The sequence below is a fragment of the Klebsiella sp. K-3 genome, from assembly GCF_051207495.1.
In the GTDB taxonomy this organism is placed as follows: Bacteria; Pseudomonadota; Gammaproteobacteria; order Enterobacterales; family Enterobacteriaceae; genus Klebsiella; species Klebsiella aerogenes.
This window is the reverse complement of record NZ_JBPNXF010000012.1, coordinates 57,672-115,197: the sequence shown is the minus strand read 5'-3', so window position 1 is coordinate 115,197 and position 57,526 is coordinate 57,672. Positions and strand designations below refer to the sequence as shown.

The following is a 57,526-nucleotide window of genomic DNA, read 5'->3' as shown; positions in this document are numbered from 1 at the left end:
CCGCATGAAATAGCGAACAATGGTAGGCACTCTTTTTGTTGTACTGTCGCGGTAAGAACATTGGAACCACCTCCGACCCGGCGTTATACTTCCTTCGCACCATCTGGCTCCACGTGACAGTTACTGAAGACGCTTCAGGCAGGTAACTTAGCAATAGAAACACCGCAGGTGAACTGCTAAGCCCTGAAAGTAAATAGTTTACTCTCCCCGCTCTGCCTGAAGAAGTTTTAACGTATCAACTTCACCACCAGGAGAATATCCATGAGCAAACTTGGGATTAATGGATTTGGTCGTATAGGACGTTTAGTACTTCGCCGCCTGTTAGAAGTAAATAGCCCGCTGGAGGTCGTGGCCATCAACGATCTCACCTCACCGAAAGTCTTAGCCTACCTGCTTAAACATGACTCTAACTACGGTCCTTTCCCATGGAGCGTTGATTTTACAGAAGATGCGCTGATCGTTAATGGTAAAAAAATCACCGTTTATGCGGAAAAAGAGGCTCAGCATATTCCGTGGAAAGCCGCAGGCGCTGAGGTGATTGTTGAATGTACCGGTTTCTATACGTCGGCGGAAAAATCGCAGGCACACCTGACCGCCGGCGCGAAGAAAGTGCTGATTTCCGCCCCTGCCGGCGAGATGAAAACCATCGTTTATCACGTCAACGACGACACCATGAGCCCGGATGATACCATCATTTCGGTTGCATCCTGCACCACCAACTGTCTGGCGCCAATGGCTAAAGTGCTCAACGATGCTTTCGGCATTACCGTGGGCACCATGACCACTATTCACGCTTATACCGGTACGCAATCGCTGGTGGACGGGCCGCGTGGCAAAGACCTGCGCGCCTCGCGAGCGGCGGCGGAAAACATTATTCCGCACACCACCGGGGCGGCAAAAGCCATCGGTCTGGTGATCCCGGAACTCAGCGGGAAACTGAAAGGTCACGCCCAGCGCGTGCCGACTAAAACCGGCTCAGTGACGGAACTGGTTTCCGTATTGGCGAAGAAAGTCACCGCTGAAGAGGTTAATCAGGCCATGAAAAATGCGGCGGCGAACAATGAATCTTTTGGCTACACCGAAGAAGAAATTGTCTCCTCCGACATTATCGGCAGCCATTTTGGCTCAATCTATGATGCGACTCAACTGGAGATCATGGAGGCCGGCGGCGTACAGCTTGTGAAAACCGTGGCCTGGTACGATAACGAGTACGGCTTTGTTACCCAGCTTGTCCGCGTACTGGATAAATTCGCGAAGTAAACTCAGAACCAGCGGATAGCTGCGGCTATCCGCCTTTCTCCCTACCCCAGCGTTCTGGCGTTCAGCGCCTCGCTCAATAGCGTATCTTCACGCAAGCATTGCCACGCCGCGCTAACATCGTGTGGGAAATCGACATGGACAATAAAATCTTTACCATTAGGACCGTATCCCTGCGGGTTATCCAGCAGACGCGGCAGCTCGCCAAGCAGCAGCGCCAGATAACGCCCCACCGGCCACAATCCACTATCGTCTCCGCTGAATCTCAGGCCAGCAGCGCTATTTTCAAGCCGCGGCGAACAACCGGGATAGCTCAACCACTGCGGCTGCGCCGGTGCCTCCTGCCAGACGCGGGCAAACGTCGCCATCGTCCGACGCTGCATGGTCGGATCCTGAATCACCACGCCAGAGGTAGGATCCAGCCCACGCTCTTCCAATAACCGGCGGGTAAACCACGCGTTTTCGCCGCAGTTGGTTGAACGGTCTTCCACCACGATGCGATCGCGCGGTATTTGCCAGAAACGTTCGGCGATATCCGCCAGGATATGCGATTCCGGACGCCCCTCTACCCGCAACGCCTGATAGTGCGGATGCTTTTGTACGGCGTCGTAAAGAAAGGTCGTCGAATGACCAATACCGCCGCTTATCAATAGTGGAATCTGCCTCTGAGCCGCGAGCCGACAGGCGGCGTCAATGGTCGGGATCACCGCGTTACCGGCCAACACCGCAATCTGCGGCTGCGCATTCTGCGGCAAATCATCCTGCGCCAACCAGTCGCCGATGAGATTGGCCGCCGCTAACGTGTCGTGTGAAAGCGCCGGGAAATGCTCTGTCATACCCTTTCCTTCTTCTGTCCTGATCCAACAATGAAGTGTCGGGCGACATCATAAACCGCGCTACGGCGAAAAGGAAAATCCGGCAGCCACGCTTCAGCTGCCGGGTATCATCAGGCGCTGGCGTTATCCAATGCCAGTTGCCCTTCGCGCTTCTGTTTCACTTTCCAGAAGCACCATAGCGCAATAAACCACACCGGCGAAGCTATCAGCGCCAGCAGCGTATCCGGGTCGAAAATCATAATGAAGATCGAGAAGGCGAAAAACAGCAGGCTCAGCCAGCACATCACTACTCCCGCCGGCATTTTGAATTTCGACCGCGCGTGCAGGTCCGGACGTTTATGACGATATACCAGGTACGCTACAAGGATCATACCCCAGCTGAAAACCACCATGATCGCCGCCAGCGTTGAAACGATGGTGAACAACGTCATCACGTTTGGCACCAGGAACAGCAGTAACGTACCGCTCAGCATGCAGAAGCAGGAGAACAGCAGGCTACGTACCGGAATGCGGGTATTACGTGAGAGTATACGGAACTGCCAGTGCGCATGTTTTTCCACCGACAGACCGTACAGCATGCGGGTACTGGAGTAAACGCCGCTGTTCGCCGACGACATGGCCGACGTCAAGGCGACAAAGTTAATTACCGCAGCGGCGGCAGGTAGCCCGGCCTTGGCGAACAGGGTCACGAACGGACTGGCATCCGGCGAGACGCCAGGCCATGAAGCCACGGCAATAATGACCACCATCGACAGCAGATAGAAAATAATGATGCGCAGCGGCAGCGCGTTAATCGCCTTCGGCAAGATGCGCTCAGGATCGCGCGTTTCCGCCGTCATGGTGCCGAGCAGCTCAATACCGGTGAAGGAGAAAATCGCTATCTGGAAACCGGCGAAGAAACCGGTCACGCCGTGGGGCATAAAGGCCGTCGGGTCGGTAATATGACCTAACGAAGCCTTCACGCCATCCGGCGAAGTCCAACCAATAGCAATCATCCACGCGCCGGTCAAAATCAGCGCGATAATGGTGATGACCTTAATCAGCGCAAACCAGAATTCGGCCTCGCCGAACATCTTTACCGACAACAGATTAAACAAGAACAGGATCCCAAGCGTACTCAGCGCGGGCATCCACGCCGACATCTCCGGGAACCAGTACTGCATATAGCTACCGCAAACCACCACGTCGGCGATACAGGTCACCACCCAGCTAAGCCAGTAGGTCCAACCCAGATAGAAACTGGCCTGCGGGCCAAGATAGTCGCCGACGAAATCCGCAAACGAACGATAATCCAGGCGGGTCAGCAACAGCTCCCCCATCGCCCGCATCACCATATAGGTAAAGAAACCTACCAGTAGATAGATAAGCAGAATGGATGTTCCGGCGACGGCGATGTTTCTGCCCGCCCCCATAAACAGTCCGGTACCAATAGCGCCGCCCAGCGCAATCATCTGAATGTGCCGGGCGCCAAGGCCGCGTTTGAGCTGCGACGGGCACTCCCCGTCGGCGGCAGGATGAACCTGCCCCTCGCGTTGATGTTCAGTCATGTTGATTCCTTCAAGCAGGCATGGAAAGGCTTGGCGCGGTAGCGGTCAGCAGCAGCCCGGCGCGTTGACCGGCGGCGACGCCCGCATTCGGAAACAGGATGTAGGGGGCGTCGGCATTGACCACCCAGGTTTTCTGTGCCTGACGGGCGATTTCATAGCCTGCCGGCAGCGCGGTAAAGTTTTCGATTTTCGGGTCGAGATTCAGGGTAAAACCGTTCTCGCCCTTGATGATGCTCTGCTGCACCACAAAGTATTCGACCGGCGCTTTGCTACGCGGCGGCATGATGCCATCAGCGATCAGCGCACCGATCGCCAGTTCGGTGGCGGCAAACAAGCGCAGATCATTTTCACCGAATGGCATCACCTTCCCCAGTTCCAGCGTGGCGCTTTGCGCGTCGAACTTCTCGCTGGTGAAGTGGGTAAAGGTGCCGCCCGGTTCGGTATGGCGCACGATGGCATCCATACCGCTGGCCTGCAACAGCTGATAAAAATCTGCGCTGTAGTCGCCATCATGAGCGGGCAGCAGCGCAAACTGCCGATATTTCGACCCGCGAATGGCGGTATGCAGATCGAGATGCGTGCGCGGCACCTTGCCGTGGACATCGGCGCTACGGAAGAAGGCCTGTACGGCCATCTCCAGTTCAAAAGCGCGACGCGACTCGTTCCCGGGCATCGCCGCCAGATGGCGGCCGCCAAACAGCCGGTTGAGATCGTTATGCAGATAACGACGGCCGGCGCGAATGGCGGGCAGATTGCCGAACACCACTAGTAGCGCGTGGGTCAGCGGCTGCTCGCCCAGGCTTAATCCCTGCAGGATCTGCAGCAACATTTCAATCGGCGCGGTTTCGTTACCGTGCACCCCGGCAGAAAGCACCGTCGCCTGTCGCCATGACGTTTTTGGCAGCAGTTGCAGAATGCCATCGCCTAACCAACTGGCTTCGATAGTCGGCGGAAAGGTCCATGTCTGCAGTTTACAATGCAGTAAATCGTTGACGTTTTGTTCCATTCCCGGCCCCTTATCGCTGGAAGTCATAAATCGCGCCCAGATGTAAAATCTGCGTCAGCTCGTCCAGCGCCTGATAAACCTCGCGCAGCAGCTGCGGGTCGGCGAGGTCGCTGGCATGCAGGCGATCGCGATAATGCTTTTCAACCCACGCGGTCAGTTGCTGGTAGCGTTCGTCATTCATCAGGCTGTGAGCGTTGACCGCCGCACGCTCAGCGTCATTAAGCACCACCCGCAGACGTAAACAGGCCGGGCCGCCGCCGTTGCGCATGCTTTCACGTAGATCGAATGCGGCCACTTCATCGATAGGCGATGCGCTATCGGCGGCGAGAGCAGAGAGATAACGCCAGACGTTTTCACGCTGACGGCACTCTTCCGGCACCACAATCAACATTTTGCCATCGGCTTTGCTGAGTAACTGGCTGTTGAACAGATAAGAAGCCACCGCGTCATCGAGGCTAACCTGCTCGTCAGGGACTTCAACGCTGGTGAATGGAATATTCAACCTGGCGTTGCTCTCCTTCAGCGTCGCCAGCACCTCCCGCTGCTGCAGGAAGGCGTGCTGATGATGGAACAGCACGTGGCGGTTGCTGACGGCGATAACATCATTGTGGAATACACCATGGTCGATAGCCTGCGGATTTTGCTGAGCGAATACGGTGTACTGCGGGTCGAGCTGATGCAGACGCGCCACCGCTTCGCTGGCCTCCAGCGTCTGGCGTGCGGGGTATTTAGCTGGCGCAATACCGCCGCTGGCGCGCTTACCATAGACAAAAAACTGCACGCCCTGGCGGTCATAATCCCCACAGAAACGGTTATGGTTCGCCGCCCCTTCATCACCTAAATCGCCATGCTGCGGCAGCGCCGCGTGATGCGCGAAGTAGCGTTCATCGGCGAAGGTCGCCCTGAGGATGGCCGAGGTGATCGGCGCTTCCTGCATGCGGTGCAGCTTATTGTTGAGATTCGCCACCGTAAAATGCACTTTTCCATCAGCGCTATCGGCCGACGGCGACACGGTAGCGGCGTTGGCGGTCCACATCGAGGAAGCGGAGCTAAAGGCCGACAATAGCTGCGGGGCCTCTTTGGCTGCACGCTGGATCACCTGCTCGTCGCTACCCTGAAAACCAATACTGCGCAGCATCGTCATATTTGGCCGCGGCTGCGGCGGCAGAATGCCCTGTACAAAGCCACGATCGGCCAGGGTCTTCATCTTATAAAGTCCCTGCAGCGCCGCCTTCTTCGGGTTAGATAAACCGTCGCGGTTGTTTTGTGACGCTTCGTTGCCTACCGACAACCCGGCGTAGTGGTGCGTTGGCCCCACCAGGCCGTCAAAATTCGCTTCAAATCCAGACATAGTGTCCTCACAAAAACGGTTATCAGAATGGCAGACCTGGCGACGTCGCCGCCGGCAGCGTCAGCGTTTCGCTGACCAGAGAAGCCATCGGCCAGGCGCAATAATCGGCGGCATACCACGCCGAGGCGCGATGGTTGCCGGAGGCGCCGACACCGCCGAAAGGCGCTTTACTGGAGGCCCCGGTGAGCGGTTTGTTCCAGTTAACGATCCCGGCGCGCGCTTCGTCGGCCAGCTTGTCGAACAGCGTCGGGTCGGCGGAAATAAGCCCGACCGCCAGACCGTAGCGAGTATTATTGGCAATCGCGATCGCCTCATCGAACCGGTCGTAACGAATCACGGTGAGCAGCGGGCCGAAGTACTCTTCATCCGGCACCGTAATCCCGGTAACGTCGATAATTCCCGGCGTTAACACGGTAGAGTGAGGATCCGGCTGACTCATGCGCAGCAGCACTTTGCCGCCCAGCGCTTCCAGCTTCGCCTGCGCCGCCAGCATGCCCTGCGCGGCGGTTTGCGAAATCACCCCGCCCATAAACGGCTGCGGTTCGGCGTTCCATTTACCTGCGCGAATCTGCCGGCTGGCATCAATCAGTTGTTCAATAAGCGCATCGCCCTGTTCACCGCGCGGTACCAGTAAACGACGCGCGCAGGTGCAGCGCTGCCCGGCGGAGATAAAGGCCGATTGAATAATCACGTTCAGCGCCGCAACGCTATCGACAACGTCGGCCACGATCAGCGAATTATTGCCGCCCATCTCCAGCGCCAACATTTTCTCCGGCTGACCGCCGAGGTAACGGTGGAAATGGAAGCCAGCGGCGGCGCTACCGGTAAACAGCACGCCGTCGATATCGTGGTTTTCCAACAGCGCCTGGCCGGTATCTTTCGCCCCCTGCACCAGGTTCAGCACCCCATCCGGGATTCCGGCCTGCTGCCATAGCTGAACGGTGAGTTCCGCGGTCGCCGGCGTCAATTCGCTCGGTTTAAATACCACGGTGTTACCGGCGATCAGCGCCGGGATAATATGGCCGTTCGGCAGATGCCCCGGGAAGTTGTAAGGGCCAAACACCGCCATCACGCCGTGCGGCTTATGGCGCAGCAGCGCTTTGCCGTCCGGCAGAGCGGACTCGCGATAACCGGTACGTTCGGCGTAGGCATCAATAGAAATCCCGGCCTTGCCGATCATCGCCTGTACTTCGGTGCGGGATTCCCACAGCGGCTTGCTGGTTTCACGGGAAATTAACGTCGCCAGCGCCTCTTTATTCTCTTCCAGCAGCGCCGCGAAACGTTGAACCACTGCAATGCGTTCGCTTAATGGACGATGCGACCAGCCATAAAACGCCTCGCGCGCGGCGGCGCAGGCGGCCTGCACGTCGGCTGCGCCCGCACTTTGCGACTGCCATAAAACGGACTGGTCTTCCGGCGCCAGCTTAGTTAACGGCGCGCCTGCGCCCTGCTGCCACTTACCTGCTATAAAATGTGCGTTTACCGCCATGATCTGTTTTCCTCTGGGTTGAGTGTCACCGCGTGAACCCGGTCGGTGGCATTGACCTGCAGGGCGTCCAGCGCCTGCTGATCGAGCACTCCCGGCGTCTCTTGCGCAATGAGTACCGCGCGGAAGTTTTCAAACTGTCCATTCGCGACGATGGTTGGCGTCGCCTGCGGCGTCATGAGTTGCAGCGCCGGCAGCGAATAGCTCTCTCTGATAGCGCGAATATTATCGGTTTCAGCTTCCAGTACCGGGCCGGCATCGAAGATGTCGACGGACCCGCGCCAGCTAAACCCTTCTTTTTCGAGAATAGCCCGCGCCGGCGCGGTGTTAGCATGAACCTGTCCTATTACCTCGCGGGCATCATCCGGCAGCAGCGAGATGTAAATCGGGTAAGCCGGCATCAGTTCGGCGATAAAGGTTTTCATCCCCGTCCCGGTGAGACGGTCGGCATCGGCGAAGGGAATATCGAAAAAGTGGTGCCCTAACGCATCCCAGAATGGTGAATTCCCCTGCTCGTCGCTGCGCCCGCGCAGCTCGGCAAACAGATGCGGCGAAAACCACTCGCGGAACGCGGCAATAAAGACAAACCGCGCTTTGGAGAGCAGCAGGCCATTGCGGTTCTTCTGGTACTCCGGGTCAAGAAATAGGGTACAGAGTTCGCTGTGACCGGTATGGTCGTAGCTTAAATTGAGCAATTCCTGATGCTTATAAACCCCAAGCTCTTTGGATGCCCGTACCGTCTTCTGAATACGAAAATTGTAGAACGGTTCGTCGAGCCCCACCGCGACTTCAATGGCGCTAACGCCGACAATCCGGCTCAGTTCGGTATCTTCCAGAACAAACAGAAACCCCTGTTCGCCACGCGTCAGCTTGCCGGCAAAGGTTTCTACGCTGCGTTTAATCCGTGCGGCAAGGCGCACGGCATCATTCGGCAGCGATGTCATTCCCACGCCCGCCCGGGAGGCCAGGCGAACAATATCATCGAGGTCGTTTTCCCGTACGGGACGAAATAACATCATAGGCCGTCTCCCGGATTAGCTGATTAAGCGGGCGACAGCGCGCTCAAGGCGCATGAAGGCTTCATCAATATCCGCCAGGGGAATATTGAGCGCTGGGGCGAAACGCAGGACGTCCGGCCCGGCTATCAGCGCGATCAGTCCCTCTTCCGCCGCCAGATTGGTCAGCGCCTTGGCTTTTCCTCGCAGATGACTTGCCAGTTCGGCGCCAATTAGCAGTCCCATCCCGCGTACGGCGCTGAAGACATCATATTTAGCGTTCAGCGCATTGAGTTTATCGACAATAAGGGTATGGCGTTCGCCCACGCCCGCCAGCAGCGCGCTATCCATTTGCGCGAGCACGCTATTAGCGACGGTCGCTGCCAGCGGGTTGCCGCCGAAAGTCGTGCCGTGGGTACCCGGCTGGAACACTTGCGCCCAGGCCTCTTTCGCCAGCATCGCGCCAATTGGGAAGCCGCCGCCCAGCCCTTTTGCGCTGGTGAGAATATCCGGAACTACGTTGTAGTGCTGGTAAGCATACAGTTGGCCGGTACGCCCGGCGCCGGTCTGCACTTCATCAAAAATCAGCGTTGCTTCATGCTCATCGCACAGCTCGCGCAGTGCCTGCAGGAACTGCGGATCCGCCGGCATGACGCCGCCTTCGCCGATAATCGGCTCGACGATGACTGCGCAGGTGCGGGAAGAGAACGCCGCTTTCACCGCGTCGATGTCGTTATACGGCAGATGGGTGATGTCCTGCGGCAATGGCGCATAGTCGCTGGAGTATTTCGGCTGCCCCCCTACGGTCACGGTAAACAGAGTGCGGCCATGGAAGGAGTTCTTAAAGGCGATGATTTCGCTCTTGTCGGCGCCGAATTTGTCGTGTGCATACTTGCGCGCCAGCTTCAACGCGGCTTCATTGGCTTCAGCACCAGAATTACAGAAGAAGATTTTATCGGCGAAGGTTGACTCCACCAGGGTTTTCGCCAGCTGCAGCACCGGTTCGTTGGTATAGCCGTTGCCGATGTGCCACAGCTTATCCAGCTGCGCTTTCAGCGCGTTAGCCAGCGCCGGATTCGCATGACCCAGCGCGTTAACCGCAATGCCGCCAGCCACGTCAATGTACTCTTTACCCTGCTGGTCCCAGACGCGGGAGCCCGCCGCTTTCACCGGGATAAACGGCGCGGGAGCGAAACACGGAACCATATAAGCATCAAAATCTTCGCGAGTGATACTGCCTGACATAACAATTCTCCGGAACGAGGATCGGCGGCATAAATTGGCCAATCGTGAATAGTCGAATTTAACAATTTCCCTTTAGCCGTTTTCAGGGCGCACACGTCCCGCTGCGATGACAAATATTTTCACCACAACTGAAATAAGCCATTTTATTTGTATGGGTATATGTTAATTCACGGTTAATACCTTGTGTATTGCGTGAGCTAATGCTGGGCCCTGACACGCAACAAAGTCAATACAACCTCGAATCATTTTATTCACTTTTAGAGGATCATCAAGATAATGAAAAATATGAAAAAATTATTTCCATATTCACTTATCTGCATAAAATATGCATATTGATGCATGACATGCAGGCGCCTGGCCGTGCTTATTTATTCAAATGCAACCCCAAAAAACTAACAAAAATGTAAAATTCGGAATAGCCGTCAAATACTGGTTTATAAAATTGGTGATAACATTCATCACACAGATTTTACTGCTGTACCTATTCCACGGTTTTACACGACACAAATAACATTGAGATACAGGACTCTTATGGAAAAGTTATCTTACGCATCTGAAAGTAGTACATCTCCATGGACCACTTACCTGCGCCAGATCGACCGCGTCGCGCCGTATCTGGGCGACCTCGCCTACTGGGTGGAAACTCTGCGTCACCCGAAACGCGCGCTGATCGTTGATATTCCGGTGCAGATGGATGATGGCACCATCCGCCATTTCGAAGGCTATCGCGTACAGCACAATCTATCGCGTGGACCGGGTAAAGGTGGTGTTCGCTACCATCCGGATGTCGATCTTAACGAGGTAATGGCGCTTTCTGCCTGGATGACCATTAAGTGCGCCGCGGTCAATATTCCTTACGGCGGAGCCAAAGGCGGCATCCGCGTCGACCCGTTCTCACTGTCTGAAGGCGAGCTGGAACGTCTGACTCGTCGCTATACCAGCGAAATCGGCATTATCATTGGGCCACAGAAAGATATCCCGGCGCCGGACGTTGGCACCAACGGTAAAGTGATGGCGTGGATGATGGACACATATTCCATGAATCACGGCACCACTATCACCGGCGTGGTTACCGGTAAGCCGATTCATCTCGGCGGTTCGCTGGGCCGTGAAAAAGCCACCGGCCGCGGCGTCTTCGTCACCGGTCGTGAAGTGGCTCGTCGCAACGGTATCGAAATCGAAGGCGCGAAAGTGGCGCTGCAAGGTTTTGGTAACGTCGGCAGCGAAGCCGCTCGTCTGTTCGCCGACGTTGGCGCGCGTATTGTCGTTATCCAGGACCACACCGCGACCCTGTTCAACGAAGGCGGCATCGACATGCAGGCGCTGACCGCATGGCAGGCCGAGAACAAGAAGATTGCTGGTTTCCCGGGCGCGCGTGAAATCGCCAAAGAAGATTTCTGGACCACCGAGATGGATATCCTGATCCCGGCGGCGCTGGAAGGCCAAATCACCCGTGAGCGCGCGGAAAAAATCAGCTGTAAGCTGATCCTCGAAGGCGCCAACGGCCCGACCTACCCGGACGCCGACGACGTGCTGGCCGACCGCGGGGTGATCGTGGTTCCGGACGTTATCTGTAACGCCGGCGGCGTGACCGTCAGCTACTTCGAATGGGTACAGGACATGGCGAGCTTCTTCTGGAGTGAAGAAGAGATCAACGCCAAGATGGACCGTATCATGACCGATGCTATCGTTCACGTCTGCGATAAAGCCGCCGAGAAAGCGTGTTCTCTGCGTACCGCGGCCTACATCGTCGCCTGTGAGCGCATCCTGCTGGCGCGTAAAGATCGCGGCATCTACCCGGGCTAATGTCCGGTTAATCCAGATACTAAACCCGGGTTCGCCCGGGTTTTTTTATTTTTTCTCCACGTGCCAGCCGGCCTTTTCCACAAAAAACGCACATTGCGTTAACCTATTTTTATCTTCGTGACTTGAAATCGGTAAATCGCCGCGCCTAAAATCATTAGAGCTCTAATGAATTTGTAGGCGGAACATGGATAACCGACAGCTTAACTTTTCCCATCTCTTATACTTAACCGCGCATCACTGGCGGCTGGCGGTTAACCGGCGGTTGAAAAATCTTGGCATGAGCCAGGCGTCATGGGTGGCGGTGTCAGCCATTGCCCGCAACGAGCAGCCCCTATCGCAAAGCGAACTGGCGCAGGAACTGGGTGTCGAAAGCGCCACCATCGTCCCGCTCATTAACCGCCTGGTCGAACTTGAACTGGTGGAGCGCGTTAAGCCTGACAGCGATAAACGTAAGCGTCTGTTGGTCGCCACCGCAAAAGGGATGGCGCTTTTCCATCAGGTGAAAGCGGTCGCCGACGACCTGCGCGAGGAGATCCTCACCGCCATCACTCCGGAAGAGCGTGAGCAAACCCACCGGGTACTGGAAAAGCTACTGCACGAGGTGGAAAAGAAATAATGCCTCGTCGCGATGCTAATCCCTATGTGCCCCACGACTGGGCGCCGCATGAAAAACCGGCGATGCTCGGTTCACCGTCGACGCCCATCCACAGTACGCCAAAACGTGTCGCTTACGGCATCGTCGGATTGCTGGTATGCCTGACCGGCGCGCTGGGTAATGCCGTCGTTACCGCCAACCTGCAGCTGCTGCAGGGCACTTTTGCCGCCTGGTCGACGGAAATTGCGTGGCTGCCGGCGGTCTACGTCATGACTAACGTCTCCATCAACCTGCTGCTGGTGAAATTTCGCCAGCAGTTTGGCCTGCGCGCCTTTACTGAAGGCTTTCTGGTACTGTATGTACTGGTCACTTTCTTCCACCTGTTCGTCAACGACCTCAGCTCGGCGATGATGGTGCGTGCGGCGCACGGCATGGTGGCAGCGGCGCTAAGTTCACTGGGAATTTACTATCAGGTGCAGGCCTGGCCGGCGCGCCACCGTCTGAAGGCGTTGACCATTGGGATCACCGGATCGTCGCTGGCGATCCCGTTGGCGCGTCTGTTCTCGACTGAATTACTGCAGATTGACGAATGGCGTGGTCTCTACTTCTTTGAGCTCGGGCTGGCGCTGGTGTCGCTCGCCTGCGTCATTGCGCTCAAACTGCCGCCCAGCGACCGCAAAAAAGTGTTTGAGAAGAAGGACTTTATTACCTTCTTCCTGCTGGCGCCCGGTATGGCTTTGGTCTGCGCGGTCCTGTCGCTGGGCCGTCTGGACTGGTGGTTTGAGGCGCCGTGGCTTGGCTGGTCGCTGGCGGGTGCGGTGGTTCTGATCGTTTCGGCTATCGCCTTCGAGCATAATCGCACTAACCCGCTGCTTAACACCAAATGGCTTTCCAGCGGCAGTATCATTCGTCTCGGGCTGATTATGTTGCTGATACGCATCGTTCTGGCGGAACAGAACACCGGAGTCATCGGCTGGCTGCAGTACGTCGGCTTGCAAAACGAGCAGATGACCAATCTGGCATGGTCTATTTTCGCCGGTATCGTCTGCGGTATCGTCGCCAGTTGCCTGACGCTTAACCCGCAGCGCCTCTACTGGCCCACCGCGACCGCGCTGGCGTTGATCATGATTGCGTCATTGCTTGATAGCCAGTCCACTGCCCTGACCCGTCCGGAACAGTTGATGTTCAGCCAGTTTTTACTAGGCTTCGGCAGCGCCTTCTTCCTCGCGCCGGCCATGCTGGCGGGAATTGGCGGGGTGATTGCCGACCAGCGGAATCTGGTCAGCTTCTCGGTTCTGTTTGGCATGAGCCAAAATATCGGCGGCCTGCTCGGCTCGGCTATCCTCGGTACTTTTCAGACCTGGCGCGAAAAATTTCATTCCAGCCAGTTGGCCGATCAGATAACCACGCTAAACCCGCTGATCGTCGAGCGACTGCAGCAGTACAGCCAGATGTATCAAAGTCAGATTGGCGACAGCACGCTATTGAACGTGCAGGCGACCACCCTGCTGCAAAACGCCTCGACGCTACAGGCCAATATTCTCGCCTACAATGACACTTATCTCCTGACGGCGGCGATCTCCGCCGCCACGCTGGTGTGGATTTTCTGGCGCTTAATCAGATTGCGAATCACCGCCCGTATCGCGTTAAAACGCGCAACCGGCAATAAATAATAAGATAATTTTTACTCTGGAGTGGTTATGAGTCAGCAGGACGCGGCCAGGCAACAGGCCAATACCCGAAACAACATCCGCGTGGTGTCTATTTTTACCGCCGCGGCGATCGGCATCGTCGGCGTATTGGTGATTCTTTACGCCTGGCAGTTGCCCCCTTTCACCCGGCATAGTCAGTTTACCGATAACGCTTATGTGCGCGGTCAGACGACGTTTATCAGCCCGCAGGTTAACGGGTATATCACCGCGGTGAACGTCAAAGATTTCGATACCGTTCAGCCGGGACAGGTGCTGTTCCAGATTGACGATCGCATTTATAAGCAGCGGGTACACCAGGCGCAGGCAACGTTGGCGATGAAACAAGCGGCGCTGAAAAACAACCAGCAGCAGCGGAAAAGCGCCGAAGCGACGATCGTCAAAAACGAGGCCGCCTTGCAAAACGCCCGCGCGCAGAATCAGAAAACCCAGGCCGATTTAAAACGCGTACAGGAGCTTACCGCGGATGGGTCGTTATCCATTCGCGAACGCGACTCCGCGCGGGCCAGCGCGGCTCAAGGCGCAGCCGATATCGAACAGGCGAAAGCCACACTGGAGATGTCGCGCCAGGATCTGCAGTCCACTATCGTCAATCGCGATTCGCTGGAGGCCGATGTGGCCAGCGCCAAAGCGGCGCTGGAGCTTGCCGAAATCGACCTGCAGAATACGCGGATTATCGCCCCGACGGCCGGGCAACTGGGGCAGATCTCCGTACGCCTCGGCGCCTATGTCAGCGCCGGTACGCATTTGACCTCGCTGGTACCGCCTCAGCACTGGGTTATCGCCAACCTGAAAGAGACACAGCTCGCCGAGGTGCGCGTCGGCCAGCCGGTCACCTTCTCGGTCGATGCGTTGAACAGCGAAACCTTCCACGGCAAAGTACAAAGTATTTCGCCAGCGACCGGCGTCGAATTCAGCGCGATCTCGCCGGATAACGCGACCGGCAACTTTGTCAAAATCGCCCAGCGGATCCCTGTCCGTATCGCGGTCGATGAGGGACAGAAAAACAGCCATCGTCTGCGTCCGGGGATGTCGGTGCAGGTGACGATTGATACCCGCGCGGAGAATAAACAATGATCCGCCCGTTAACCCTTGCCGTGGCGCTGGCGCTGGTCGGTTGTCAGTCTGCCGATGTCCCACGTGCGGAGCCTACGCTGGCGATCCCCGCCGCCTGGCGTGCCGATGTGGGTCCTTCCAGCCCGGTGGAAGGCGTGTGGTGGCGCAATTTTCACGATAGCGCGCTTAATCAGTATGTCGATCGGGCGTTGCGCTACAACAGCGACGTTCTGATCGCCCGCGAACGGGTTAACGAATATCAGGCGCGCGCGTACGCTGCTGATAGCAGCTTATTCCCCTCGCTTGATGCCAGCCTGACCGGTACCCGCGCTCGCGCACAGTCCGCCGCGACCGGTCTGCCCATCCACAGCACGCTGTACAAAGGCGGCCTGACCGCCAGCTATGACGTCGATATTTGGGGGGCCAACCGCAGCGCCGCCAGCGCCGCCGAAGCCAGCCTTGAAGCGCAGAAAGCCGCTGCCGCCGCGGCTAATCTCACCGTAGCGTCATCGGTCGCCGTCGGCTACGTCACCTTGTTGTCATTAGACGAGCAGCTGCGGGTCACCCGCCAAACGCTGAAATCGCGAGAAGATGCGTGGAATCTGGCTAAACGCCAGTATGAAACCGGCTATACCTCGCGCCTGGAGCTCATGCAGGCGGATTCCGAACTGCGCTCGACGCGGGCGCAGATCCCGCCATTGCAGCATCAAATCGCGCAGCAAGAGAACGCCCTGAGCGTTCTGTTGGGCGACAATCCCGGTACGGTGAAACGCAATGAATTCGCGCAACTTACCCCACTACGGCTGCCCTCGCAGCTGCCATCATCGCTAATGAGCCGCCGTCCTGACATTGTACAGGCTCAACGACAGCTGGTGGCCGCCGATGCCACCCTTGCCTCGTCGCAAGCGCAGTTGCTGCCATCGATTAACCTGACCGCCACCGGCAGCCTGCAGGACCGGACGCTGCCGGAACTGCTCGATAATCCGCTGCGGCTCTGGAGCATCGGCGGCAGTATTCTGGCGCCGTTACTCAACCGCCAGGCGCTAAATGCGCAGGTTGATGTCTCGATGGCCCAGCGCAATCAGGCGTTATACGGATATGAGAAAACCGTACGCGGCGCGTTCAAAGAGGTGAACGATAGCCTAGATGCCATCAGCCGCTACGGCGAACAGTTAAGCGAGCTCCAGGAGCAGGAATCGGTCGCCGCAGAGACGTTGCGTATCGCGCAGAACCGCTATCGTAACGGCTACTCTTCCTATCTGGACGTGTTGGATGCGCAACGTACGTTATTCTCCACTCAGTTGAGCGTGGTGCAGGTGAAAAATAACCTGCTGCTGGCGCAGATTGATTTGTACCGGGCGCTGGGAGGCGGCTGGTCTGACTCATCAGGGAGCTAAATGGGGAAATGTTATATGCAACAACAGTGGTCGGCAGTAGACAATTATTTGATTGAGGCCTTAATCCCCGGCGATCCTGTGCTCGATCGGGTACTGGAAAACAACCATCGAGCCGGGCTGCCGGCACACGATGTCGCCGCCAATCAGGGGCAGTTTCTCGCCCTGCTGGTACGGCTTACCCAGGCTAAGCGGATACTGGAGATCGGTACTCTCGGCGGCTATAGCACCATCTGGATGGCGCGCGAGCTTCCTGCCGACGGCCAACTACTCACGCTGGAGGCCGACGCGCATCATGCCCAGGTGGCGCGGGAGAATCTGCAGCTGGCGGGCGTTGACCAGCGGGTCACGCTGCGAGAGGGGCCGGCGCTACATTCTCTGGAGGCGCTTGGCGAATGTCCCGCTTTCGACCTGATCTTCATCGATGCCGATAAGCCGAATAATCCCCACTATCTGAGCTGGGCGCTACGTTATTCCCGCCCAGGAACCTTAATTATTGGCGATAACGTGGTACGCGACGGTGAAGTGGTCAACCCACAGAGCGCCGACGAGCGCGTTCAGGGCGTGCGTCAATTCATTGAGATGATGGGCGCCGAGCCACGGTTGACGGCAACGGCGCTGCAGACCGTGGGCACTAAAGGCTGGGACGGCTTTACTCTGGCGTGGGTAAACGCTTAAGCGAGTAGCCCCGGTAAGCGCAGCGCCTCCGGGGACAACCAGCCAGGCTACGGCGTAATTTGCTCCATCGCCTGCAACACGCGTTTGTCCGAGATCGGATACGGGGTACCCAACTGCTGAGCAAAGAAGCTGACGCGCAGCTCTTCGATCATCCAGCGGATCTCCTGTACGTCGTCGTCATCGCGGCGATTCGGCGGCAGCTTATTCAACCACTGCTGCCACGCCTGTTGCACGCTCTCGACTTTTAGCATCTGCGCGCGGTCACGATGCGGGTCGATTGCCAGCTTCTCAAGACGTTTTTCAATTGCCTGCAGATAACGCAGCGTATCGCCGAGGCGGCGGAAACCGTTGCCGGTAACAAAGCCGCGATAAACCAGACCCGCCATCTGCGCTTTAATATCCGACAGCCCCAGGGCCATCGTCATATCTACCCGCCCTTTCAGACGCTTATTGATGTTAAATACCGCCGTCAGGATCTGCTCGACCTGCTTCGCGATATCGACCACCGTGTCGTTCAGTTCGGCGCGCACTTTATCGTGCAGTTTACTAAAGCCCTCTTCGGTCCACACCGGGCCGCCGGCTTCATCAATAAGCTTGTCAACACCACAGGAGATGCAGTCGTCAATCAAATCCAGCACCTTGCCATAAGGGTTGAAATAGAGTCCCAGTTTGGCTTTGTTGGGCAGTTTCTCGTGCAGATACTTAATCGGCGACGGAATATTGAGCAACAGTAAACGGCGCAGACCACGCCACATCGCCTGCTGCTGTTCCTGTGGATTATCAAACAGTTTGATGGCGACGCTGTCACGCTCGTCCACCAGCGCCGGCCAGGCTTTCACCTTATAATTACCGCGCTTCTGTTCGTAACTCTCCGCCAGGGTGCCGAAACTCCAGATATGCAGCCCGCTCTGTTCAATACCATCGTCGGCCACCGCCGAGAGCGTCTCCTGAACTTTACCTTTTAGCGCGTCTTTTAAGGCCTGCAAAGAGCGCCCTTCCTGCAGTTTCTTATTTTTGTCATCCACCACCCGGAAAGTGATTTTCAGGTGATCGGGCACCTGATCCCACTGCCAGGATTCGCGGTCGATGGTCACGCCGGTCATTTTACGCAACTCACGCTCCAGCGAATCCAGCAGAGGCAACGCCAGCGGCGTCGCGCGGCCTAAAAACGCCTCGGCGTAATTAGGCGCTGGGACGAAATTACGCCGAACGGGTTTCGGCAACGATTTAATTAACGCGATGACCAGCTCGCGACGCAGGCCGGGGATCTGCCATTCAAATCCGGCTTCCTCTACCTGGTTGAGCAACGGCAGCGGAATATGAACCGTTACGCCATCGGCATCCGCACCGGGTTCAAACTGATAGCTAAGACGCAGTTTAAGATTGCCCTGATGCCAGAAATTCGGGTAGTCCAGTTTACTGACCTGCTCAGCCCCCTCTTTAATCAGCATGCTCTTTTCAAAATTGAGCAAGTCTGGCGTTTCGCGGCTGGCCTGCTTCCACCACTTATCAAAGTGGCGAGCGGAGATGACATCGTGGCTAATGCGCTGGTCGTAAAACTCGAACATCGTCTCGTCATCCACCAGGATGTCGCGACGGCGCGACTTATGCTCCAGCTCTTCGATTTCAGCGCGCAGCTTCAGGTTATCGCGGAAGAAGGCATGCCGCGTCTGCCAGTCGCCTTCTACCAGCGCGTGGCGGATGAACAGCTCACGACACAGCGCCGGGTCAATCTGGCTATAGTTCACTTTACGCGCGGCGACGATCGGCAGACCGTAGACGGTAACCTTTTCTGTCGCCATGACCGCGCCCTGCGACCGCTCCCAGTGCGGTTCGCTGTATGAACGTTTGATCAGATGCTGCGCTACCGGCTCGACCCACTCCGGCTCAATGCGGGCGGCGATGCGCCCCCACAGGCGGCTGGTCTCCACCAGTTCCGCAACCATCGTCCACTTCGGCGGTTTCTTGAATAGACCGGAGCCGGGGAAGATAGAGAACCGGGCATTACGGGCGCCGGTATACTCTTGTTTATCAGAGTCTTTCATCCCGATATGCGACAACAAACCGGTCAGCAGCGCGGTATGAATCTCCCGGTACTCCGCCGGCTCGCTGTTGATCGGCAGGCCGAGTTCTTTCACTACCTGGCGCAGTTGGGTGTAAATATCCTGCCATTCACGCACGCGTAAATAGTTGAGGAAATCCACCCGGCACTGGCGGCGGAACTGATTCGAGGAGAGCGCCTTTTGCTGTTCGCCGAGATAGTTCCACAAATTGACAAACGCAAGGAAATCAGACTCTTTATCGTGGAAACGACGATGCTTTTCATCAGACGCCTGCTGCTTGTCCATGGGGCGCTCGCGCGGATCCTGAATCGACAGCGCGGAAGTGATAATCATCGCTTCACGCACGCAGCCATGTTTCTGCGCTTCCAGCACCATCCGCGCCAGACGAGGATCCACCGGTAGCTGGCTAAGCTGGCGGCCCAGTGGGGTTAGTTTATAAGCCGTTGCCTGCTCATCGGTAGTGATGGCGCCGAGCTCTTCTAACAGACGCACGCCATCCTGGATGTTGCGCTTATCCGGCGCTTCGACAAACGGAAACGCGGCGATATCGCCCAGCCCCAGGGCGGTCATTTGCAGAATGACCGACGCCAGGTTGGTACGCAGAATTTCCGGGTCGGTAAATTCCGGCCGCGACAGGAAATCGTCTTCCGAGTAAAGACGGATGCATATACCTTCTGACACACGTCCGCAGCGGCCTTTACGCTGATTAGCAGAGGCCTGTGATACCGGCTCGATAGGCAGGCGCTGCACTTTTGTACGGTAGCTATAGCGACTGATGCGCGCGGTACCCGGATCGATAACGTATTTGATACCCGGAACCGTTAGCGAGGTTTCAGCAACGTTGGTTGCCAGGACAATACGCCGCCCGCTATGGGACTGGAAGACCCGGTTTTGCTCACTGTTTGATAAACGAGCATACAGCGGCAGCACTTCGGTATGACGCAGATTGAGCTTATTCAACGCATCTGCGGTATCGCGGATTTCCCGCTCGCCGCTCATAAAGATCAGGATATCGCCGGGGCTTTCGCGCCCCAGTTCATCGACGGCATCAAAAATCGCCTGGAGCTGATCGCGTTCGGTATCGTCCGCCTCTTCAACAATCGGACGATAACGTACTTCAACCGGGTAAGTCCGCCCGGAAACTTCGATAATCGGCGCATGATTAAAATGGCGCGAGAAACGTTCCGGGTCGATGGTTGCGGAGGTTATGATGATTTTCAGGTCCGGGCGGCGCGGCAGGAGCTCTTTCAGATAGCCCAGCAGAAAATCAATGTTCAGACTGCGCTCGTGCGCCTCATCAATAATGATGGTGTCATACTGCATCAGCAGGCGATCCTGCTGGATTTCCGCCAGCAGGATACCGTCGGTCATCAGCTTAACCATGGTGTTTTCGCTGACGTGGTCGCTGAAGCGGACTTTATAACCGATACAGCCGCCTGGCTCGCTCTGCAGCTCTTCGGCAATACGGTTAGCGACGGTTCGCGCCGCCAGTCGACGCGGCTGGGTGTGGCCAATCAGGCCTTTCAGGCCGCGCCCCAGCTCCATGCAAATTTTGGGTAACTGAGTGGTTTTGCCAGAACCGGTCTCCCCGGCGACGATCACCACCTGGTGATCGCGCACCGCTTCGAGAATCTCTTGTTTTTTCTGGCTAACCGGCAGGTTTTCCGGATAGGTGATTGCCGGACGCGCGGCTTCGCGTAGCAGGACTTTCCCTGCTGCCTGCTCTATCTCCCGCGCCATCTCGTGCAGAATGGCCTGCTGGGCATCAGGATTTTTAACCTTCTTTACGCCATGCAGGCGGCGGCCGTAGCGCGATTTATCGCGCAGCATCAGGCCATCGAGCCGTTCATAGAGCTGCGAGAAAGTGATTTTTTGTTGTTCTGTCATAGCGTTATCGGGCAGTGCTCTGCCGGAAAAATCTCTCATGAAATATTGCTGTAGATTACCACATCTGTAGAATTCATGCCTTGTTCAAAAAAATTGAACATAGAATTCGATATATTGCGCTATCTCTGCGGCATGATTGTGAATACAGTGTCATCAAGCACCAGGGCATTGACCCGTCAATCACATTAAAAGGAAACACCCATGAGCAAAGTATTAGTTCTGAAGTCCAGTATTCTTGCAGGGTACTCGCAATCCGGCCAACTGTCCGACTATTTTGTTGAACAATGGCGCGAAAAACACGCAGGCGACGTTATCACCGTGCGCGATCTGGCGGCAAACCCGATTCCGGTACTGGATGGTGAACTGGTTGGCGCGCTGCGTCCGAGCGATGCACAGTTGACTGCGCGTCAGCAGGAAGCGCTGGCACTCTCCGATGAGCTGATCGCTGAACTGAAAGCTAACGATGTGATTGTTATCGCTGCGCCGATGTACAACTTCAACATCCCGACTCAGCTGAAAAACTATTTTGACCTGGTTGCCCGCGCAGGCGTCACCTTCCGTTACACCGAGAAGGGGCCTGAAGGTCTGGTTACCGGCAAACGTGCGGTAGTGCTAACCAGCCGCGGTGGTATCCATAAAGATACGCCGACCGACCTGGTTACGCCGTATCTGTCTACCTTCCTTGGCTTCATCGGCATCACCGACGTGAACTTCGTGTTTGCAGAGGGTATTGCTTATGGTCCAGAAGTTGCGGCCAAAGCGCAGTCCGATGCCAAAGCGGCGATCGACAGCGTGGTTGCAGCCTGATAAAACAAACCTCCCGCACCAGCGGGAGGTTTTATTCTTGCCAAGAATTAAACGCTAACGCCATGTGCGGAAGCTAACGCCGCCAGACCGCCAGCGAATCCCTGACCTACCGCTTTAAATTTCCATTCAGCACCGTGACGATACAGTTCGCCAAAGATCATCGCCGTTTCCGTTGATGCATCTTCCGACAGATCAAAACGCGCGATTTCTTCACCATTGTCGTGGTTATACACGCGCATATAGCTATTCTGTACCATACCGAAGTTCTGCTTACGGGTTTCGGCGTCGTAGATGGTGACCGAGAAAACCAGTTTTTTCACCTCTGCGGCAACCTGGGAAAGCGTGATTTTGACCTGTTCATCATCGCCGTCTCCTTCACCGGTACGGTTATCACCCTGGTGCTCAACACCGCCGCAAGGGCTCTTCTTGTTATTAAAGAAGATGAAATTCGCATCCGAGAGCACCTTGCCATCCTCGCCAACCATAAAGACCGACGCGTCAAGGTCGAAGCCCTGCCCGTCAGTGACCCGAGCATCCCAACCTAACCCCACCATCGCGATATTCATCGACGGCGCTTCTTTAGTGAGTGATACGTTACCACCCTTAACCAGGGAAACAGCCATTTAAACCTCCTGTTATAAATCTACCGTATTGCCCGATTCGCAATCAGGCAGCTCGAATCACGATGCGTTGATTCCATACTGGGCACAGACGCTGGACAAGCCGCCTGCGTATCCCTGACCGACGGCACGGAACTTCCACTCGCCGTTATGGCGATAAAGTTCGCCGAAAAGCATCGCCGTTTCGCTGGAAGCGTCTTCGGTCAAATCATAGCGGGCTACTTCATGCTGCGAATCGTTGTTGACCAAACGAATAAAAGCGCCAGAAACCTGACCGAAGCTTTGGCGACGCATTTGCGCGTCGTGAATGGTCACCACAAAGATAATTTTCGCGACATTAGCGGGGATCATATCCAGTTTGACGATCAGCGATTCATCATCGCCGTCCCCTTCCCCGGTACGGTTGTCACCGGTATGAGTGACCGAGCCATCAGCCGATTTTAAGTTGTTGTAGAAGATGAAGTCGCTGTCGCTGCGCACCTTTCCTGTGTCGGATAACAGGAAGGCGGAAGCGTCAAGGTCAAAATCCTGGCCGTCGGTGGTACGAACATCCCACCCTAATCCAACCAGCACGTTTTTCATTGACGGATCGCTTTTGCTAAGAGAAACGTTACCGCCTTTTGACAGTGATACGCTCATATTAAATCCTTTTTAAAGTGAACATGAATAAGGACAGTGCAAAGAATTAACTACCTCCCGGCTGTTCCTCGTTTTTTTCCTGAAATACAAAACTAGCGACAATCCCAAGAATAAGCACCACCAGAACGACATATAGACTGGCGGTAGCCGAAATACTATAGCCATGGTGCCAGAGATGGTCGGTGGCATTCAGACCAAGTTTAAAGGCAATAAAGAAAAGTAATACGATGACCGCTTTTTCAAGATGCACTAAATAATGTTTAAGCGCCTCCAGTACGAAATAAAGCGTACGTAGGCCAAGAATGGCAAACATCATCGCGCTATAGACAATCAGCGGCTCCTGGCTTATTGCTATAATGGCCGGTACGGAATCAAAAGCGAACATCACATCAGACAGTTCAACGACCGCCACGCATAACATCAGCGGCGTTGCATATAGCGCGACGCGTTTACCAGCGCTAATAATGAGATCTTTATTCTCCGGCTTCGCCCGTTCACGGTCGACCTCTTTAGCGGTAAGTAAAAAAGCATGTCCCACCAATTTTGGCCAGATGGGGAACACACGTTTTACCAGTCGGTAAGCGATATGCTGCGAATAGTCTTCTATTTCATCGCTCTCCTCCCCGCTTTTTAACATCATGACGGCAGTCCATAGCACAATTAAGGCAAAGACTATTTCAACATACGGACCCAGTGCTAATAGACCTGTGCCGATGGCGACAAAAATAGCGCGGAAAATAATCGCGCCAATCACCCCCCAGTACAGGACGCGGTGGCGATAACGTTCCGGGATACCAAACCAGGAGAAGATCGCCATCATAACGAAAAGATTATCGACCGAAAGCACCTTTTCTAAGGCGTAACCAGTAACAAACAAACTGGCTACTTCCGCGCCGTGGTGCACCAGCAGAAATCCGGCAAAAGCCATTGCCACCACAACCCAAAATAGTGACCATAACGCCGCGCTTTTCAGCGATATCACGCTATCGTTACGATGCATCACGAGGTCGATAACGATAGCCCCGATGGCGAGAATAATAAAAACGCTCACCGTTTCAACGGGAAAACCTAAATGCGTGGAGACCATGAAATACCTTTAAATGCTGGGGTTAAAGACCAAACTCTTCAGCGTTAAAACCAAGCGCGGCGATTATCTCTCTGGTTGCCGCCTGTTCATCCGGGTCGAAATGGCCATCGCTTTTGCCCACCGCAATGCCAACTCGCACGGCCAGTTGTGCTGCTTCTGGCTGATCTTTTAAAGCCAGAATATATTTCATGGTTTCGCCTTTGCCGATTTCCATATCAAAATCGAAGCTGGATACCAATTTATTAAAAAAGTCGATCACTTCGTTGGTATCAAAAACTTTCATTTCCTCCGACGAACGAAGAAAGCCCATCATTTTCTGTTTTTCTTCGGCGCTAACACCATCGCTGGAAACGGCAATGCGAGCACATACCGCAACCGTTCCCTGCATGAATTTCTTATTTTTAAAACGCCCAACCTGTTTGACCAGTTCATCGCGGCTGGCGTTCAATGTCGATTTTACTTTATTAAATAATCCCATCGTTCCCTCACTTGGTTTTCTTTATTTAGAACCTGCTCGCCAGCGGAATCCCCAACCGAATGCGCGATCCATCTCTTTATGGCCGGTGAAATATTGATTTATACGCTCAACTTTTATGGCGCCGTTGTCATTGACTAAGCGAGCAATAGCGCACATTGTTCGACGATTATTGCCTTCGGTCAGTCGGGTTTCGATTGGCGGCTGGCCGGGGACATGTAGCGTAACTACGCCATCTGTTTTATCCCAGCTGGCAACGCCTTCATAAATAAAGGCGTAGATTAATATCTGCTGAATATTTTGCCATTCGCTGCCATTGATACAGATCCATTCGCCATCGTTAACAGCCCCCGTACGATCGTCACCCTGAAGCTGAATAAAGGGCGGTTGTTGATATCGCCCAAATGCATTACCCAATGCCTGAACTACGCTTAAATCGCCATTTTTTAATTCGACAAAAGCGCCAAGATCCAGATCAACGTTGCTGGCCCCTCCCCCTAATAATGAACCAAATAAGCCTGTGGCCGAGCTTTGGCGATGCCAATTCAGATTAACGCGTATCTCGCCATAGTCGTCTCGTTTAGCGAGGCTGATTGCCGGTTTCTCTTTAGTCAAAGTCACTTTGCTGAGGTTCACTTTCGCGGCTTCAGCAGCAGGAGGTGTAACTTCATCGGCAATATCAACACCATAGTATTCAGCGAGCGGTTTTAGTCCGCCCGTAAAACCCTGAGCGACAAAGCGAAACTTCCACTCGCCATTACGCCGGTAAAACTCGCCCAGAATCAGCGCGGCTTCATTTCGACCGTGAACATCGACCTGACAGTCAATCAGCGTATTGCCGTTATGCTCCACCGCGATCGTCAAATGGCCTAATTCACCGATAGTCCTGTTATTATCGCAGGTTGCGGTAAATGCCACCTTTTGGACGTCCGCCTGCAGCAGCCCTAATGCAACCTGAAATACAGTAACAGAATTATTAGCGCTAACCTGTATGGTATTATCATCATTCCGCGGCTGGCCGTAAAAACACATATCCGCATCGCCTCTCACTTTATTATTGGTATAGAGACGAAATGACGACACATCAACACCGCTTCCCGCGCTTATTTTGATACTAAGATTAGCTGCAGGAACCGCGCTATTTCCTCCGGGTAATAATTTCATTAGCGCACCACAATGCGTAATACGTCACTTTCCATATCTTCGATAGTGCGCCCCTGAGCAGCTTGACCATGGGCGGTAAAATCCCAACTGCCATTCTGACGGCTTAATGAAGCAATAATAATACCGGTATGAGAACCTTGCTCGGTTAGCTGGTAGCGGGCCAACTCCTGATTATTTTGATCGAGCACGCGGCAATGGGCATTCTCAACTTCGTTAAAAGTTTGGCCGCGAAAACTATTGACGGTAAAAGCCAGATACTCCACATTAGAGGAAAGTTTTTCCAGATTGACGCGAATGACTTCATCATCACCCTCACCCTCTCCAGTTAAATTATCGCCGCTATGAACGACAGCGCCACAGCGAGATTTCAGCTGTCCAAACCAAATGGTATCCAGCACGTTGCCATTCTTATTCAATAGAATGCAGCTGGCATCAAGGTCGATAGAACCGGCGCCACCGGAGAACAATCCGCCGAATAACCCTTTTTTCTTCGCCTGCAGCGGATCCCAGCCTAAACCGAAAGTCAGCTGCGATAATGCCGGAGACGCTTTGCTTAATGAAATTGTCTGATTCTTAGTAAGTGAGACCATTTATTATTCCCTATAAAATATATTTAGCAAATCAATATGCATTAAAGACTCGAAAAAAATCATATCATGATAAAGAACTGAGACAAGGCAATTTATAAAATTAGGAAAAAGAAAAATACGCCACTGATAGCAATGCATTCCCAAAATCATTAAAAAATATAAAAATATTCACTGCACAAATACTCATTCCGAAAACAAAAAAGCACCTCATATTATGATTGACATGCCATTATAGCGAACCTAGACTCCAGTTAAATTTAACGCTGGACGCGTGGAAGTAATATTAATGGAAAGAAAAATATGGATTATGGAGGGGCTCGCCTCCCAACGCGATATCATTTTCGGCATTAATGATTTCACAATCAATAATAACAAACACCCAATAACCACCTACGCTTCACATAGTCAATCACGACATGAAATATTATCAACGGCACATTTTTCATTAAGTGAACCCACAGACATCAATTCACGAATGTCATTTATTTCATCAATAACAAAGGAATATGGCATATCCGCCATTCAGGTTGGCAAAGCGTGCCGTTGGTACGAACAGCACCGACGCCAAATTGAAGCGCTAGGCGTGAGTCTCACCACGGGCGCAAGCCAGGTATCCACATTTGATATTGCCGATGACAAAGTCAGCTTTGCAAAAGCCATGCAAGCGTATGGGCTTCCCGTGGTGCCATCTATTCGAATCACTGATACCAACACGCTGGAATATCTCCTCAAAGCGTCACCTTTTCCCGGTTGCCGTTTATGTGTGAAACCCGTGACCGGTATTTATGGCATGGGGTTTTGGCTATTTGATGAGCACGCGCTTTCTACAGATATTATTAACCACCCGGAACAACGACGCATTCAGCCGGAACAGTATCTTGCCGCCGTTAAGACCAGTGAGGTGTTTACTCCACTGACCCTCATGCCCTGGTTACCCGGGCCCGAATACTCTGTCGACATGCTGCTTAGTCACGGCAAAGTACTGACAGCCATTGGTAGACGAAAAGAAGGCGCGCTGCAGTATCTGGAAAATGGAGGGCCGGCGATAGAACTTGCATGCGCCTGCGCCGAAGCACTGCACGCTGATGGCCTGGTTAACGTGCAGACCCGGAACGATACAGAAGGCAAACCACTTTTACTGGAAATAAATCTACGCCCTTCCGGTGGTATTGGTTATACCCGTCACAGCGGCGTTAATCTGCCCGGGTTGTTCGCCGCGCAGCGGCTGGATTTACTGACAGCGGATGACATCATACGGCGCGTAGCGCATCAGTTCACCCCTGCAACCATCAGAGTAATGACAGAGAGCAGGCGATACCCTCAGCAACTCAACAACGTTCTTGCTCCTTCGTACAATGCGGAGGTGAAATGATGAAACACGAAAACTGCTACCGCCGTCAGCTCTCAAGTGGCGAATTACGCGTGTTTCACCACGGCGAGGATAACGAACTTCATGCACTGTTTGACATCGCTGAACGGCGCAATCCTAAACGGGCATTTCTGTTTGTCAGTCAGGTGTTAGGTCGACATATCCCTGTTTCGCCGGCAACGATGCGCGCAGTTTACCAGCGACTAGCCGTTGGTTTCCCCGCCGACCTCGCCGGGCCGGTGTTGTTCGTCGGGATGGCTGAGACTGCCGTTGGCCTCGGCGCAGGCGTGTTTGACGAACTCCGCAAACGTGTTGACCAGGCAATCTATCTCACCTCTACGCGTCATCCGCAAGAGGCGGAACTGCTGTGCGAATTTAAAGAAGCGCATAGCCATGCCACGGACCATTTGATTTATCTCCCCGACGATCGAGAAATGCGCCGACGGGTGCTGGAAGCAAAAACTCTGGTGCTCATCGATGATGAAGCAACGACCGGTAATACCTTCATCAATCTTGTGTCCGCGTTGCACCCGCATCTGACACATTTGCAAAGGGTTGTCTCCGTGACCCTCACCGACTGGAGCGGCGATGCCTTCGCCAGGCGTTGTAACCTGCCTGTCAGCCAGGTCGCGTTAGTTAAAGGACGCTGGGAATGGCATCCACAGTCCAACGCTACGCCTCCTGAAATGCCTGCCGTCAATATTACCTCGCGTGGAGAGTATGCCCTTTCACGACGCCAGACGTGGGGGCGCCTGGGAATGATACGTCCCGCCGCTGACCTAGGCTGCGAGATCGTCGCAGCCACAGGCGAAACTATCCTGGTACTAGGCAGCGGTGAGTTTGTCTGGGAACCATTTTTGCTAGCTGAGCGTCTTGAGCAGCAAGGGGCCAGCATTAAGTTCAGCGCCACTAGTCGCTCGCCGATTGCGCCCGGCATGGCCATCCAATCGCTGCTGTCATTTAACGATAATTACGGACTGGGGATCCCAAACTTTGTCTACAACGTCGCCCACCAGCGTTTCGATCGCATTATTTTATGTATAGAGACCCCAAAGGAAAGCGTTGATCCCCATCTGGTCCACGCGCTGGAGTCGCTTTGTTCGCGACTGGAGATTTTATCTTATGAATAAGCCGGTAGTATTTTCCGATCTCGACGATACGTTATTTCAGACCAGACGAAAGATGGTCAATGAACTCTCTGCGGCCCCCTTTCGTTGCGCCGCGCTGGACCGGGAAATGCGTCCACGCAGCTATATGAACGAAGAGCAGGCCATGCTCGTCGATTGGCTGCTGGAACACGCCGAACTGATCCCCGTCACCGCCAGAGGAAGCGAAGAGTTGGCGCGGGTGCAAATCGCGTTTGACTCATGGGCTATAACCACCCACGGCGCGGTCATCATCACGCCTGAAGGGCTAGCGGATGCTGAGTGGCAACAGCATATGTTGGCTAATCTGGCGCCGTATGCTGACAAACTGACAGCCATGCAACACGACATCACTACCCAGATGGCTATTCAAGGCGTCGACGGCTGGGCGCGCATCAACAAAGAGTATGACGAAGTGCCCGTTTACCTGGTGATGAAACATCGCGACAGCACCAGAATCGCCGAACTTTACGCCTTTGCCGACTGGCTGACGCAGCGCTTCACCCTGCAGGGCTTTTATCTTCACCGCAACGGTAATAATGTTGCCTGGATACCTGAACCTGTCGATAAAGGGTTGGCCGTCGCTTGGCTAGTAAATAAATTGCAGGCCCAGCGCGGCAAATTCCCGGTGCTCGGTTTTGGCGACAGCCTTAGCGATCATCGTTTTTTGCAACTTTGCCATTGGTTTGCCATCCCCAGGCAAAGCCAGTTTGCCGCAGCCATTAATCACCATATTTTCGCAGGTTCTTAATATGCACGAGCTCCATCACTTTTCCGGCGCTTTTCCGCAAAATGACGTCCGCTTTCTACTCAGTCCGGTGAATATCGCCATGACGTCGGTTGATGAAAAAGAGGTGTTGATTCAATCGGGTAAAGCGCACTATTCCGACCTGCTCAGCCAGGAGCCCGCGCCAAGTCAGTGGCATCTTAATCTTTTTGCCAAGGCCCTGCAGCGTGAAACGCCACGTATGGCTAACGAGGTGCAGCAGCTCTGTCACACACTCATCGCGCAGTTCACTGATACGCCTATCATACTGGTGAGTTTAGTGCGCGCGGGTGTGCCGCTAGGGGTGATGCTACAGCGTGCGCTGCGTGATGCGGGTAAAACGTCCTTCCACTACGGTATTAGCATCATTCGCGATCGCGGTATTGATAGCGCCGCGCTTGACTGGATTGAACACCGTCACGGCACGCAAGGTATCGTCTTTGTCGACGGATGGACCGGGAAAGGCGCCATTCGTTCGCAGCTGCAACGTTCGCTACATGGCCGTAAAGGCTACCCCGCCGATCCCAGACTGGTGGTGTTAGCCGATCCCTGCGGCTGCGCGTGGTTGTCCGCGTCCGACGATGACTGGTTAATCCCCTTCGGAATCATGGGCGCGCCGGTATCGGGTCTGATTTCTCGCTCTTTGTGGTCGCCGGTCGGCTTTCACGGTTGTGTGCAATGCGATCATTTAGCTGATTTTGAATGCGGCCAGCTACTGGTTGATACCGTTGACAACTATCGACAGACGCTACTATCCGCCGCGCAGATTAAACCTGATTTAGCGCAGAAAGCCAGACTTCGACGCAAAAGCGAAGCTGTAGTGCTCCACCTTGCTGAACGATATGTCGTCGACAATCTTAACCGCATCAAACCAGGCATCGCAGAAGCAACGCGAGCGGTGCTTCGCAGGGTACCCGATCATGTTCTGGTGCGCGCCATTAACGATCCGGATGTTGCGCTATTGATTGCGTTAGCCCGCGATAAAGGTATTCACGTAAGCGAAGTTGGCGATGAAATCGGCCAATACCGTGCCGTCACTATTATCAAGAAGGTATTTTAATGAAAACACGTCTCTCGGCATGGAATCTGGGAGCGACCCTATACATGCCCGCCACGCGCCATGATATTGCCTCAACCATCATTGACGGCAAAATGAAAGGACTACGCTCATTAGTGATCTGTCTTGAGGATTCGGTTAGCGATAGCGATATCAACCACGCTCTGGTAAACCTCGAAAAGCTCTGTACACAGCTGGCCCATGCCAAAGCAACACAAGAGCACCGTCTCTGGCCGCTGGTATTTATTCGTCCACGACATCTAACCATGGCGAAACAACTAATCGAGAACTTTGATTTGACGGCCATTGACGGCATGGTCATACCCAAATTCACTCACCATTCACTGGCTGGCTGGTGGCGAGCGATCGGCAGCACTTCTCTGAGCATGATGCCAACGCTGGAAACCGAAGAGGTATTTGATTGCGAGAAAATGCGCCAACTTGCCGTAGAACTCAGCGCTCATCCCTGTCGAGCCCGGATAATCGCCTTGCGTATCGGTGGTAACGATCTCATGAATGTTATCTCGCTGCGTCGTTCGCGTAACCTGACGCTGTACGACGGGCCAATGGGATACGTTATCAAAATGCTGGTATCCGTTTTCTCTCCTTATCATTTCGCCCTTACCGCGCCGGTTTGCGAACATATCGATAGCCAGGAGATCATGGCGCGGGAACTGCAGCTGGATATGGCCCACGGGCTGGTCGGAAAAACAGCTATTCATCCCAATCAATTGCTGACGATTGAACGCGCGCTAATGGTCACACCCGGCGAACACGCTGATGCGCTACGGATCCTTAACTCCAGCCAGGCTGTGTTTAAATCTCAAGGGACAATGTGCGAACCGGCCACCCATCGCAACTGGGCTGCAGCCATCCTGGCCAGAGCAGCCCATTACGGTATCGTTAGCGAATTCGCCCAAGACGCTTTTGCCCAAGGGTCGATAAATTAACCGACACACTACACTATGGATAATGCGATGGCCTCAGGATGAGATTAAATAGTAAACAAGAGCGCATTTTTAAACTGGCGCTGATTCTCGGCAACGGGCAACCGGTCCCCTCAACGGAACTGCTGGAAAAGCTAGGTTGTTCGGATCCAACGTTATCAAGAACGCTGAAAACGTTGCGTGATACCTATGCGGCGGAAATAAAATACAGTAAAGCCGCCCATACCTATCAACTTGTCGCTAGTGGCTCCTTGACTAAGGAGATGATGGAGCGAATGGCAGAAGCGATCCGTGTCAATAGCGACCTTAAAATGCCGATGACTTCGGGTAAAGTCGTATTGAATAAGGATCAAAAAACGGCTATTTCGCTGTCGGTTAAACGCTCGGTGCTACGTAAACTGGACCGTCTGGCCTGCCTGGCGATGCTTACCCGTAGCGGCGCGGTAGAGATGCTGGCGCAAAAGTTTATTGATGAATTAATTGATTCATTTTACAACCAAAAGCGCTGATTATATCGTTCGCCGCCCTATGTCCGGGCGGCAACAAACATCCACTTGAGCTGTCACGCTATCAATCCCCTTATCTCAATTTAGCCACTCTATATCTGCAGTCAGGTAGCGCCGGGAATCGTACCGGCCAGCAACAGTAATATGAAGCCGTAACGTCGCGGGTGGCAACGGTACGTTCTTACGCCACGCGGGGCTCAGCCATGCGGTTCTTCTCCATTAAAGGAAGCGCTGAGCAACAGTAACTGCCGCTCTATATGGTCTTTAAACTGCTGTTTATCCGGATGGAAATATAACGGCTCGCCAATATTGACGTCGATGAACAGGGGTAAAGGAATGCGGTTGCCTTTAGCCATCACCCGTTCGGTACCTTTGAGCCCTATAGGGATAATAGCGACCTGCGGCAAACTTTGGCTGAGATACCAAAGCCCTGATTTTATCGGCGTTATCACTCCCGGTTGTCCGCGGGTACCTTCAGGAAAAAGGATCAGGATTTGTTCATCACGTAGCGCTTGTTCACAGGCCGCTAACGGATTTTTCCCCTGCCCGCGGCGCGCTACGGGAATAATATTCAGTACATTCAGGGTGAACCAGGCCAGCGCTTTATTACGTAAAAAATAGTCCGCCGCCGCCACTGGATGAACTTGTCTCTGCGTTCGCAACGAAAATAGCGCCAGCAGCGCGAACACATCCATATGGCTGTTATGATTAGCCACCACGATCGCCGGCCCCTTTTCCGGCAGGCGCTCACGATGTTTCACCCGCAGCCCTAGCCACAGCCAGGCTAATGGCCAGATAACCAGTATCGCAAACAGCATTCTAAAGCCATTTTTTAGCATCATGTCAGTAGCAGGAATAACGAATAAAATGGAAGAATACCGGCGCGGTAAAGATAAGAGAGTCCAGCCGGTCAAGAATGCCGCCGTGGCCCGGCAGCAAGGTACCGCTGTCTTTCACCCCAATATCGCGTTTCACCGCCGACATCACCACATCTCCGCAGAAACCCGCGCTGCCGATCATCGCGCCCGCCAATAACGACATCTGCCAGTTAAGCGGCGTCATTATCGGCCCCAGCAGCCATGCGGCCAGCGTGGTGCAGCCAATACCGCCAAGCAACCCGGCCAGGGTCTTATTTGGGCTCACGGTTGGCGTGATTTTGATCCGCCCCAATGATTTACCCCAAAGATACTGCGCAATGTCGTTGAATTCGGTTAAGCCCACCAGAAACAGCACCAGCAGCGCGCCGGTTTGCTGGCCGTTGGTTGGCAACACCAGCAAAGAAGCCACGTGGCTAAAAGCGAAGACGGTGGTCATCAGCCCCCAATGGTGCTGCGCGGCGCTATGTAAAAACCCCCGGGTATCACCCGCCAGAACCATTCTCGCAGGCAGGAATAAAAAGGCGTACACCGGAATGAAAATGATATACAGACCGTACCAGCCAATACTGATTAGCCAATAGTTGATGGGGATGGCGATGAACATCCACAGTACGGGCATGCGGTCAGCCTGTCGGGAGGGCACCAGAGTCAAGAACTCTTTCAGCGCCATAAAGCTGACCAGCGCGAAAAAGGTCAGCGCCAACCAGCGCGGGCTGAGCAACGCCAGCGAAAAAAGGACGATAATCACCCACCAGGTGTGGATCCGTAAGGTCAACTCACGCCAGTTTTTCTCAGGCTTCCGCCAGCGCAGCAGACCATCCACCGCTGTCGCCAATAGCAATAGCAAAAAGATAACCGCCAGAGAACGCAGCAATAGCGTCATGCCCTGGCTCCGGGCAGAACGCTGGAACAGCGGTTGATAATGGTCCAGATAAGCAGCAAGGTAACGAGCCCCCACAGCATATTGCTCCATACCGCCACGTCCGGCCACAGGTTCAATGCTATCCCCCAACCGCCAAACACCATAGCGCGATCGCTTTTCCCCATCGGCCCGGCGTAACTACGCACGCCGCCAATCGCCTGCGTCAGCACTCCGGCAAACTCACTGAGAACCGTACAAAGCAGCATTGTTAACACCAGCGTCGGATGGCTACCGGGAAGCAATAAAAAAGGAAGATATAACGCAACATCGGAGATCACGTCGCCAAATTCGTTGAGCACCGCGCCGAGTCGGGACTGCTGACGACACTCTCGGGCCAGCATGCCATCAAGCGCATTCAGCGCCATACGGATAAACAGAACGACTGGAAGTATCCAGTAAAGAGTGTAATGCGGAAAGATCGCCAGGACTAAGCCGGTCAGAACGGATAATAACAAGGCGGCGAGCGTCACATGATTGGCGGTGACCGCTCGCTTCGCCAACCAGAACATGATTGGCCGCAGCAGCGCCTGAAACGCAGGCTTCACGCTGTAAAGCGTCATTGTCGATCCTCGATAAAGTCAAAGGACCATATTGCGCTTAGCCGCTGCGTGACAAAAGACGGCAAAGTAAAATTCAGAATCCGTTAATATTCAACAAGCTAATAAAAAAATTAATAACATTCAGCTCGACGATTTTGGCCGCAGGTTTTCGTCAAATTCCAGACGCTTGCGCCCGGCCTCCATCTCTTTTAATGGCTCCACCTGATGTAGCGTCTGCTTACAGCGTTCGACCAGCACCTGGTATTCACGGGTACCGTGTTTTTTCCACTCCAGCTCCTGTTCGCTCAGCGTACGAATCGCTTTTGCCGGGCTGCCGATGATCAAATGGTTAGCAGGCATTTCCGCTTTCGCTTTTACGAAAGCAGAAGCGCCGACAATACTATTTTCGCCAATTACCGCCCCGTCGATAATCACCGCGCTCATTCCCACCAGCGCGTTGCGGCCAATCACACAGCCGTGCAGGATGGCGCCGTGGCCGATGTGACCGTCCTCTTCCACCACGGTATCCTGACCGGGGAAGCCGTGCATGACGCAGTTATCCTGAATATTGGCTCCGTCTTTTACTACAATACGGCCGAAGTCGCCGCGCAGGCTGGCATTAGGCCCAACATAGACCCCTTTTCCCAGGATCACGTCGCCAATGAGTACCGCCGTCGGATGAACATAGCTCTCATCCGGCACCACTGGCGTAAGCCCATCAATCTGATAAATCGGCATGCAACCTCCTTAAACGCCCGGCAAACCGCCAAAGCGTTGAAAATAAAGCGGTCCCGGCGCGGGAAGCTCGCCAACCGAGCTTTCACCTTTCTCGCCGACAAACGCCAGCGCGCCGGGCGTCACGCGTTGATAAATATTGATGCACAGCTGCCGCGCGGTTTGCCCGGCCCAGTGTGCGGGAAGCAGCTCTTCCGGCAGCAGCGGGTCTTTAAGCACCACCCGGCGATAGAAATGGATAAGGAGCAGTTGGATCTGGAAACAGCGCTCCGGCGTCAATTCTGACGGTTCGCTGTCGCGCAGCAGCGGCAGTAACGGTCGGAACAATGCGATAAACGCCTCGTACATCTCATTTTGTTCGGTGAGATGCCAGCACTCCTCTACGCGGTCGCGCAGCGCCGCCCTTGAGAGCGCCAGCGGCGAATGGGCTTCAAAACAGATGACGTTTTCGGCAACGCCCGCTTCATGTAGCAGCGATTGGACATCGGCCAGTTTTTGCGACGGCGAGGCCAGCAGGCTCGGCGCCAGCGCGCCAAATCCCTGCCATAGCAGTTGCTTTTTGACTTCCGCCAGAACCGTTTTTTCTAATCCTTCCGACAGTAGCAGCAGCCAGGTTCCGTCCCATTCGGGAGCGTTCGCCCGATAAATTTTATGTTCCGCGCGCCGGGTCAGACGTAGTCCTTTATCGCTCAGGCGATAAAAGCTGCGCCGGCCGATACGCACGACATCTAGCCACTCTTCTTTATTGAGGCGAAATAGCGCGGTGCGTACAAAGCGCTCGCCGAAACCTAATCCTTCCAGCAGCGCCGCGACGCTACCCAACCACACTTCCCCACCGCGTTGTAATAAGGCGTCGCCATACAGCGAGGCAATCAAGGAGGTACCGCTAATCGGCATCGCCGTTACAGCTTGTTGAATAAAGGCGTCGAGTTTACTCATCTGATTCATTCTGTTGTTATATTTTTCCTTTATGAATCATAGCACAGGAAATTCCCGGCTTACGGCGTAAAGGCCTCAGCCGGGTTACCGGGGAGAGAATTAACCGCTAACCACCGCTTTACGCAGGTCGAATACCCGACAGGCTTTCCCTTCAGAGCGAGGAATGCTGCCGCAGTTGACGATAGTAATATCGGTGGAGATCCCGACCATCGACTTAATACGGTGACGCAACTGATGGCAAATCTGGCAGCGTTGTTCATGACTTAACGCCAGCCCGCTCTCTTTCAGCTCAACGCGTACCGCCAGCGAATCAAGATGACCGCGGCGATTGACCTCTAACTGATAGTGCGGCGCCAGGTGTTCAAACTTGAGGATCTCCTCTTCCAGCTGCGAGGGGAAGACGTTAACCCCGCGGATAATCAACATATCGTCGCTGCGTCCACTGATGCGATCCATGCGGCGCATGGTCCGCGCGGTTCCCGGCAGCAGGCGCGTCAGGTCGCGGGTACGATAGCGGATCACCGGCAGCGCTTCTTTGGTCAACGTGGTAAACAACAGTTCGCCATGCTCGCCATCCTCCAGCGGCGTACCGTCGTCCGGGTTGACGATTTCCGGGAAGAAGTGGTCTTCCCAGATGGTCGGGCCATCAACGGTTTCCAGACACTCCATCGCCACCCCCGGCCCCATCACCTCTGACAGACCGTAAATATCCAGCGCGGTGATCCCCAGGCGGCGCTCGATTTCCGCGCGCATCGCCAGCGTCCACGGCTCGGCGCCAAACACGCCGACCCGCAATGAACAGCCGCGGGCATCGCCGCCCATCTGGCGTTCCAGCTCTTCAATCAGATTCAGGCAGTAGGACGGCGTCACCATGATCATATCCGGCTGGAAGTCGCGGATCAGCTGCGCCTGTTTTTCGGTCTGTCCGCCGGACATCGGGATCACCGTCGCGCCTAAACGCTCCGCGCCGTAGTGCGCGCCAAGGCCGCCGGTAAACAGGCCGTAGCCGTAGGCGACGTGAATTTTATCTTTCGCTGAACCTCCGGCCGCACGCAGCGAACGGGCGACAATATTGGCCCAGTTATCAATATCGTTTTGCGTATAACCTACCACCGTCGGTTTGCCGGTGGTGCCGGAAGAGGCGTGAATGCGCACCACCTGCTCCATCGGCACCGCAAAGGTATCGAAGGGATAGTTGTCGCGCAGATCTTGTTTAGTGGTACAGGGGAATTTTTTCAGATCGTTTAATTCCCGAAAATCGTCAGGGTGCACGCCGGCGGCGTCGAATTTGCGGCGATACATCGGCACATTTTCATACGCATGCTTGAGCGTCCATTTCAGGCGCTGGGTTTGCAGGGCCTGCAGTTCATCACGCGATGCGGTTTCAATCGGATCTAATTTTGTAGTAGTTATCATTGTAGGGTACTCGCAGGTAAATTAGCTCACACTCGCTCGAGGATCATGGCAATGCCCTGACCCACGCCAATACACATCGTACACAGCGCATAACGCCCGCCCCGGCGTTGCAGCTCAAGGCTGGCGCTCAGCGCCAGCCGCGCGCCGCTCATGCCCAGCGGATGGCCTAACGCGATGGCGCCGCCGTTGGGGTTCACGTGTGCCGCATCATCCGGCACGCCGAGTTGTCTGAGCACCCCCAGCGCCTGCGCGGCGAAGGCCTCATTCAGCTCAATCAGGTCCATATCGTTAATATTGAGCCCGGCTCGCTCCAGCACTTTACGCACTGCCGGTACCGGCCCCAGGCCCATCAGGCGCGGCTCAACACCCGCCGTCGCCATCGCCACAATACGCGCGCGCGGCGTGAGCCCCTGTACGCTGGCCTGCTGTTCACTGGCGATAATCAGCGCCGCTGCGCCATCGTTAACGCCGGATGCATTTCCAGCCGTAATGACTCCGCCTTTCCGGAACGGCGCTTTTAATAGCGCGAGTTGCTCAAGCGTGGTTTCCGGTCGAGGATGCTCATCATCGCGTACCGCGCTGACCGCTCCTTTCTTGCCGATGATCTGCACCGGCACGATTTCCTGCGCCAGAATGCCGTCGCGCTGGGCCTGCGCCGTGCGCTGTTGGCTGCGCCAGGCGAAAGCGTCCTGATCGGCTCGGCTAATATTTAACAATTCAGCTACATTCTCTGCCGTTTCCGGCATGCTGTCAGTTCCGAATTGTTGCGCCATGAGCGGGTTCACAAAACGCCAGCCAATCGTGGTATCAAAGAGTTCCGCCTGACGCTGGTACGGCGTGCTGGCTTTTCCCATCACGAATGGCGCGCGCGACATCGATTCGACGCCGCCGGCAATCAACAGATCGGCATCGCCGGCTTTGATCGCCCTGGCGGCAAAACCGATCGCATCCAGACCCGATCCGCACAAGCGGTTAATCGTGGTGCCCGGCACGGTATGCGGATAACCGGCCAATAGCGTCGCCATATGCGCCACGTTGCGGTTATCTTCACCGGCCTGGTTAGCACAACCGAAAATCACATCATCAATCGCTGCCGGGTCGAGCCCGGGGTTACGGCTCAGCAGCTCACGCAGCGGGATCGCCGCCAGATCGTCGGCGCGGACGCCGGCCAGCGCTCCGCCGTAGCGGCCAATCGGCGTGCGGATCCCGTCACAAATAAAGGCGTCGCGCATTACACTTCTCCCGTGATTGTGCCGCCGATGCGGTGCGATTTGCCGCGGAACAGGGCCACAATCTTTTGCTGTTGATTAACAATTTCGATGTCGTAGACGCCGGTCAGCTTGCCCTGCTGTTTGACTCTGGCGGTGGCGACCAGCCTGTCGCCTGCAAACGCCGGACGAAGAAAATCAATGCTCGCCGCCGAGGCCACCGCCGCCAGCCCCTGGCTGTTACAGGCGTATGCGAAAGCGGTATCGGCAAGCGTAAATAGCTGACCGCCGTGACAGGTTTGATGGCCGTTAAGCATGTCCGCCGAGACGGTCATGCTCATCTGCGCAAAACCGTCGTCCATTTCGATAAGTTCGATCCCCATCTTTCTGGCGCAGGTATCTTTTTCGTACATCACGCGCGCGTTGCGCCACGGATCATTGCTCATGGTGCTTCTCCATCAGCGCCTTCTGGCGCAACAGGGAACTGGGGCGATAGCGCTCCTCGCCATAATGGTGTTGCAGGTTCTCCAGCAGTTGCAGCACCCGCCGCCAGCCAAGGCTTTCTCCCCACGCCAGCGGGCCTCGCGGATAGTTGACGCCAAGCCGCATCGCTGTATCGATGTCTTGCGCGCTCGCAATCCCTTTTTGCACCGCATCAAGCGCTTCGTTAATCAGCATCGCCACCGTGCGCCACACTAGCAAGCCGGGATAGTCGGCAATACGCAGGACTTTCTTGCCCTGCTGTTGGAAGTAATGCACGGCCTTATCAGTGGCCGCAGGCGCGTTGGTGGCTGCTGCGGCCAGCACCACCGTATCGCTGGCGCACAGGTCATAAACCACCACCGGGCGTTTATGCTTAAGGCTCAGCGCCAATGCCGTTTCGCCTTCGGTCTCCAGCAATAAGAGTTCATCGAGTTCTGTGACACTGTCACTTACAACCGTAATAGATTGAACACCAGTAGATACCGGCGGCAGCGCCGCGTCCGGCTGCGTCTCCGCGGGCCAGCGATAGACGCCGTGACCGCTCTTTTTACCCAATCGCCCGGCCAGCGCCAGCTCTTGCTGGAGGAGCGACGGCAAGTAACGGCGGTCCTGCCAGAAGGCGTTAAACACCGAACAGGTCACGGCGAAGTTGACGTCCTGGCCAATCAGGTCAGTCAATGCCAGCGGTCCCATCGGAAAACCGCCGCCGTCACGCAACGCGGCATCAATAACCTCAGGGGCGGCAACCTGCTCTTCCAGCGCGCGCCAGGCCTCGGCGTAGAAGGGACGCGCTACGCGGTTAACGATAAAACCGGGCGTTGAGCGGCAGCGCACCGGCTGTTTCCCCCAGCCGCTTACGCACTGGCACAGCTGCTCTACCACCTCATCAGACGTCTCGAGGCCACTCACTACCTCGACCAGTTTCATCACCGGCGCCGGATTAAAAAAGTGCAGCCCGGCCACCCGCTCCGGGTTTTTGACCCCGGCGGCGATGGCGGTAATCGAAATAGACGAGGTATTACTGGTCAACAGCGTTGACGGCGCGCATATCTCCGCCAGCTGTGCGAACAGCGCCGTTTTGACCTCCAGCCGTTCAGAGGCCGCTTCAATTACTAAATCTGCGTCGGCAAGCGCGGATAAATCGTGGGCCGGATGCAGGCGCGCCAGCAACGCATTGGCCTGCTCTGAGGCCAGTTTGCCGCGCTCGACACGTGATGCCAGACGCCTGGCAATGCCGTCGATCGCCTGAGCGATCGCGGTTGCATTAATATCGAAAATAAGCACCGGATGTCCGGCGGCAGCGGCCACTTCGGCAATACCGGCCCCCATGGTGCCGCTGCCAATCACCGCCACGGTGGCTAAAGATGTTGTCATGGCCTATTTCCCGCTGAACTGTGGTGGCCGTTTGGCCAGAAACGCGCTGACCCCTTCGCGGTAATCATCGCTGCGCCCGGCCAGGCGCTGATAATCGCGCTCAAGATCCAGCTGCGCATCGAGACTGTTGGTTTCAGACGCCAGCAGCGCCTTTTTAATCAGCCCAAGACCAAACGTCGGTTGCGCCGCCAGATGGCGCGCCAGCTGCAGACTGGTATCCGCCAGTTCTGAATCGTCCACCAGTTGCCAGATAATCCCCCACTGTGCGGCCTGTTCCGCGCTGAGGCTATCGCCCAACAGCGCCAGCCCCATCGCGCGCGCACGGCCGGCCACCCGCGGCAGGAACCAGCTGCCGCCGCAGTCCGGCACCAGGCCGAGCTTGCTGAACGCCATCACAAATTTGGCTGAACGCGCGGCCAGCACGATATCGCAGCCCAGCGCCAGGGTAGCGCCCGCGCCGGCGGCAACGCCGTTGACCGCGCAGATAACCGGCTTCGGCAGCGCCGCCAGACGGCGTACCAGCGGGTTATAAAAACGTTCTACCGACAGGCCGAGATCCGGCGGCGGGCCGCTGGGGTCGACATTGCGGTCGTTCAAATCCTGGCCGGCGCAAAAGCCGCGACCAGCGCCGGTGATCAGCAAGCAGCGCACGCCGTCATCACGCTCGGCCTGCTTCAGACATTCCGCCAGCTGTTGATGCATCAGATCGTTAAAACTGTTTAGGCGGTCCGGGCGATTGAGGGTAATGGTCATGACGCCCTGTTCCACTGCGCTGAGAATGAAAGCTTCCACGATTAGCGTCCTTTAAATTCCGGTGTACGTTTTTGTAAGAAGGCGTCGATGCCTTCGCGACGGTCCTCGGTAGCGCTCAGCAGGCTAAACAGCTGGCGCTCCTGTTGCAGACCAGCCTGCAGGCTGACTTCCTGCGACAGGCGCAGCGACTGTTTTGCCGCCCGTAGCGCCAGCGGCGAATGGCGGGCAATGGTGGTTGCCAGTTTCAGGGCATACTCATCGGTTAACGCCGCCGGATGGATATCGCTAACCAGCCCGGCCTGCTGCGCCTGGCGGGCGTCAATACTCTCACCGCTCAGCACCATCCGGCTGGCCAACGCCTTGCCAACGCTGCGGATCAGACGCTGGGTGCCGCCCGCGCCCGGCATAATGCCGAGGGTAATTTCCGGCAGGCCAAAGCGGGCATTGTCACCGGCAACAATCAGGTCACACTGCAGGGCCAACTCGCAGCCGGCGCCAAGCGCGTAGCCGTTGACCGAAGCGATGAGCGGTTTAGTGAAAGCATCGATACGCGCCCACAACCGCGGGCGAACATCATCAAGGGTGGCTGGCAGATCTTTTTCCGCCATCTCGTTGAGATCGGCCCCGGCGGCGAAAAAACGCGCGTTACCGCTGATAACGCATACGCCGACGCTGTCATCAATTGACGCCGCCTCCAGCACCTCGGCAATCTGGGTTAAGAGGACATTGTTCAGTGCGTTGCGGGCCTGCGGGCGGTTCAGCGTCAGCTGTAGCACCCGGCCATGACGGTGGATCAGCAGGTCACTCATGCCATCCCCCGCGCGTCAAAGTCGACCACCACATCGCCGCTGGTTGGCAGCGACTGGCAGCTCAGCACGTAACCCGCCGCCAGCTCGTCCGCTTCCAGGCTGTAATTGGCGGCCATCGCCACTTCACCGCGTAGCACTTTGCATTTACAGGTAGCGCATACCCCGCCCTTACAGGCGAACGGCAGATCGGCGCCCTGACGCAATGCGGCATCCAGGATGCTGTCGTCTTCGGCGCTGAGGGCGATAAGCCGATCGCGCCCGTCCTGACGGATGGTCACCGTGCGCCCTTCCGCCTGCACACCGGCAGCGCGCTTCACATTGCCGCCTGGCGTATTGAAGCGTTCGAGATGAATGGACTTCTCCGGCACGCCAAGTTCGCGCAGCGTCGTTTCTGCCTCATCCATCATCACCGCCGGACCGCAGATAAAGGCCTCGTCGAAACGGCTAAAATCCAGCAGATGGTCAGCGAGCTGGCGCAGTTTGTCGCCGTCAATGCGGCCCTGTAGCAGATCGCTGTCCATCGACTCCTGGCTAAACAGATGTATCACCTGCAGGCGCTGCGGATAGCGGTCTTTTAAATCGGCCAGCGCCTGGCGGAACATCATGCTATGGCTGCTGCGGTTACCGTAGATCAGCGTGAAGCGGCTTTGCGGCTCGGTCGCCAGCGTCGCGCTAATGATAGCCATCATCGGCGTGATCCCGGAACCGGCGGCAATCGCCAGATATTCACCCTGCCGTTCAGCCTGCGGTTGATAACCGAAATGCCCCTGCGGCACCATCACCTCCAGCTCCATACCCTGCTGGATATCGTGCTGGGCGTAGCGCGAGAAGCGCCCGCCATCGATGGCCTTGACCGCGACGCTAATTTCCCCTGGCGTGCGGCTGCGACAAATGGAATAACAGCGGCGCAGTTCTTCGCCGCCCAGACGGGCTTTTAGCGTCAGATGCTGGCCCGGTCGAAAGCAGTACTCCGCCTGCAGGGCTTGCGGAATCGCAAAAGTGATGGTCACCGCATCGCGGGTTTCCGGCTCGACTCTCGCCACCTTAAGCGAATGGAACGTCGTCATGGCAACCTCAAATACATTTAAAGTAATCAAAAGGTTCGCGGCAGCTGTCGCAGCGATAGAGCGCTTTACAGGCCGTGGAACCGAATTCGCTAATCAGCGAGGTATGGGTGCTGCCGCAGCGCGGACAGCTCACCTCAGCGGGCATGTCCGCATGGCAGGCGTGCCCCTGGGGCGGGCTGATGCCGTACTGGCGCAGGCGCTCGCGGGCATCCTGACTCATCCAGTCGGTGGTCCACGGCGGATCCAGCTGCAGGACGATATGTACCGGCACAAAGCCATGCTCGCTCATGACCGTACGGATCTCGCCCAGCAGATGCTCCGTCGCCGGACAGCCCGAATAGGTCGGGGTAAAGCCAATCACCCAGCCGTCGCCGTGGCGCGCGACGCTGCGCACCATTCCGAGGTCGGTGATGGTGAGTACCGGCACTTCCGGATCCGGGATCGCGCTTAATAATCCCCAGATGGTGCGAACCTCTGCAGGAGCGATATCGGCAAGACGTTGCATAGTCACCTCACTTACCACTGCAGTCCGGGATGCGAACGCTGCAGATACTGCATCTCCGCCAGCAGCGGGCCGAGATGTTCACTGTGCAGCCCCTGTTTGCCACCGCTGCGGAAGGCAGCTTCCTGCGGGATTTGTAAGCCGGAGTCAAGCAGCGCGGTTTGCACAATGCTCTGCCATTCGGCCTGCAGTTCACGCGGATCAACCGCAATGCCCTGCTCAACCAGGCTGAGCTCCACTTCATCAGCCAGGAACAGTTCGCCGGTGAAGCGCCACAGATTGTCGACCGCCTGTTGCATTTTGCGGTTTGATATCTCGGTGCCGTTACCCAGTCGCTCCAGCCAGCCGCGGCTAAAACGCTGGTGGTAACGCACCTCTTTCAGCCCTTTAGCGGCAATGGCCGCCAGCTGCGTATCGCGGCTGTTCACCAGGCGGCTGAACAGGGCGACGTGCCAGACGTCGATAAAGAACTGGCGGGCGATAGTGTCGGCAAAATTGCCGTTTGGCTGCTCCACCAGCAGCAGGTTGCTGAACTGGCGCTCATCGCGGCCAAAGGCCAGCGTATCTTCGTCGCCGCAGCCGTTAAGCTCGGCGGCATAGCTTAAAAAATTGCGCGCCTGTCCGAGCAGGTCGAGGCCGATGTTGGCCAGCGCAAGATCGATCTCGAGCTCGGGCGCATGGCCGCACCAGGCGCCTAAACGCTGGGCCAGAACCAGACCATTGTCGCCAAGGCGCAGGGCGTAGGTGGCTACGGGGTTAGGGTTATTCATCGCCGCCTCACATATGTTCCATGCCGTCCGGCACGGTATAAAAAGTCGGATGACGGTAGACTTTGCTTTCCGCCGGGTCGAAGAATTCGCCGCGTTCTTCCGGCTGCGAAGCAACGATTTCGCTGGCCTTCACCACCCAAATTGAGCAGCCTTCGCTGCGGCGGGTATAGGCATCACGGGCATTCTCCAGCGCCATTTGATCATCGGCAGCGTGCAGACTGCCGACGTGACGATGGGATAACCCCTGTTTGCTGCGAACGAACACTTCATATAACGGCCAGTAAACTTTGCTCATGTTGTCTCTCCTCATGCCGCGCTGCGGGCCTGCTGTTTTTGCGCATGGGCCAGCGCGGCTTCGCGCACCCATTCGCCCTCTTCCCAGGCCTTACGCTTGGCGGCCAGCCGCTCGTGGTTGCAAATGCCACGGCCGCTAATCACCTCGTTAAATTCCTGCCAGTCGATTTCGCCGAAGCGGTAGTGGCCGCTGGCTTCATCAAAGCGCAAATCCGGGTCCGGTACGGTCATACCGAGGATCTCTACCTGCGGCACGGTGTTATCGACGAAGCGCTGACGTAGCTCGTCGTTGGAGTGCAGTTTGATTTTCCACGCCATGCTGCGGGCGCTGTTCGGCGAGTTGTCATCGTTAGGGCCAAACATCATCAGCGCCGGCCACCAGAAGCGGTTAATGGCGTCCTGCAGCATCTGCCGCTGCGCGTCATTACCCTGCGCCAGCGCCATGCAGGCTTCAAATCCCTGGCGCTGGTGAAAGCTCTCTTCTTTGCAGATTTTGACCATCGCCCGGGCATAGGGGCCGTAGGAGGTCCGGCACAGCGCCACCTGGTTGACGATGGCCGCGCCATCGACCAGCCAGCCGATCACGCCGATATCGGCCCAGCTGAGGGTCGGGTAGTTAAAAATAGAGGAATATTTCATCTGCCCGTCGAGCATTTTCTGATACAGGTCTTCTCGGGCGCAGCCCAGCGTTTCCGCGGCGCTATAGAGATACAGCCCGTGTCCAGCCTCATCCTGTACCTTAGCCAGCAGGATCGCTTTGCGGCGCAGCGTCGGCGCGCGGGTGATCCAGTTGCCTTCCGGCAGCATGCCGACGATCTCCGAGTGCGCGTGTTGACCTATCTGACGAATCAAGGTCTTACGATAGGCATCCGGCATCCAGTCCTGCGGTTCGATGGCCGTTTCCTGCGCGATGCGCTGGTCAAAGCGTTGTTCTTCTGTCACGTCATCACCTTTATGATTCCGATATTCACAACAAAAACATTTATGTGAATCATTTCGTTTATTGAAGGTTACATATTGGTTAAATAAAACCACAAATTTTGTTTGTTCTTTTTGTGATAACAACCGCAAAACCTTTTGTAAAAAGCAAATAAATCAGAAACATAAACACAACCCCTGATTAACCACCGATCACAATGTTAATAAATTATTAAATTCGGACTTGATTTTTATGATTCATAAAAGAACTATTTATAGATAACACACGTAACATATTTGGAGATTTGCGATGCAGCAGTTAGCCAGCTACTTATCCGGCGCCTGGCAAACCGGCCGGGGCCGCGCCCGTACTATCCATCACGCCATTACCGGCGCGGCGCTTTGGGAGGTGACCAGTGAAGGCCTGGATATGGCGCAGGCGCGCCGCTTCGCGATTGAACGCGGTGGCAAAGCCCTGCAGGCGATGACCTTTATTGAACGCAGCGCGATGCTGAAAGCGGTAGCAAAACGGTTGCTGGAGCAGAAAGACGAGTTCTACGCCATCTCGGCGCAAACCGGCGCCACTCGCGCCGACAGTTGGGTGGATATTGAAGGCGGTATCGGTACTTTGTTCACTTATGCCGGGCTCGGTAGCCGCGAACTGCCGGACGATATTCTGTGGCCGGAAGACGAGCTGATCCCGCTCTCCAAACAAGGCGGTTTTGCCGCACGTCATGTGCTGACATCAAAATCAGGCGTCGCCGTCCATATCAACGCCTTCAACTTCCCCTGCTGGGGAATGCTGGAAAAACTGGCACCCACGTGGCTTGCCGGCATGCCAGCTATCATTAAGCCCGCCACCGCTACCGCCCAGCTCACCCAGGCAATGGTGAAAGCGATTGTCGACAGCGGCCTGGTGCCGGAAGGCGCCATCAGCCTGATTTGCGGCGGCGCGGGCGATCTTCTCGACCATCTCGATAGCCAGGACGTAGTGACCTTTACCGGCTCAGCCGCCACCGGCCAGCAGCTACGGACTCACCCTAACCTGGTGGCCAAATCTATTCCCTTTACCATGGAAGCAGATTCGCTCAACTGCTGCGTATTAGGTGAAGACGTCACGCCGGAGCAACCGGAATTTGCGCTGTTTATTCGGGAAGTGGTCCGCGAGATGACGGCGAAAGCCGGGCAAAAATGTACCGCTATCCGCAGAATCATCGTGCCACTGGCTCAGATTAATGCGGTTAGCGATGCACTGATCTCCCGCCTGCATAAAGTAACCGTCGGTGACCCTGCGCAGGAGGGCATTAAGATGGGGGCCCTGGTTAATAGCGAGCAGCGTCAGGACGTGCAGGATAACGTCAATAAACTGATTGCCGCCGGCTGTGAAGCGCTGCTCGGCGGACAGGCAGATCTTAATGCTGATGGCGCGTTCTTCCCGCCGACCCTGCTGTACTGCCCGCAGCCGGATGAAACGCCAGCGGTTCACGCCATTGAAGCCTTTGGCCCGGTGGCGACGCTGATGCCGTATCGCGACCGCCAGCATGCGCTCACGCTGGCACGCGCCGGCGGCGGTAGCCTGGCCGGTACGCTGGTCACCGCCAGCGGCGAGCTGGCGCGCGAGTTTATCCTTGGCGCCGCGCGCGCGCATGGCCGTATTCAGATTCTGAACGAAGCATCCTCCGCGGAGTCCACCGGTCACGGTTCGCCGCTGCCGCAGCTGGTACACGGCGGCCCCGGCCGTGCTGGCGGCGGAGAAGAGCTCGGCGGACTGCGTTCGGTGAAACACTATATGCAGCGTACCGCGATTCAGGGCAGCCCAACGATGCTGGCGACCATAAGCCAGCAGTGGGTGCGTGGCGCGCAGGTTAGCGAAGACCGCATTCACCCGTTCCGTAAATACTTCGAAGAAATCCAGCCCGGCGACAGTTTACTGACCCCGCGGAGAACCCTGACCGAAGCGGATATCGTTAACTTCGCCTGCCTGAGCGGCGACCATTTCTATGCGCATATGGACAAAATCGCCGCCGCCGAGTCGATTTTCGGCGAGCGGGTGGTTCACGGCTATTTCCTGATCTCCGCAGCGGCCGGGCTATTCGTCGATGCCGGCGTCGGGCCGGTTATCGCCAACTACGGCATGGAAAACCTGCGCTTTATTGAGCCGGTCAAACCGGGAGACACCATTCAGGTTCGTCTGACCTGTAAGCGGAAAACGGTTAAACGTCAGCGCAGCGCCGATGAAAAAGCCACCGGTGTGGTGGAATGGGCAGTCGAGATTTTCAACCAGCATCAGCAGGCGGTGGCGCTGTATTCCATTCTTACCCTGGTGGCGCGCCAGCAGGGAGACTTCCCGGCGTAGTCAACACGCAGGTACCACGCGCTTAATGCCTCTACGGAGGCATTTTTTACGTCCGTCTGGCAAAACTGACAAACAAGCTGGCAAAAGCAAACAAACGTTCGCGGGCGGCAGACTGCTAGGGTAAGCGTAACAAAGCCGACATTCGCAGCGGCAACAACAACACAACAATAAGATGAGGTCACAATGGCAAACGGATTGATGTTTTCCCCCCGTAAAACCGCGCTGGCGCTGGCCGTCGCGGTGGTTTGCGCCTGGCAATCACCGGTCTTCGCTCACGGTAGCGAAGCACACATGGTGCCGTTGGATAAAACGCTGCAGGAATTCGGCGCCGATGTGCAGTGGGATGACTATGCGCAAATGTTTACCCTGATAAAAGATGGCGCTTACGTCAAAGTAAAGCCCGGCGCCAAAACGGCGATCGTCAACGGTAAACCCCTTGATCTACAGGTGCCGGTGGTAATGAAGGAGGGTAAAGCCTGGGTCTCCGATACCTTTATCAACGATGTGTTCCAGTCCGGTCTCGATCAGACCTTCCAGGTCGAAAAGCGCCCTCACCCGTTAAACTCGCTCTCGGCGGCGGAAATCAGTGACGCAGTGACCATTGTTAAAGCCGCGCCGGAGTTTCAGCCAAATACCCGCTTCACTGAGATTTCGCTGCACGAGCCGGATAAAGCGGCGGTATGGGCCTTTGCCCTGCAGGGAACGCCCGTTGATGCCCCGCGCACCGCCGATGTGGTGATGCTCGATGGCAAACATGTCATTGAAGCCGTCGTCGATCTGCAGAACAAAAAAATCCTCTCATGGACGCCGATTAAAGGCGCCCACGGGATGGTGCTGCTCGATGACTTCGTCAGCGTGCAGAACATCATCAATGCCAGCAGCGAATTCGCTGAGGTGCTGAAAAAGCACGGTATTACCGATCCCAGTAAAGTGGTCACCACCCCGCTCACCGTCGGCTACTTTGATGGCAAAGATGGCCTGCAGCAGGATGCGCGTCTGCTGAAGGTCGTCAGTTATCTCGATACCGGCGACGGCAACTACTGGGCGCACCCGATTGAAAACCTGGTGGCGGTGGTCGACCTTGAAGCGAAGAAAATCATCAAAATTGAAGAAGGCCCGGTGATCCCGGTCCCAATGGAACCCCGTCCTTATGATGGTCGCGACCGCAACGCCCCGGCGGTGAAACCGCTGGATATTACCGAACCGGAAGGCAAAAACTACACGATCACCGGCGATACCATTCACTGGCGGAACTGGGATTTTCATCTGCGCCTGAACTCGCGCGTCGGGCCCATTCTCTCGACGGTGACTTACAACGATAACGGCACAAAACGCCAGGTAATGTATGAAGGTTCCCTCGGCGGGATGATCGTCCCCTACGGCGACCCTGACGTCGGCTGGTATTTCAAAGCCTATCTGGACTCCGGCGATTACGGCATGGGCACCCTAACATCGCCGATTGTTCGCGGTAAAGATGCGCCGTCAAATGCGGTACTGCTGGACGAAACTATCGCCGATTACACCGGCAAACCGACCACTATTCCAGGCGCGGTCGCCATATTCGAACGCTATGCCGGGCCGGAATATAAGCATCTGGAAATGGGCAAACCTAACGTCAGCACCGAACGCCGGGAACTGGTGGTGCGCTGGATTAGTACCGTCGGGAACTATGATTATATCTTTGACTGGGTGTTCCATGACAACGGCACCATCGGTATCGATGCCGGCGCCACCGGCATTGAAGCGGTGAAAGGCGTGATGGCGAAGACCATGCACGACCCCAGCGCCAAAGAGGATACCCGCTACGGGACGCTGATCGACCATAATATTGTCGGCACCACCCACCAGCATATTTATAATTTCCGCCTCGATCTTGACGTGGACGGCGAAAACAACACCCTGGTGGCGATGGATCCTGAAGTGAAGCCAAACACCGCCGGCGGCCCGCGCACCAGCACCATGCAGGTGAATCAATACACAATCGATAGCGAGCAGAAAGCGGCGCAGAAATTCGACCCTGGCACTATCCGCCTGCTGAGCAACACCAGCAAAGAGAACCGTATGGGTAACCCGGTCTCTTACCAGATTATCCCTTATGCCGGCGGCACGCACCCGGCGGCGACTGGCGCCAAGTTCGCCCCGGACGAGTGGATATATCATCGTCTGAGCTTTATGGATAAACAGCTGTGGGTGACGCGTTACCACCCGACAGAGCGTTATCCGGAAGGGAAATATCCCAACCGTTCCGCCCAGGATACCGGCTTAGGGCAGTACGCGAAGGATGATGAGTCGCTGACAAACCACGACGACGTCGTGTGGATTACCACCGGCACCACTCACGTCGCGCGCGCCGAAGAGTGGCCGATCATGCCGACCGAATGGGCGCATGCGTTGCTCAAGCCGTGGAACTTCTTTGACGAAACCCCAACCCTTGGCGAGAAGAAAAAGTAATCTTAACCCGCGGTGAAATCGAGCAGGATTTTACCGCCTCTTCCCGGCTGGCCTGCGGCGGCAATCGCCTCACGCCAGTCGCACAGCTTTATCACCTGCGCGGCGGGCTGCGCCGTGGTCGGCAGTTGTCGCCAGATCCCGGCAAACGCCGCCTGCCACGTATCAACGCTGAGTGTCGGTAAGGCCTCCCGCAGATGAAATTTGCGTACCGCTGCGCTGCCTCGCGTCTGGATGAGCGGTTTACCGGATAACAAGCCATAAGAGACCAGCGTTGACGACACCGGCAGTACCGCCAGCAGAAAATTCGCCAGCTCACCGCCAACCGCGTCAAACACCAAATCGCTGTACTGACTGACTTGTTCAATCAGCGCCATGTCGCCTTCGAGTAGCGGGTAGACGCCATATTGCTGCAAGCGCGGGATGTGCTGCGGCGAGCGAATAATACCGCTGACCGAACGCGCGCCCATGGCGAGCGCCCACTGTCCCAGCAAACTGGCGCAGGACGATGAAGCAGCGGTCAAAAGCACATGCTTTCCCGCTACCGGCCAGCGCGTGAGCATCAGCATCGCGGTCAGCGGATTGATATAGCCGCGCGCGGCCACGATGTCATCGATATCTTCAGCGACCGGCACCAGCCAGCGCGGGTCAATATCGAGATAACGCTGCCAGGTTCCGGCGCCGCGTAGCGGTAGGACCCGCTGCCCCAGTCGTGGACGCCCATTCGTCGAGTCTTCAATCACCACCCCAACGCCTTCATAGCCCGCCACCGATGGCAGCGTCGTACGATGGCGGTAAGCGCCGGTAATGGGGATCAGATCGGAAGGGTTGACCGGGGCATAGCGCATTTGTACCCGAACAAGTCCGGGCTCCAGCGGCGGCAACGACAGGTGATGCAGCGCGAGCACCGTTTCCGGCGCGCCGTACTGCTGATAGCAAAGCGCATCATTCCACATAGCGGGGCAACATCAGAAAAAAAAGAGCGCCGATCATAGCAAATCAGCGCTCAGGGGGAAGAGGTATGTCCAACCACCGGGGAGTTTCCCGGAGGCGGCGCATTGCGCCTTCTCCGGGCTACCAAATCGCACAATGCTGTAGCCCCGGTAAGCGATAGCGCCACCGGGGAGTTTACCGCAGGCGGCACATGGCGCCTTCTCCGGGCTACCAAACCCCACCACGCTGTAGGTCGGATAAGCGTAGCGCCATCCGACAAAAAATCAGTAGCGCACGCACACCGATTTGGTTTCGCACCAGTCGTCCAGCCAGTCCGGGCCAAAATCGCGCCCGGTACCGGACTGCTTCATCCCGCCGAACGGCAGGTTGGCATCAATCAGCGTATGGCTGTTAACCCATACCGTACCGGCCTGCAGGCGATCGGTATAGTTCAGCGCCTGAGTCAGGTCGCGGGTCCAGACGCTAGCGGTAAGACCGAAATCGCTGTCGTTGGCTAAACGTAGCGCCTCTTCGCCATCGGCGACGCGCACCAGGTTTACCACCGGGCCGAACACCTCTTCGCGATTAAGGCGCAGCCCGGAATCCGGATTAATCACCAGCGTCGGCGCAATATAAAAACCGTTGCCATTTGGCCCAACGTTACCGCTAATCAGCTCGGCGTTTTGTTGACGCGCTTCATCCAGATAAGCGGCCACTTTAGCGCAGTGCGCCTGCGACACCACCGGGTTAATCTGCGTCGTTTCAACCATTCCCGGCCCCACCTGCAGCGACTTAACCGCCTGCTCAAAGCCTGCCACCAGGTTATCAAACAGCGGCGCTTCGATATAGATCCGCGAACTGGCGGCGCATACCTGCCCCTGATTGAGGAAACTTCCGGTCATCAACCCTTCAATAACCCACTGCGGATCGGCATCTTTCAGCACGATGGCCGGGTTTTTGCCGCCGAGTTCAAGGGTTACGCGGGTCAGACGGTCAGCTGCCGCGCGGGCAATATGCTTGCCGGTGGCGGTCGAACCGGTGAAACTCACTTTCGCCACCTGCGGATGGGTGGTTAAGGCGGCGCCGCACTCGCCGCCGCTGCCGGTGACGACGTTAAAGACGCCATCCGGGATCCCGGCTTCCGTTGCCAGCTCTGCTACCCGTAGCAACGTTAACGGCGTCGTCTCGGAGGGTTTAATCACAATTGAACAGCCGGAAGCCAGCGCCGGCATCACCTTCCACATGCCGATCATCAGCGGGAAGTTCCACGGAACAATCCCCGCCACCACCCCAACCGGCTCTTTACGGGTCCACGCCTGATAGCGCGCGCCTTCCGGGAACGGAATGGAAACGTCCAGCGTACGGCCGCTGATTTTGGTGGTCAGCCCGGCGGTGTAGCGCATCCAGTTGAGGGTGCAACCGACTTCAAACGCGCGCGAAATATTGATCGACTTCCCCTGTTCAAGGGTTTCGAGCTGCGCCAGCTCTTCACCATGCTGTTCCACCAGATCGGCGAAACGCAGCAGGATCCGCTCGCGGTCGGCCGGCGTGCGCCCGGCCCAGCTACGGGCGACAAAAGCGCGCCAGGCGGACATCACCGCGCGGTCAACGTCGGCGGCATTAGCATCTGCCGTAGTGGCAATCGCCTGGCCGGTGGCCGGGTCCCAGACGGTTAAGCGTTTTTCACTCTGCGCCGCCTGCTGGTTGCCATCAATATATAAGCCATGCTGTCTATCGAGAAACTGCTGTACGCTGGCGAGCAGCGCGACCTGTGATGTGGACATGCGACTTCCTTATTGTTCGCGGATAGTGAACACAGTCTAGGATGGGTCAGCCATTTGCGCTTTTTTCTCTGTGACAATCGTTGTTGCCGCTGTGACAGGTCCCGCAATTAAGCACCCAGAAAGGCGGTGAAATGTGCCGCAGGTAATAGTTCTTTCATATACTCCACGCTGCGCTCTTGCCACTCACGGCATAAATGCAACAATGCAGAAACATTATTTTTACAAGGTGCAGACGATGGCGACGGTAGAAAGCGGGCAGGACTATCAGCGTTGGTTAGCAAAGATTAATCAAGTGTGCGGCCATTTTGCCGCTCGTCCGCTGGGCGACGAATTCCATGGCGAGATTGATGCAAGCTATACCGGTAGTCTCAAAGTCAGTACCGTCACCGCCCGCGGCGTCAATCTTTACCGCACCCGTAACGAAATCAAACGCGACAACGACGCCTGGTTCTATACCGTTTTTCAGCTCGACGGCCAGGCGGCAATCGAGCAGGACGAGCGCCAGGTGGTGCTCGAGGCCGGCGATATCACGCTCATTGATGCTTCTCGTCCCTGCTCTATCTTCTGGCAACACACGTCAAAACAGGCTTCGCTGCTGCTGCCTCGCCAGCTCGTGGAAAGCCAGCTGCACGGCAGCGACATCAGCATCGCCACCCGGCTGAATAAAACGCTGCCGATGGTCCAACTTAGCCAGCGGCTGCTGCAAGAAAGCATGCGCAGCCCGGCGCTCTCAGAAAGCGAAGGCGAAGCGGCGCTGGAGGCCATCGTCTGTCTGCTGCGACCGATGCTACAGCAGCAAGAAGCGCCGCCGACGCGCCGCGACAAGCAATTTCAAAAAATTATGGCGTTGATTGATGAGTCGATACAGTCGGAACAGCTGCGTCCGGAGTGGTTGGCCGGGGAAACCGGCATGTCGGTACGCAGCCTGTACCGCCTGTTTGCCGATAAGGGTCTGGTGGTCGCGCAGTATATTAAAAACCGGCGTCTTGACCTGTGCGCCCGGGCGTTACAAAACGCGCACGATGAAGAGAAACTGGCGGGAATTGGCTACAGTTGGGGATTTAGCGACCATAGCCATTTTTCAACGGCGTTTAAGCAGCGCTTCGGCGTGTCGCCCGGCGAATACCGCAAGCGCTATCGTTAACTATTTGCGCAGCCATTTGCCGTTAATACCCTGCACATATTCCCCCGGCTGCGCCCGGGCGACCAGCTTCTGCCCGGCCATTTTCGCTACTTCATCCACCGGCAGGTTATTGTCATCCGCCAGTTGCTGATAACTTTCGCTGCGCGCGGCATTAATCTGTTTAACTAACGCCAACGTCTGCGCATCCTGTTTCAGCGGCGCCAGATAGCCGTTCAGCGTTTCTCCTACTCGCCCCTGCGCCCGCGCCTCATTCAAGGTCAGCGCCAGCGCCGGGCTACTCAACAGCATTAACGCCAGGGTGGCAGTCAGCAGTCGTTTTCTCATCATCGCCTCAGAACAGATCGCTACGCGACTTCAGCAAATTTTCGACGTCCTTATCCACCTTAATATGAATCTCATGCTCAATTTTGACATTCATATTGATGGTGATTGGCTCCTTGGACGCGGCGATTTCAATACGCGGCGTACAGCCTGCCAGCAGCAGGGTCGCCAGCGCCGCGGCGAACAGTTTTATCATTTTGGTTCCTTACATGTATCCGTACAGCGCGGGGCGGGCAGTTTCGCATTCTGCTCAAGCCATGCCTGCAAATTATCGCCGAAGCGCAAACTGCGCCACAGATCGAAAATATTCTCTTCATGGGTATAGTTTAAATGCACGGTGCTGCTTTTTCCGTCCACTCGACTGGTGCCGCTAATCGCCGCGCTCATCGTCAGCTTGCCAAGATTATCAAGGTTGATACGCGTCCAGGATTTCGAGACCTCCATATAGCGCAGCCAGTTAATCGCCGCGCCCGCGGAGACATTATCGGCCACCAGCGCATCGGCGGTGTCTTTATCCAGACGCATGGTCATCGGGCCGGGGTTGCTAAACCAGCCGTCTTTAATGATCCATTTCTCGTTGTTCAGCCATAGCGGTAACGCGCCGTTAAACGCGCCAGAGACCGCAAATTGTTTTACCTTGATGGCGCTGATTAATTCACTACTGGAGATATTCTGCAGACGCAGCAGCGCCGGCTGGTGCTGCGGCATCCTTAGCTGCTGCATGGTCAGCTTGCCGCCAAGGATATCAACATTGACGTTGCTCAACTCCAGCGGATCCTGCTCGCTCCAGGGCCATGTTCCCTGGAGATCGGCGCTCAGGTTTTTGGCGGTAAACTGGTTGACGATTTCGCCAATGCGCAGCGAAACCGGGCGGCGGGTACCGAGCTGCCAGCTCCCGCCGCTGAAGCGGAACGGCAGAACAAAGTCGACGCCGTTGATCTGGTTGTCCGGCATCCAGGCGCTACCGCCTTTTAAGACCCCGTGCCCACCGGCCTCAAAGCCCTGCCCGGCGGCCGCGGAAAATGCTACCTGCGCATACATATCACCTTCACGCAGGGTCATTTTCCAGTCCGGCGGGATCAGCGGCTGGAATACGCTTAGCGCCTGTTTCGGCCACCATGCCTGGCCACGCAGGCGTTCGCCGTCCCAGCGCCCGGTCAGACGAATCGGGCCGATTTTCTCCGCGTGTAATGAGCCGTTGAACAGGAACCAGGTCGGATCGCGGCCATCAATATTAAATTTGAGCGTTGACGGCGGCAACACGCTGCCGCCGCTGAAGGTGGTTTTACCGGCATCCAGCGACAACGCGCCGCTAAATTTCGGATGCTGCTCATTACGCAGCCAGTGAATGGGTTTATCGAGGGTCAGGCGCGGCGTGCTGACCAGCATGGTGCCGTACTGTAGCTTATCGAACCCGGTCGACAGGCTGTTAAGGATAATGGCGCTGTCCCGCCACTCACCGGCGCCTTTCACATCCCAGCGCGCCTGCATCGGCGTAAAGTGACCATCGCCCCAATAACGCCACGACCAGCGACCGCGGTCGGGCATAAAGTTGTCGGCCTGCCCATCCAGATGCAGAGTAAAATCGCCCATTTCCTGTTCATGGGCGCGCAGTATCGCCTGCAGGCGGCCATCCACTCCCTGCTGAGTCACTTTCACCCCCGCCAACGGCAGGCGGATCTCATCGATATTCAGCGAGTCGATCACCCTCCCGCGCGAGCGCAGCAGCGCCCCGGGATGAAAAGCCAGCTCTGGCGTCATCAGCGGGCCGCTCAGTTTAGCGGGCAGCACAGCGTAAAAAATCATGTCGTCGAGCTTGGCTTCGCCGGTCAGGCTAAGCGGCATGTCGCTGTGGTCCATACTCAGCTTACCAGGGCCAATATTCAACACGGCGTTCCCCTTACCCGCTTCGCCGTGCGTTAACACGTTGAGCCGGCCGCTGATTTCCATCTCTTCGGTGCCTTTCTGCCAGTCGCCAACCGATAGCGCAACCCGCCCGCTAAGCGGATAGCCGGCATACACCGCGTTCCAACGCCCATCGCTGATGGTGATACGTTCAGGGGTTATCTCCCACGGCAGGTCGAGCATCGGTTCAACCTCGCCGCGCGGCGTGACCAGCAGCTGACCGCGGTTTTTCTGCCATTCCAGTTCCGCATCCACCAGACCCGGCGTTTGCGGGAATTCGAAGGTGCTGACCAGATGGCCATCGACCGGTAGGCCATCCGGCACCAGCGGCATTTCGAATTCACCGACCAGCTTAACCGGCGCCTGATCTTCCACCAGCCGCGCGCTGAAATTGCTGACCGTTAAGGTCTGGCCGCGCAGTTTCGCCTGTAGCGTAACCTCTTTGCCGGAATAGCCGATATCCTGCTGCCCAGGCGTCAACGACATCACCAGTTTCCCTTGCCATTTTTCCCACGGCGACAGGCGCAGATTGTCGATAGTTAACCAGCTATACGGCAGCATCGATTGCCACTCGGCGAGGGTTCGCGGCGCGCCGGAGAGCGGCTCGCTGGCGGGGATCTTAGCCAGGCATGCGCTATTGATATCCAGTTCACTCAGGTGTAGCCGCCAACGGCTGGGACGGGTAAGGCGCGCATTGCTGACGCGAGCAATTTCGCAATCGCCCACCAGGTAGCGTAGATCGGGGATGACCAGCGAGGAGCGCGTCAGGCGCGGACTTTCACCAAGCGAGATACGCGTCCCGACCGGCAGCCAGATACCCGCCAGCGTCGGAACCCAATGCGTTAATGTGGCCAACAGGGCCAGCGGCAGCAAAATAAGTGCTAATAACAGCGCAAGAGCGGCTTTATATTTACCCTTCATGGGCAGTCAAATCCTGATTCTAAG

52 protein-coding genes are annotated in these 57,526 nt (G+C 56.1%); 17 read left to right on the top strand and 35 right to left on the bottom strand.

Annotation, left to right across the window (positions count from 1 at the left end):
• Positions 1-261 precede the first annotated feature (261 nt).
• Positions 262-1,260, top strand: coding sequence for a type I glyceraldehyde-3-phosphate dehydrogenase (gap, locus tag ACSEMK_RS19975; RefSeq protein ID WP_015366361.1), 999 nt, complete (start codon positions 262-264; stop codon positions 1,258-1,260).
• Positions 1,261-1,301: 41 nt separating this feature from the next.
• On the opposite strand, the gene ACSEMK_RS19970 is transcribed toward gap, so the two are convergent.
• The 7 genes from ACSEMK_RS19970 to ACSEMK_RS19940 form a co-directional block, all read right to left on the bottom strand.
• Positions 1,302-2,093 carry a YdcF family protein gene (locus ACSEMK_RS19970; protein ID WP_430915392.1) on the bottom strand — a complete coding sequence of 264 codons (792 nt, stop codon included), beginning with the start codon at positions 2,091-2,093 and terminating at the stop codon, positions 1,302-1,304.
• 110 nt (positions 2,094-2,203) lie between these two features.
• The gene (locus tag ACSEMK_RS19965) at positions 2,204-3,640 is read right to left on the bottom strand and encodes an amino acid permease (protein ID WP_087859488.1); all 1,437 of its coding nucleotides are present in this window, start codon (positions 3,638-3,640) and stop codon (positions 2,204-2,206) included.
• Positions 3,641-3,650: 10 nt separating this feature from the next.
• Positions 3,651-4,646, bottom strand: coding sequence for a succinylglutamate desuccinylase (gene astE / locus ACSEMK_RS19960; protein WP_430915391.1), 996 nt, complete (start codon positions 4,644-4,646; stop codon positions 3,651-3,653).
• Positions 4,647-4,656: 10 nt separating this feature from the next.
• Positions 4,657-5,997, bottom strand: a complete 1,341-nt coding sequence (gene astB, locus ACSEMK_RS19955; protein WP_042894616.1) for an N-succinylarginine dihydrolase — start codon at positions 5,995-5,997, stop codon at positions 4,657-4,659.
• A gap of 22 nt (positions 5,998-6,019) precedes the next feature.
• Positions 6,020-7,486, bottom strand: a complete 1,467-nt coding sequence (astD, locus tag ACSEMK_RS19950; protein WP_430915390.1) for a succinylglutamate-semialdehyde dehydrogenase — start codon at positions 7,484-7,486, stop codon at positions 6,020-6,022.
• Positions 7,477-8,499: an arginine N-succinyltransferase gene (astA, locus tag ACSEMK_RS19945; protein ID WP_430915415.1), complete on the bottom strand. Its 1,023-nt coding sequence runs from the start codon at positions 8,497-8,499 to the stop codon at positions 7,477-7,479. The genes astD and astA overlap by 10 nt, the downstream gene beginning before the upstream one ends.
• A gap of 18 nt (positions 8,500-8,517) precedes the next feature.
• Positions 8,518-9,723, bottom strand: a complete 1,206-nt coding sequence (locus ACSEMK_RS19940; protein ID WP_430915389.1) for a bifunctional succinylornithine transaminase/acetylornithine transaminase — start codon at positions 9,721-9,723, stop codon at positions 8,518-8,520.
• 531 nt (positions 9,724-10,254) lie between these two features.
• Here ACSEMK_RS19940 and ACSEMK_RS19935 point away from each other — a divergent pair.
• The 6 genes from ACSEMK_RS19935 (at position 10,255) to ACSEMK_RS19910 (ending at position 16,961) form a co-directional block, all read left to right on the top strand.
• Entirely contained in the window at positions 10,255-11,529 is a 1,275-nt protein-coding gene (locus tag ACSEMK_RS19935) for a Glu/Leu/Phe/Val family dehydrogenase (RefSeq protein WP_015366353.1), read from the top strand.
• A 184-nt stretch (positions 11,530-11,713) separates the two neighbouring features.
• Positions 11,714-12,145 (top strand): MarR family winged helix-turn-helix transcriptional regulator, encoded by a 432-nt coding sequence (locus ACSEMK_RS19930; protein WP_015366352.1) that lies wholly within the window; start codon positions 11,714-11,716, stop codon positions 12,143-12,145.
• Entirely contained in the window at positions 12,145-13,797 is a 1,653-nt protein-coding gene (locus ACSEMK_RS19925; RefSeq protein ID WP_213316191.1) for an MFS transporter, read from the top strand. The genes ACSEMK_RS19930 and ACSEMK_RS19925 overlap by 1 nt, the downstream gene beginning before the upstream one ends.
• Before the next feature lie 27 nt (positions 13,798-13,824).
• A complete protein-coding gene (locus ACSEMK_RS19920; RefSeq protein WP_063421282.1) occupies positions 13,825-14,910 on the top strand; it encodes an HlyD family secretion protein in 1,086 nt (361 codons plus the stop codon).
• Positions 14,907-16,286 carry an efflux transporter outer membrane subunit gene (locus tag ACSEMK_RS19915; protein WP_430915388.1) on the top strand — a complete coding sequence of 460 codons (1,380 nt, stop codon included), beginning with the start codon at positions 14,907-14,909 and terminating at the stop codon, positions 16,284-16,286. The genes ACSEMK_RS19920 and ACSEMK_RS19915 overlap by 4 nt, the downstream gene beginning before the upstream one ends.
• Positions 16,287-16,961, top strand: coding sequence for an O-methyltransferase (locus ACSEMK_RS19910; RefSeq protein ID WP_430915387.1), 675 nt, complete (start codon positions 16,287-16,289; stop codon positions 16,959-16,961).
• Positions 16,962-17,008: 47 nt separating this feature from the next.
• Here ACSEMK_RS19910 and hrpA read toward each other — a convergent pair whose 3' ends face one another.
• Complete coding sequence (gene hrpA, locus ACSEMK_RS19905) at positions 17,009-20,911, bottom strand: ATP-dependent RNA helicase HrpA (RefSeq protein WP_430915386.1); 3,903 nt, start codon at positions 20,909-20,911, stop codon at positions 17,009-17,011.
• 201 nt (positions 20,912-21,112) lie between these two features.
• Between hrpA and azoR the strand changes: the two genes are divergently transcribed.
• Complete coding sequence (azoR, locus tag ACSEMK_RS19900; protein WP_049052730.1) at positions 21,113-21,718, top strand: FMN-dependent NADH-azoreductase; 606 nt, start codon at positions 21,113-21,115, stop codon at positions 21,716-21,718.
• Between the two features lie 47 nt (positions 21,719-21,765).
• On the opposite strand, the gene ACSEMK_RS19895 is transcribed toward azoR, so the two are convergent.
• Genes ACSEMK_RS19895 through ACSEMK_RS19870 form a run of 6 tightly spaced genes read right to left on the bottom strand, consistent with a single transcriptional unit; the run spans position 21,766 to position 26,293 of the window.
• A complete protein-coding gene (locus ACSEMK_RS19895) occupies positions 21,766-22,341 on the bottom strand; it encodes a TerD family protein (RefSeq protein ID WP_213793932.1) in 576 nt (191 codons plus the stop codon).
• A 57-nt stretch (positions 22,342-22,398) separates the two neighbouring features.
• Complete coding sequence (locus ACSEMK_RS19890) at positions 22,399-22,977, bottom strand: TerD family protein (RefSeq protein ID WP_047067806.1); 579 nt, start codon at positions 22,975-22,977, stop codon at positions 22,399-22,401.
• Between the two features lie 46 nt (positions 22,978-23,023).
• Entirely contained in the window at positions 23,024-24,064 is a 1,041-nt protein-coding gene (locus ACSEMK_RS19885; RefSeq protein ID WP_087859476.1) for a TerC/Alx family metal homeostasis membrane protein, read from the bottom strand.
• 22 nt (positions 24,065-24,086) lie between these two features.
• A complete protein-coding gene (locus ACSEMK_RS19880; protein ID WP_087859475.1) occupies positions 24,087-24,542 on the bottom strand; it encodes a tellurite resistance TerB family protein in 456 nt (151 codons plus the stop codon).
• Between the two features lie 21 nt (positions 24,543-24,563).
• Positions 24,564-25,703, bottom strand: a complete 1,140-nt coding sequence (locus tag ACSEMK_RS19875) for a TerD family protein (RefSeq protein ID WP_308958706.1) — start codon at positions 25,701-25,703, stop codon at positions 24,564-24,566.
• Complete coding sequence (locus tag ACSEMK_RS19870) at positions 25,703-26,293, bottom strand: TerD family protein (protein WP_395226316.1); 591 nt, start codon at positions 26,291-26,293, stop codon at positions 25,703-25,705. Before ACSEMK_RS19870 ends, ACSEMK_RS19875 begins: the two co-directional genes overlap by 1 nt.
• Positions 26,294-26,579: 286 nt before the next feature.
• On the opposite strand from ACSEMK_RS19870, the gene ACSEMK_RS19865 reads away from it, so the two are divergent.
• The 6 genes from ACSEMK_RS19865 to ACSEMK_RS19840 are packed head-to-tail and all read left to right on the top strand — an operon-like array spanning position 26,580 to position 32,086.
• Positions 26,580-27,665 carry an ATP-grasp domain-containing protein gene (locus ACSEMK_RS19865; RefSeq protein ID WP_430915384.1) on the top strand — a complete coding sequence of 362 codons (1,086 nt, stop codon included), beginning with the start codon at positions 26,580-26,582 and terminating at the stop codon, positions 27,663-27,665.
• Positions 27,662-28,792 carry a phosphoribosyltransferase domain-containing protein gene (locus ACSEMK_RS19860; RefSeq protein ID WP_228302257.1) on the top strand — a complete coding sequence of 377 codons (1,131 nt, stop codon included), beginning with the start codon at positions 27,662-27,664 and terminating at the stop codon, positions 28,790-28,792. The genes ACSEMK_RS19865 and ACSEMK_RS19860 overlap by 4 nt, the downstream gene beginning before the upstream one ends.
• On the top strand, positions 28,785-29,558 hold the full coding sequence (locus ACSEMK_RS19855) for a hypothetical protein (protein ID WP_087859471.1): 774 nt from the start codon (positions 28,785-28,787) through the stop codon (positions 29,556-29,558). Before ACSEMK_RS19860 ends, ACSEMK_RS19855 begins: the two co-directional genes overlap by 8 nt.
• 1 nt (position 29,559) lies before the next feature.
• Complete coding sequence (locus ACSEMK_RS19850) at positions 29,560-30,633, top strand: cysteine protease StiP family protein (protein ID WP_430915383.1); 1,074 nt, start codon at positions 29,560-29,562, stop codon at positions 30,631-30,633.
• On the top strand, positions 30,633-31,580 hold the full coding sequence (locus ACSEMK_RS19845; protein WP_113373230.1) for an HpcH/HpaI aldolase/citrate lyase family protein: 948 nt from the start codon (positions 30,633-30,635) through the stop codon (positions 31,578-31,580). Before ACSEMK_RS19850 ends, ACSEMK_RS19845 begins: the two co-directional genes overlap by 1 nt.
• A gap of 38 nt (positions 31,581-31,618) precedes the next feature.
• On the top strand, positions 31,619-32,086 hold the full coding sequence (locus ACSEMK_RS19840) for a tellurium resistance protein TerW (RefSeq protein ID WP_113373229.1): 468 nt from the start codon (positions 31,619-31,621) through the stop codon (positions 32,084-32,086).
• A gap of 194 nt (positions 32,087-32,280) precedes the next feature.
• Here ACSEMK_RS19840 and ACSEMK_RS19835 read toward each other — a convergent pair whose 3' ends face one another.
• From ACSEMK_RS19835 to paaA, 16 genes are all read right to left on the bottom strand, one after another.
• On the bottom strand, positions 32,281-32,922 hold the full coding sequence (locus ACSEMK_RS19835; RefSeq protein WP_430915414.1) for a lysophospholipid acyltransferase family protein: 642 nt from the start codon (positions 32,920-32,922) through the stop codon (positions 32,281-32,283).
• A gap of 4 nt (positions 32,923-32,926) precedes the next feature.
• Positions 32,927-33,844: a phosphatidate cytidylyltransferase gene (locus ACSEMK_RS19830; RefSeq protein WP_087859467.1), complete on the bottom strand. Its 918-nt coding sequence runs from the start codon at positions 33,842-33,844 to the stop codon at positions 32,927-32,929.
• On the bottom strand, positions 33,841-34,443 hold the full coding sequence (locus ACSEMK_RS19825) for a CDP-alcohol phosphatidyltransferase family protein (protein ID WP_430915381.1): 603 nt from the start codon (positions 34,441-34,443) through the stop codon (positions 33,841-33,843). Before ACSEMK_RS19825 ends, ACSEMK_RS19830 begins: the two co-directional genes overlap by 4 nt.
• Before the next feature lie 120 nt (positions 34,444-34,563).
• Positions 34,564-35,160 (bottom strand): phenylacetic acid degradation protein PaaY, encoded by a 597-nt coding sequence (gene paaY, locus ACSEMK_RS19820; protein WP_113373226.1) that lies wholly within the window; start codon positions 35,158-35,160, stop codon positions 34,564-34,566.
• Between the two features lie 9 nt (positions 35,161-35,169).
• Entirely contained in the window at positions 35,170-36,096 is a 927-nt protein-coding gene (gene paaX / locus ACSEMK_RS19815; protein WP_026612287.1) for a phenylacetic acid degradation operon negative regulatory protein PaaX, read from the bottom strand.
• 99 nt (positions 36,097-36,195) lie between these two features.
• A complete protein-coding gene (gene paaK / locus ACSEMK_RS19810; RefSeq protein WP_004224503.1) occupies positions 36,196-37,512 on the bottom strand; it encodes a phenylacetate--CoA ligase PaaK in 1,317 nt (438 codons plus the stop codon).
• Positions 37,513-37,538: 26 nt separating this feature from the next.
• The gene (pcaF, locus tag ACSEMK_RS19805) at positions 37,539-38,744 is read right to left on the bottom strand and encodes a 3-oxoadipyl-CoA thiolase (RefSeq protein WP_015366342.1); all 1,206 of its coding nucleotides are present in this window, start codon (positions 38,742-38,744) and stop codon (positions 37,539-37,541) included.
• The gene (gene paaI, locus ACSEMK_RS19800) at positions 38,744-39,166 is read right to left on the bottom strand and encodes a hydroxyphenylacetyl-CoA thioesterase PaaI (RefSeq protein ID WP_023279988.1); all 423 of its coding nucleotides are present in this window, start codon (positions 39,164-39,166) and stop codon (positions 38,744-38,746) included. Before paaI ends, pcaF begins: the two co-directional genes overlap by 1 nt.
• Positions 39,156-40,577 (bottom strand): 3-hydroxyacyl-CoA dehydrogenase, encoded by a 1,422-nt coding sequence (locus ACSEMK_RS19795; protein ID WP_430915379.1) that lies wholly within the window; start codon positions 40,575-40,577, stop codon positions 39,156-39,158. Before ACSEMK_RS19795 ends, paaI begins: the two co-directional genes overlap by 11 nt.
• A gap of 3 nt (positions 40,578-40,580) precedes the next feature.
• Positions 40,581-41,369 (bottom strand): 2-(1,2-epoxy-1,2-dihydrophenyl)acetyl-CoA isomerase PaaG, encoded by a 789-nt coding sequence (gene paaG / locus ACSEMK_RS19790; RefSeq protein WP_032711767.1) that lies wholly within the window; start codon positions 41,367-41,369, stop codon positions 40,581-40,583.
• 2 nt (positions 41,370-41,371) lie between these two features.
• Entirely contained in the window at positions 41,372-42,139 is a 768-nt protein-coding gene (gene paaF / locus ACSEMK_RS19785; protein ID WP_430915377.1) for a 2,3-dehydroadipyl-CoA hydratase PaaF, read from the bottom strand.
• Complete coding sequence (gene paaE, locus ACSEMK_RS19780) at positions 42,136-43,206, bottom strand: 1,2-phenylacetyl-CoA epoxidase subunit PaaE (RefSeq protein ID WP_316424019.1); 1,071 nt, start codon at positions 43,204-43,206, stop codon at positions 42,136-42,138. Before paaE ends, paaF begins: the two co-directional genes overlap by 4 nt.
• 7 nt (positions 43,207-43,213) lie before the next feature.
• Entirely contained in the window at positions 43,214-43,711 is a 498-nt protein-coding gene (gene paaD / locus ACSEMK_RS19775) for a 1,2-phenylacetyl-CoA epoxidase subunit PaaD (RefSeq protein WP_136026575.1), read from the bottom strand.
• An 11-nt stretch (positions 43,712-43,722) separates the two neighbouring features.
• On the bottom strand, positions 43,723-44,478 hold the full coding sequence (paaC, locus tag ACSEMK_RS19770) for a 1,2-phenylacetyl-CoA epoxidase subunit PaaC (RefSeq protein WP_411324992.1): 756 nt from the start codon (positions 44,476-44,478) through the stop codon (positions 43,723-43,725).
• A 7-nt stretch (positions 44,479-44,485) separates the two neighbouring features.
• Positions 44,486-44,773, bottom strand: coding sequence for a 1,2-phenylacetyl-CoA epoxidase subunit PaaB (gene paaB, locus ACSEMK_RS19765; protein ID WP_004224492.1), 288 nt, complete (start codon positions 44,771-44,773; stop codon positions 44,486-44,488).
• An 11-nt stretch (positions 44,774-44,784) separates the two neighbouring features.
• A complete protein-coding gene (gene paaA, locus ACSEMK_RS19760; protein WP_025713674.1) occupies positions 44,785-45,714 on the bottom strand; it encodes a 1,2-phenylacetyl-CoA epoxidase subunit PaaA in 930 nt (309 codons plus the stop codon).
• Between the two features lie 286 nt (positions 45,715-46,000).
• On the opposite strand from paaA, the gene paaZ reads away from it, so the two are divergent.
• Both paaZ and tynA read left to right on the top strand, forming a co-directional pair.
• The gene (gene paaZ / locus ACSEMK_RS19755; protein ID WP_430915376.1) at positions 46,001-48,046 is read left to right on the top strand and encodes a phenylacetic acid degradation bifunctional protein PaaZ; all 2,046 of its coding nucleotides are present in this window, start codon (positions 46,001-46,003) and stop codon (positions 48,044-48,046) included.
• A 183-nt stretch (positions 48,047-48,229) separates the two neighbouring features.
• Positions 48,230-50,497, top strand: coding sequence for a primary-amine oxidase (gene tynA / locus ACSEMK_RS19750; RefSeq protein ID WP_316424022.1), 2,268 nt, complete (start codon positions 48,230-48,232; stop codon positions 50,495-50,497).
• 2 nt (positions 50,498-50,499) lie between these two features.
• On the opposite strand, the gene ACSEMK_RS19745 is transcribed toward tynA, so the two are convergent.
• Positions 50,500-51,450 carry a zinc-dependent alcohol dehydrogenase family protein gene (locus ACSEMK_RS19745; RefSeq protein WP_430915375.1) on the bottom strand — a complete coding sequence of 317 codons (951 nt, stop codon included), beginning with the start codon at positions 51,448-51,450 and terminating at the stop codon, positions 50,500-50,502.
• A gap of 261 nt (positions 51,451-51,711) precedes the next feature.
• Entirely contained in the window at positions 51,712-53,211 is a 1,500-nt protein-coding gene (locus ACSEMK_RS19740; RefSeq protein ID WP_395226332.1) for an aldehyde dehydrogenase family protein, read from the bottom strand.
• Between the two features lie 235 nt (positions 53,212-53,446).
• Between ACSEMK_RS19740 and feaR the strand changes: the two genes are divergently transcribed.
• Entirely contained in the window at positions 53,447-54,355 is a 909-nt protein-coding gene (gene feaR, locus ACSEMK_RS19735) for a transcriptional regulator FeaR (RefSeq protein WP_087859454.1), read from the top strand.
• Here the strand turns inward: feaR and ACSEMK_RS19730 are convergent, their stop codons facing one another.
• Genes ACSEMK_RS19730 through ACSEMK_RS19720 form a run of 3 tightly spaced genes read right to left on the bottom strand, consistent with a single transcriptional unit; the run spans position 54,356 to position 57,502 of the window.
• Positions 54,356-54,679 (bottom strand): YdbL family protein, encoded by a 324-nt coding sequence (locus ACSEMK_RS19730; RefSeq protein WP_015366327.1) that lies wholly within the window; start codon positions 54,677-54,679, stop codon positions 54,356-54,358. It lies immediately after the preceding gene.
• Between the two features lie 7 nt (positions 54,680-54,686).
• A complete protein-coding gene (locus tag ACSEMK_RS19725) occupies positions 54,687-54,872 on the bottom strand; it encodes a YnbE family lipoprotein (protein WP_015366326.1) in 186 nt (61 codons plus the stop codon).
• The gene (locus tag ACSEMK_RS19720) at positions 54,869-57,502 is read right to left on the bottom strand and encodes a YdbH family protein (RefSeq protein WP_271032665.1); all 2,634 of its coding nucleotides are present in this window, start codon (positions 57,500-57,502) and stop codon (positions 54,869-54,871) included. Before ACSEMK_RS19720 ends, ACSEMK_RS19725 begins: the two co-directional genes overlap by 4 nt.
• Positions 57,503-57,526 lie beyond the last annotated feature (24 nt).

What these genes read in the sequence shown, in the direction of transcription:
- gap (WP_015366361.1), top strand. Translation starts at nt 262, where the DNA reads ATGAGCAAACTTGGGATTAATGGATTTGGTCGTATAGGACGTTTAGTA.
- ACSEMK_RS19970 (WP_430915392.1), bottom strand. Translation starts at nt 2,093, where the DNA reads ATGACAGAGCATTTCCCGGCGCTTTCACACGACACGTTAGCGGCGGCC.
- ACSEMK_RS19965 (WP_087859488.1), bottom strand. Translation starts at nt 3,640, where the DNA reads ATGACTGAACATCAACGCGAGGGGCAGGTTCATCCTGCCGCCGACGGG.
- astE (WP_430915391.1), bottom strand. Translation starts at nt 4,646, where the DNA reads ATGGAACAAAACGTCAACGATTTACTGCATTGTAAACTGCAGACATGG.
- astB (WP_042894616.1), bottom strand. Translation starts at nt 5,997, where the DNA reads ATGTCTGGATTTGAAGCGAATTTTGACGGCCTGGTGGGGCCAACGCAC.
- astD (WP_430915390.1), bottom strand. Translation starts at nt 7,486, where the DNA reads ATGGCGGTAAACGCACATTTTATAGCAGGTAAGTGGCAGCAGGGCGCA.
- astA (WP_430915415.1), bottom strand. Translation starts at nt 8,499, where the DNA reads ATGTTATTTCGTCCCGTACGGGAAAACGACCTCGATGATATTGTTCGC.
- ACSEMK_RS19940 (WP_430915389.1), bottom strand. Translation starts at nt 9,723, where the DNA reads ATGTCAGGCAGTATCACTCGCGAAGATTTTGATGCTTATATGGTTCCG.
- ACSEMK_RS19935 (WP_015366353.1), top strand. Translation starts at nt 10,255, where the DNA reads ATGGAAAAGTTATCTTACGCATCTGAAAGTAGTACATCTCCATGGACC.
- ACSEMK_RS19930 (WP_015366352.1), top strand. Translation starts at nt 11,714, where the DNA reads ATGGATAACCGACAGCTTAACTTTTCCCATCTCTTATACTTAACCGCG.
- ACSEMK_RS19925 (WP_213316191.1), top strand. Translation starts at nt 12,145, where the DNA reads ATGCCTCGTCGCGATGCTAATCCCTATGTGCCCCACGACTGGGCGCCG.
- ACSEMK_RS19920 (WP_063421282.1), top strand. Translation starts at nt 13,825, where the DNA reads ATGAGTCAGCAGGACGCGGCCAGGCAACAGGCCAATACCCGAAACAAC.
- ACSEMK_RS19915 (WP_430915388.1), top strand. Translation starts at nt 14,907, where the DNA reads ATGATCCGCCCGTTAACCCTTGCCGTGGCGCTGGCGCTGGTCGGTTGT.
- ACSEMK_RS19910 (WP_430915387.1), top strand. Translation starts at nt 16,287, where the DNA reads ATGGGGAAATGTTATATGCAACAACAGTGGTCGGCAGTAGACAATTAT.
- hrpA (WP_430915386.1), bottom strand. Translation starts at nt 20,911, where the DNA reads ATGACAGAACAACAAAAAATCACTTTCTCGCAGCTCTATGAACGGCTC.
- azoR (WP_049052730.1), top strand. Translation starts at nt 21,113, where the DNA reads ATGAGCAAAGTATTAGTTCTGAAGTCCAGTATTCTTGCAGGGTACTCG.
- ACSEMK_RS19895 (WP_213793932.1), bottom strand. Translation starts at nt 22,341, where the DNA reads ATGGCTGTTTCCCTGGTTAAGGGTGGTAACGTATCACTCACTAAAGAA.
- ACSEMK_RS19890 (WP_047067806.1), bottom strand. Translation starts at nt 22,977, where the DNA reads ATGAGCGTATCACTGTCAAAAGGCGGTAACGTTTCTCTTAGCAAAAGC.
- ACSEMK_RS19885 (WP_087859476.1), bottom strand. Translation starts at nt 24,064, where the DNA reads ATGGTCTCCACGCATTTAGGTTTTCCCGTTGAAACGGTGAGCGTTTTT.
- ACSEMK_RS19880 (WP_087859475.1), bottom strand. Translation starts at nt 24,542, where the DNA reads ATGGGATTATTTAATAAAGTAAAATCGACATTGAACGCCAGCCGCGAT.
- ACSEMK_RS19875 (WP_308958706.1), bottom strand. Translation starts at nt 25,703, where the DNA reads ATGAAATTATTACCCGGAGGAAATAGCGCGGTTCCTGCAGCTAATCTT.
- ACSEMK_RS19870 (WP_395226316.1), bottom strand. Translation starts at nt 26,293, where the DNA reads ATGGTCTCACTTACTAAGAATCAGACAATTTCATTAAGCAAAGCGTCT.
- ACSEMK_RS19865 (WP_430915384.1), top strand. Translation starts at nt 26,580, where the DNA reads ATGGAAAGAAAAATATGGATTATGGAGGGGCTCGCCTCCCAACGCGAT.
- ACSEMK_RS19860 (WP_228302257.1), top strand. Translation starts at nt 27,662, where the DNA reads ATGATGAAACACGAAAACTGCTACCGCCGTCAGCTCTCAAGTGGCGAA.
- ACSEMK_RS19855 (WP_087859471.1), top strand. Translation starts at nt 28,785, where the DNA reads ATGAATAAGCCGGTAGTATTTTCCGATCTCGACGATACGTTATTTCAG.
- ACSEMK_RS19850 (WP_430915383.1), top strand. Translation starts at nt 29,560, where the DNA reads ATGCACGAGCTCCATCACTTTTCCGGCGCTTTTCCGCAAAATGACGTC.
- ACSEMK_RS19845 (WP_113373230.1), top strand. Translation starts at nt 30,633, where the DNA reads ATGAAAACACGTCTCTCGGCATGGAATCTGGGAGCGACCCTATACATG.
- ACSEMK_RS19840 (WP_113373229.1), top strand. Translation starts at nt 31,619, where the DNA reads ATGAGATTAAATAGTAAACAAGAGCGCATTTTTAAACTGGCGCTGATT.
- ACSEMK_RS19835 (WP_430915414.1), bottom strand. Translation starts at nt 32,922, where the DNA reads ATGCTAAAAAATGGCTTTAGAATGCTGTTTGCGATACTGGTTATCTGG.
- ACSEMK_RS19830 (WP_087859467.1), bottom strand. Translation starts at nt 33,844, where the DNA reads ATGACGCTATTGCTGCGTTCTCTGGCGGTTATCTTTTTGCTATTGCTA.
- ACSEMK_RS19825 (WP_430915381.1), bottom strand. Translation starts at nt 34,443, where the DNA reads ATGACGCTTTACAGCGTGAAGCCTGCGTTTCAGGCGCTGCTGCGGCCA.
- paaY (WP_113373226.1), bottom strand. Translation starts at nt 35,160, where the DNA reads ATGCCGATTTATCAGATTGATGGGCTTACGCCAGTGGTGCCGGATGAG.
- paaX (WP_026612287.1), bottom strand. Translation starts at nt 36,096, where the DNA reads ATGAGTAAACTCGACGCCTTTATTCAACAAGCTGTAACGGCGATGCCG.
- paaK (WP_004224503.1), bottom strand. Translation starts at nt 37,512, where the DNA reads ATGATAACTACTACAAAATTAGATCCGATTGAAACCGCATCGCGTGAT.
- pcaF (WP_015366342.1), bottom strand. Translation starts at nt 38,744, where the DNA reads ATGCGCGACGCCTTTATTTGTGACGGGATCCGCACGCCGATTGGCCGC.
- paaI (WP_023279988.1), bottom strand. Translation starts at nt 39,166, where the DNA reads ATGAGCAATGATCCGTGGCGCAACGCGCGCGTGATGTACGAAAAAGAT.
- ACSEMK_RS19795 (WP_430915379.1), bottom strand. Translation starts at nt 40,577, where the DNA reads ATGACAACATCTTTAGCCACCGTGGCGGTGATTGGCAGCGGCACCATG.
- paaF (WP_430915377.1), bottom strand. Translation starts at nt 42,139, where the DNA reads ATGAGTGACCTGCTGATCCACCGTCATGGCCGGGTGCTACAGCTGACG.
- paaE (WP_316424019.1), bottom strand. Translation starts at nt 43,206, where the DNA reads ATGACGACGTTCCATTCGCTTAAGGTGGCGAGAGTCGAGCCGGAAACC.
- paaD (WP_136026575.1), bottom strand. Translation starts at nt 43,711, where the DNA reads ATGCAACGTCTTGCCGATATCGCTCCTGCAGAGGTTCGCACCATCTGG.
- paaC (WP_411324992.1), bottom strand. Translation starts at nt 44,478, where the DNA reads ATGAATAACCCTAACCCCGTAGCCACCTACGCCCTGCGCCTTGGCGAC.
- paaB (WP_004224492.1), bottom strand. Translation starts at nt 44,773, where the DNA reads ATGAGCAAAGTTTACTGGCCGTTATATGAAGTGTTCGTTCGCAGCAAA.
- paaZ (WP_430915376.1), top strand. Translation starts at nt 46,001, where the DNA reads ATGCAGCAGTTAGCCAGCTACTTATCCGGCGCCTGGCAAACCGGCCGG.
- tynA (WP_316424022.1), top strand. Translation starts at nt 48,230, where the DNA reads ATGGCAAACGGATTGATGTTTTCCCCCCGTAAAACCGCGCTGGCGCTG.
- ACSEMK_RS19745 (WP_430915375.1), bottom strand. Translation starts at nt 51,450, where the DNA reads ATGTGGAATGATGCGCTTTGCTATCAGCAGTACGGCGCGCCGGAAACG.
- ACSEMK_RS19740 (WP_395226332.1), bottom strand. Translation starts at nt 53,211, where the DNA reads ATGTCCACATCACAGGTCGCGCTGCTCGCCAGCGTACAGCAGTTTCTC.
- feaR (WP_087859454.1), top strand. Translation starts at nt 53,447, where the DNA reads ATGGCGACGGTAGAAAGCGGGCAGGACTATCAGCGTTGGTTAGCAAAG.
- ACSEMK_RS19730 (WP_015366327.1), bottom strand. Translation starts at nt 54,679, where the DNA reads ATGAGAAAACGACTGCTGACTGCCACCCTGGCGTTAATGCTGTTGAGT.
- ACSEMK_RS19725 (WP_015366326.1), bottom strand. Translation starts at nt 54,872, where the DNA reads ATGATAAAACTGTTCGCCGCGGCGCTGGCGACCCTGCTGCTGGCAGGC.
- ACSEMK_RS19720 (WP_271032665.1), bottom strand. Translation starts at nt 57,502, where the DNA reads ATGAAGGGTAAATATAAAGCCGCTCTTGCGCTGTTATTAGCACTTATT.